Here is a 55,881-nt window from a genome sequence, read left to right on the forward strand (position 1 = left end):
CCCCCCTCCCCCCCCCCCCCCCCAACCGGCAGCCCCCCCCCCCCCCCGCTCAGCGCAAAAACCCGCCCCGCCCCAACCCCGGGCTGCTGGTGCGCGGCCGGCCCCCGCGCCCCCCACGAGCCGATCGTCATCGGCGCCGACACCAACGTGCAGGAGCATACCATCATGCACACCGACGCCGGCTTTCCGCTAACCGTCGGCCAAGGCTGCACGATCGGCCACCGTGCCTTGCTGCATGGCTGCACGATCGGCGACAACAGCCTGATCGGCATGGGCGCCATCGTGCTGAACGGCGCGAAGATCGGTAACAACTCGCTGGTCGGGGCTGGTGCACTGGTCACCGAAGGCAAGCAATTCCCCGACAATTCGCTGATCGTCGGCTCGCCCGCGCGCGTCGTCAGGACGCTCGACGAGACAGCAATCGCGAGGCTACCCGCCTCGGCCGCGCATTATGTCGCCAATGGGAGGCGGTTCAGGGCGGGGCTGAAGAAGGTCTAGCGCCAGGCAGTGAAGGCCGCCTATCGCAAGCCCAGAAATGGTGGAGCCGGCCCGGGGACGGGGCCGGCTCCTAAACCCGGTCGTTGGGGACGGGGAGGGTGGGGACTCGACCGGGTTTTCCGTCGCGTCCTCAGCGGACGCTGGCGACCGCGTCGGAGCGGCCGTCGTTGATCGTTACCCAGGCGCCGGAATTGCGGTCGGACTGGCGCTTCAGGTAGGTGTAACTGGTCTTGGTCCAGGACAGCACCTTGGGCTGGAGATTGTCGAGGATGAACTCTCCAAGGCTGGTGCGCACGGTCAGCACCGCATGGCCGTCGCCGTTGCGCTGGCGCACCACCGTCATCAGCAGATCGCCGGCCGGCACGCCCATGCTCATCAGTTCGCGGCGCTTTTCCAGCGCATAGTCCTCGCAGTCGCCGAAGCCTTTGGGAAACGACCAGACTTCTTCCTTGCCCCACATTTCCATGTCGGTGCGCGGCGCCACTTTGCTGTTGACCGAATTGTTGATCTTGACGATCGTTGCCCACAGCTTGCGGGTGAGCTCGACCGGTGCCCGGTTCGGCGTCCTCTGATTGCATTCCTGCGGAAGCTGCTGGCACAATTCGTAGTGACCGACCGGCTGCGTGGTGCGACCGCCGGTGTGCATGAAGGCCGGCTCCGCCGCGTTTGCAGTCCCCCAGCCGAAAAGCTGCATCGCTATTGCCGCCAGCAACAGCTTGCCCCTCGTCTTTTTCATTATTCAGTCTCCCCGTTTGAGGAGACAATGACACGGCTGGATTTATTTGACGCAAAAGCGCGAAGTAGACATTAAGTAAAACGCCAGTAGAATAAACATAAAATTGGATGCAATTTAGTATAGAATTATTTAAGGATTCTAGCCGGGTGCATTCCCATGCTTCGTCGCACCGTTCGAACAGCTAGGATGGCGATCCTTCGCGATGGTGCTAAAACTTTCGCGTCAGCCGCGCGGCGAGCTGAATTCGGTGTCGAGCGTTTCCGGCCGCTGGATGACGGCGAACTCGATGGCGACGCCATCTTCGAAATGGCGCACCACCTGGCCGCGCATGGTGCCCAGCGTTACCTGGACGCCGATGGCCGGCTTGACGTCGATCTCGATCGCGGCGCCCGACAGCGACAGATCGATGATGCGGCACTGGTACTGCCGTCCGTCAGCAAGTTGCAGCACGCTCGTCGGGTTGCGCGGTGCCACGCGTTCATGGCGGCGGTCTTCCGGCAGGTCGAGCTCGTGCTTGTTGGCAAGCCAGGTCAGTTGCGCGGCGAGCTTGTCCCTCTTGCGGTCCGACGCGATGACGGTCATCGCAAAGCCATCCTGCAAAGTGCGGGTGATGACGCCCTCGATTCGGCCGATGTGATCGATATAGGCAATGACCTTTTCACCCGGCAGGCCGGCACGCTCGGTGCGCAGTGAAACGTTGCCGGGCGACATGTCGACCACCTGGCAGGGATGTTCGGTGCGGTCTTCCAGCATGAAGCGTCCGTAAATCTTCACGCGGACGCGCTGAAAGTTACGCCTTTCAGCTTGGGACGGCGCATGGTCGACCGCCGCTGACCTCATGACTGCCATACCCCTTCGGCATTCCGCGCATGGATGCGGGGAATTTCAGCGGAAAACTACAACAAAGCAGGTTAACAAAGGGGAAAGCCCGGCGCTGTTGCTTTAAGCTTTGGGCATCATTCCTCGCGTCCGCCGTCGAAGACGACCAGGTGACGGATGCGGCGGGCCTGGCCGAGCGCCGAAATCGTCTCGGGCGGGTCGAATTCCGATGGGGCGAGCGAGGGGACCTCTATCGCCGGCCGGTTCTTCAGGAACATCGGCTCCTTGTCGGGATCGACGACACGGATCGAATCGATCAACGCGTCGAGAACCGGGTCGGCACCCAGCCAGAAGGGCTTTTCAACGGCGCTTATCACACCGAGGCAACGCGGACTCTCGACACCGCCGTCGAGCGGCAGTGCGAGCAGCTCGAACCTGTTGGAACGGCCGTTGCGGCTGAAACCCTCATAGGTGATGAGCACCACCGATTTCAGGTCGAAGACGCCATCGGTCAGCTTCGAGATCAGCCGCTGGTCCTTCTCGCGCCACAGCGAAGGGAATGAAAACCCCTTGAGTTCACGGCCATAGACTGCGCAAAGCCTGGTGCCGGCCAGCCGGAACACCGCTTCGCCGCGCGTGTCCTTTTCCAGGATGAACGTGTCGGCCAGCAGCGACTTGATGTCGGCCGGTTCGACTTCCGAGCGCTTCGGGGCAGGGCGTCCGTCACGCAATCGGTTCCAATAATGGAACAGCGTGATCGATCCGGTCTGGTTCATGCTAATGCTGCTCCGCGCATTCTGTCTTCTGATGTCCCATCGGTGAACAGAAGGGCGCCCTCCGAAGACCTACATGCGTTGCGGAGCAGGATGCGTGCCAGCATCGTTAATACTTGTTCACGGGTCGGGGCGGTTAAGGTTAACAACTGGTTTACGTTGCGCGCCGGCCAGGCCTGTGGCACACCAAAACCACTCCAGAAGCGGTCGTTTTGCGACGATCGGCAGCACTTCAGTCAAGAGTTCAGGGGGAGCAAGGGGGCTCGACCAGCCGTTCAAGGGAAACCTTGGACGGCTTCTTTTTTGATTCGGAGCTGCTGATTCGCCGTTTGTGATTCGGTTGGCCGTGATCTACATGCTCGCGAAGTCCAATCCAGCGACTGAGTGCAAGCCATATGAGCGACCCAGAAAGCCCACCGGAGATCGAGCAGGGCGAGAGTGGGCCTGCCGCCCGCGAACCGGAGCAACGCCGTGAACCGGTGTTCAACCTGCCGCCCGTGGTGCTGGCGGTGATCGGCATCTGCGTCGCCGTCCATCTGATCCGGGTCTATTGGCTGACCGACGACCAGGACTTCGAACTGCTTGTCCGGGCAGCCTTTGTGCCGATCCGCTATTCCGGCCGCTTCGACCTGGATTTCTTCGCGTTTTCAAGCCCTTTTACCTATGCCTTTCTGCATGGCGGTTTTGCCCATCTTGCCATCAACATGGTGTGGCTCGCGGCCTTCGGCTCACCGCTGGCCAACCGCTTCGGCGCGTTGCGCTTCAGCCTGTTCTTCGCCGCGACCGGACTGGCGGCGGTGGCGCTGTTCTGGGCCATGCATCCGCTTGGCGAAGCGCCGCTGGTCGGCGCCTCCGGCGCGATTTCCGGCATGATGGGTGCGGCGGCGCGCTATGGCTTCCGCATCGACCGCTCGTCGGGCAAGGCCGCCTTCGCCGGCCAGCCTTTGCCGATGGCGGCGGTGCTGCGCTCGCGCGGCGTCGTCACCTTTCTCGCCATGTGGATGGTGATCAACCTGGCGACCGGCCTCTTCGGCCTGGCGCCCGGCATTGACGGCCAGATCGCCTGGGAAGCCCATATTGGCGGCTTTCTTGCCGGCTTCTTCGGCCTGCGGTTCTTCGATCGGCGAGAGCAGGCGCTCCAACAGGCGGACGAGCCGGACACCTGAGACCTCCGCACTTGAAATGAAACCGATCGCGGCGCACCATGTTCATACTAGGGAAAGCCGGCCAAGGCAGGAGCCGGCAGGAAATGCAGAGGAGGACGTCATGACTGTTAAGGCAATTCTCGAGGCAAAAGGCCACGACGTGGTGACGCTCGGGCCGAACGAAAAGCTCAGCGAAGCCATCCGCATGCTTTCCGAACACAGGATCGGCGCGCTGGTCATCACCAACGGCGATCACAAGATCGTCGGCATTCTTTCCGAGCGCGATGTGGTGCGGGTTCTCGCCAAGGAGGGGGCGGCGGCGCTCGACCTTGCCATCCGCTCGGCGATGACGCCCAAGGTGAAGATCTGCAATGAGAACCACACCGTCAACGAGGTCATGGAGATCATGACCAAGGGCCGCTTCCGCCATCTGCCGGTGGAAAAGAACGGGCTGCTCGACGGCATCGTGTCGATCGGCGACGTGGTCAAGCGGCGCATCGAGGACGTCGAGCGCGAGGCCGAGGAAATCAGGGCCTATATCGCCACGGCATAGGTGAGGGCGGCCGGGTTGCCGGCCATTGAATTTTTTCAAGCTGCTATAGCAGTCCATCGCGGCAGGTGCGGGCCTGTGCCGCGTCGGCGCCCGCGGCTTTGCGCTTGTCTCTCTTGGCGGTTTGCACTAGCGAAGTTGCACATCAAAATATGCGTTCTCGCATATCCGCAATTCCACTATGCAGGCCACTATGACCCTCATCGATACCCGCACGCCCGACGCCAAGCGCCTGGTTCCCGGCGCCACCGGCGACTGGGAGATCATCATCGGCCTCGAGGTCCATGCGCAGGTGACCTCGCAGGCAAAGCTGTTTTCCGGCGCCTCGACCATTTTCGGCGCCGCGCCCAATGCCAATGTCAGCCTGGTCGACGCGGCGATGCCCGGCATGCTGCCGGTCATCAACGAGGAATGCGTCAAGCAGGCGATCCGTACCGGGTTGGGCCTGAAGGCTGAGATCAACCACAAATCGGTCTTCGACAGGAAAAACTATTTCTATCCCGATCTGCCGCAGGGCTACCAGATCTCGCAGTTCAAGCAGCCGATCGTCGGCGAGGGCAAGGTGATCGTCTCGGTCGGCCCGGACCGGCAGGGCGAATTCGAGGACATCGAGGTCGGCATCGAGCGCCTGCACCTGGAGCAGGATGCCGGCAAGTCGATGCACGACCAGCATGCGACGATGTCCTATGTCGATCTCAATCGCTCCGGCGTGGCGCTGATGGAGATCGTCTCGAAGCCCGATATGCGCTCCGCCGATGAAGCCAAGGCCTATGTCACCAAGCTGCGCACCATCGTGCGCTATCTCGGCACGTGCGACGGCAATATGGACGAAGGCTCGTTGCGGGCCGACGTCAACGTCTCGGTGCGCCGGCCCGGCGGCGAATTCGGCACGCGCTGCGAGATCAAGAACGTCAACTCGATCCGTTTCATCGGCCAGGCCATCGACTATGAAGCGCGCCGCCAGATCGCCATCCTCGAGGACGGTGGCAGGATCGAGCAGGAAACACGGCTGTTCGACCCCAACAAGGGTGAGACGCGCTCGATGCGCTCCAAGGAAGAAGCGCATGACTACCGCTATTTCCCCGATCCCGATCTTCTGCCGCTGGAATTCGACCAGGCCTATGTCGATGAGTTGGCAAAGGACCTGCCGGAACTTCCCGACGCCAAGAAGGCGCGGCTGATCTCGTCGCTTGGCCTGTCGACCTACGATGCCTCGATCCTGGTATCGGAAAAGGCGGTCGCCGATTATTTCGAGAAGGTGGCGGCTGGGCGCGACGGCAAGCTCGCCGCCAACTGGGTCATCAACGACCTCCTGGGGGCCTTGAACAAGGCCGGCAAGGATATTGAAAACGCTCCTGTTTCGCCCGACCAGCTTGGTGCCGTCATCGACCTGATCAAGGAAGGCACCATCTCCGGCAAGATCGCCAAGGATCTGTTCGAGATCGTGTGGAACGAGGGCGGCGATCCGCGTCAGCTGGTCGAAAGCCGTGGCATGAAGCAGGTCACCGATACCGGCGCCATCGAAAAGGCGGTCGACGAGGTGATTGCGGCCAACCCGGACAAGGTCGAGCAGGCGCGTGCCAAGCCGACCATGGCCGGCTGGTTCGTCGGCCAGGTGATGAAGGCAACCGGCGGCAAGGCCAATCCGCAGGCGGTCAACGAGCTGGTCAAGGCCAAGCTCGGGATCGAGTAGGATGTTCGTCCGCACCGCCGGCGAGCGCGATCTGGCGGCGGTGCGCGCATTGCTGATCGAGACATGGCATGCCACCTATGACGCCATCCACGGCGCGGCGCGGGTTACCGAAATCACCGATGAATGGCATTCGATCGCCGCGCTCAAAGCACGGCTGACGCGGCCGAACTCGGAGTTCCTGGTCGCCGACGACGGCAAAAGCATCGGCGGCATGGCTTTCGCCGCCGCCACCACGGATGCCAGGATCGTCATGCTGAACCAGCTTTACGTGCATCCGGCCTGGCACAGGCAAGGCATCGGCCAGGCGCTGCTGGACGAGATCGAGGCCAGCTTTCCGGAGGCCCGAACGCTACGCGTCGAGGTCGAGGAAGCAAATGCCCCGGCCATCGCCTTCTACCGCTCGAGAGGGTTCTTGCCCGCCGGCAACACGGCCGATTGCGGCGGCGCCACAGGGTTGCCGGCGCTGGTTTTGGAGAAGGCGATCGGCTAGCTCGTTCGCCTGACGCTCAGTTGCGTTTCACAGGCAGGTTGGAGCAGCCGGCAGCGAGAAACTCGCACGGTAGGCTGCCGCCGCCGCCCGACGTGTGCGGGGGCGTAGCGGCTTCGATTTTTTCGACATCGTAATATTTCGAGGTGACACCCCATTTTTTGACGCCCTGGCACGTCGAGCGCACGCCAACCTCCGTCGCCTTCGCCGCCGTCTTGTAATAGGTGGTGATCCGGCAGGATTGGCTGACCGGCAGCGCGTTCGCCGGGCTCGTGACCGGCGGCACGAAGTTCGGGAAAGCAAGCAGTGAGATTGCCGCAATGATCCGGGCGGCAGGCATGGTGTGGGGAAGGTGCAGCATCGTTTGTCTCCATCGATGGCGCCGCTCGCTCGTGGCGAAGCGGCGCGTTTGTTCCCGCAGGATCAGGCCATGAAGCAGGCGCTGCCGCATCTGCCGCGCGGGGGATGGCGGCGGCGGTCCGAACCGCCGCCGTCATCCGCGAGTGGCCGCGTCAGGGCGTTTTCGGCTTGATGAGCTTCTTTATCGGAACAGCGACTTTTGGTGGCCGGACCGTACTGGCTCCACCGCCGACGGCCAGCCCGCCGCTGTTGAGATAGCGCACCGTATAGCGCAGCTCGTAGCCCGGAACTCTGATCCATGTAGGCTTGTGATTGAACTGGTCCGGAGGCCTCGAATACCACTTCGGGATCTGCATGATCTTGGAACCGGCACCGAATCCCGCAGTCTTGGCCGCTACCGCGAAGGCGCTGTCTCTGGGATCGTTCGGCGGCTGGTCGACATTGCCGATGACGACCAGCGAGTCGTATTTTCGCGCGTCGAGCCTGAGTGCGGGAAGGTTCAGCGCAGCCACGTCGCCTTCGCGCATCGTCAGCGCCTTCTGAAGGCCGTCCTCATTGGCGTAGACGTTGAGGTTAATGGCCTCGGATTCCGCATAGACCACATTGTTGTGGAAGTCGCGGGCTGCCAGGCGTGTGAGGCTGTCGAAGGTCACTTCAACCGTCGGCTTGGCTATGGCGTCCGTCACAATCAGGTTGCGTCGCGGCACCGTCCAGAAGATGAGATCGTCGCCGGTCGCTTGCGTGCCGGCATCGGATCCGTCGATTGCCGAGCATTTCGAATTCGGAACCGGCGTCGTCACCGGCAGGGGTGCCGAAAACGAGCTGCGTACCTGGGCATCGATGTAGCTGCCGATGTTGAAAACATCTTCGAGGATGTTGCCGCCTTCGAAACTCGCCGGGCCGGGTTGCGAGCGGATGATGACCTGGCTGGAATCTGTCTGCCAGCGGCTGCAGAAGACGTTGACGTCTATGGGAATGCCGATGTGACGGTCGGACGTCACCGGGATCGAGACCTTGATGGTGAGGATATAGGGAACTTTGACAAACCAGCTGTTCGGCTGGTTCAGCATCTGCGTCGCAAAGCGCGACGGCCGCCATTGCTTCAGCGATTCGATCGATGCGCGCGATGATCGTCCCTGGGCGGCTAGCTGTGCGTTGGTGGCGTCGACCTTGGCTTGCGCCAGGTTGCGGACGGTGTTGGTGATCAGGAACACGCCGAGTTCGGCTTTGCAGGGCCTGTTCGATTGTGTGGGGTTGCATGGGGCAAGTGCCGCACTGGGAACCGGCGGCCCCGAAGGCGGCGGCTGGGCGGCCGCGGTGGCCGCCATCAGACCGAAGAACAGCATCGTGCAGGTTTTCAACATGGTATCCTCGCTCTGTCGTTGGAAACCACCCTCCGGCTAGACAGCAGCATTTGTCCGATGGCGGTTCATCGCCCGCACGGGGGATGAACCGCGAAAACATCGGGCGGGCCTAGCGACGTCGAGCCGCCGTCCTTTCGGATTGGATGGCTACTGCTTCACGACGCCTTTGGTCGTCGCCTTCGGCGCGACGACCTTGGGCTTGGGGGTTTTCGGACCTGGGTCGACTACCAATGCGGCCGTGCAGGAGCATTTGCCCGAACCGCAGTTCAGGTCGCCCTTGCACATTTTGGAATGCCGCATGTCGGTGCAGTCGGCGGTCCCGGAGCAGGAGCAACTGCCTTGCCCGATCGTACCCGACTGACATTTGAAGCTCCATGCCGGATCGGCAGCAAGGCCGGCCACAGCGAGCGATAAGACAAAAAGCGTTGTCGAGATGAGCTTGCGCATGAATACCTCCCGGTTCTATCGAGCGATGGAACCACGGAGCAGCAACGCCTTCATCTCCCGCGCGGGAGATGAATTCGCGTACCGGTGACGACCGTCAATGCTGTCCCTTCAGCACGACGAGATAACCGCGTTCGACGCGAAGCCGGAACGCGATTTGCCCTGCGGTGCCGGGATCCTTGGAAACCTTGTCGATGACATAGCCGCTGGGATGCGAGCCAAGCCATTCTTCCGGTTTGTCGGTGGTTTCGAATGGCTTTTGCAACCGGGCCAGGAAGCCGACTTCGCCTTGATAGTCGAAAGCCACGGCCCAGTCCGCATCCTTTCGCTCGTCGACGAAGTTGGCGAGCGGCGTCAGGTCATAGCGTTTGAACGCGGTTGCCGATGCCACCGCATGGCCGATGCCGAAAATGACAAGCATGACGACGGCCGAGCTTTTCAGCCTGGCGAGCGGGATCTCCGCCATGAAATACCCGAACAGGATGGTCACGAACGGCAACATCGGCACGACATAGTGGGGCTGCTTGCCGGATATCGCGCTGAACGCCAGCAACACGGCAACGAACGAGAACGACAGTAAGCGCAAGGCGCGCAGATCGGGCGACTTCGTCTCGATCAGGCTGCGTATCCGCGTGCGCAGCTTCAATCGCCATACCTCGGGTATAAAAATCCACGGCATGAACATGACCGGCAGCAGCAGCAGATAGAAGTAGAACGGCCGGCCGTGCGAATTGCGCAAATTGCCGGTGACGCGCCCCGCCGATTGGTTCCAGACCAGATCATAGACGAAACTGCCCTTTGTCAGAATGGTCGCCGGCACCAGCCAGATCGCCACCGGAATTAGCGCGGCGAGCACTGCCAGGCCCACTCCAGCGAGGAAGTTCGGTGTCGCCAGTCCCGCCCGCCGGTCGCGCCAGAACGGGTAGAACAGGATGGGCGCGCCGATATGGATGAGCACCACCGGGCCTTTCGTCAGCACGCCCATGCCGATGAACAGCCCGGCCAGAACGGCGTGCCAGCGGTCGCCGCTCCGGGCAAAGGCAATCAACGACAACAGCGCGGCGAGCACAAAGACCGTCAGCAACAGGTCGAACAGGATCAGCGTCGAATAGATGACGAACACGCTGCTTCCGGCGACCAGCCAGGGGACGCGCCGTGCGATGTCGTCGCGGCCGGGAAACAGGGTCCTTGCCAAAGCCGTCGTCAGCCAGATGACGAGTGAGGAGGCGGCGAAGATGACCAGCATCGCCGCCGGCCGGCTGGCGCCGAAAACGGTCCAGACAAGGTCGATAAGCCAAAACAGCAGCGGCGGCTTCTGCAGATAGGGCGCGAAATTCATCGTCGGGACGAAGATCTGTCCGCTCAGATACATTTCCCAGGTGACGCTGAGATATCGCGTTTCGTCGACGGGCAGCAGTGGCCGGAAAGCGACCGCGATGACGATCAGCCCAAGCAGGAAAAGGTAGGGGAGCAGCCGCTCGGTAGATGTCGGTATCAAAGATCGAGATCCGCGCCAGAAACCATTTTCTTTCCAGCCGAGCATAGTGCCGCGTTTCTGGACCGCGAACGACCGCACCATGATTTTGGCCGAATTGCAACGATGCCGGTTTCGTTTTGCAGATTTTGCGGATGATGTTCTTAAAGGCTTGGAAAACTTACCGGCCGAGCCTTTTGGACCACGGCCGGTCCGGGGGATCTGCGCAAATCAACTGGAGCGCAACGGCGGCGACAATTCGCGCATCAAGAGTTCGAGCTCGCGCTGATCGCCGGTACCGGTCTTGTCGAAGATCGTCGCCAGCTGCGACTTGACGGTGCCGTCCGAGACGCCGCCGGCCGCGGCGATTTCCTTTCGCGTCAGGCCGGCGGCAACATGACCGGCGACGCGCCTTTCTGCCGCGGTCAGTCCGAACAGCGCCGCAATGGCGTCCAGCGCCGGGATTGGTGCCGAACCGGCCGCGGCGATGAAGATAGCCGCGGCGGCGCGCTGCGAGATACGCGCCGAGATTTCACGCCGCGCCAGCGGCATCACATGGGCCACCGCCGGAACGGCCGTCTTGGCCAGCGGAATGTTGATGCCGCAAGGTCCGAGCGCGAATTCGTCGCGCGTGCCGAGCTGGACGGCACGGCCGATCGCGGCATTGGCGTTGGAATAGGTGAAGGAAAGCTGTCCGCGCACGCAAGCGACCGAGATGTTTTCGGCGAGCAGCGCTTCGGCTGTCGGGTTGGCGAAGATGATGGTCATGTCTTCGGCGACGATCAGCACGGGATGGTCAAGGCTTTCGATGATGGAACGGAAGATTTCGGCCTTGCGCCGCTCCGCCTCGAACAGGTCGCCGATGGTCACCGCGCGCCGCACATGCGGCGCCAGCAGGCAGACAAGCTCGAGGTCCTCGCTGGAAATCTGGCGCCTGTCCTTGTCGGTAACCACCATCAGCGTGCCGATCCGGGTCGGCCGCTTCATCAACGCCACCCAGAAGAAATCGTCCAGCCGGTTGGGTTGCACCCATTCGCGCACGATGCGGCTTTCGAGCCATCTCTGTCGCGTATCTGGACCTTGCAGGGCGTAGATCGAATCGACAGTGAACGGCACGTCGATCTCCATCTTGGGAACCGCCGCATAGAACGGCACTTGCGAGCCGTAGTCATGCTTCAACGGCTCAAGAACTGCGGGATCGCCGCAAGACACCGAAAACCGCGCGGAACTGCTGATCGTGTCGATGACGGCGAGCATGGCAAGCTGGCCTTCCGCCAGGCTGCAGATGGCCTCGAGTGTCGCTTGCCAGCGGCCGACGTCGGCAATCGAATCGTAGATCGCCTCAACGACCTGCGGCAATGCGCGACCGGCCGTGCCCGCCAGCGATGACATGAGCCCCTCTCATTTGCCGCCCTTGAGGCGACGAAGCATCAATTCCTAGAATAACGCTGCGTAAGGTTGCCAACAACCCATTTCATCTGCTTCGCGCGGACGCGAGGATCGCATGAACGTATAGTTTGCCCGCCAGCCATTTGCTCGTCGGTTGCGGCAAGACCCTTGCCTTCGCAATGCCGTGACGCCATAAGCAGGAACAGGCGCCGCGAGGACTTGCTACAAGGACTTGCCACGAGGATTTGGATGAAAACTTTCCTTCTGCAGTTTTTCACCTGGTGGAACAGCCAGACGCTGGGAACGCGCTTCCACACCTGGCGGCACGGCAAGATGGTCGGGCAGGACGAGGTCGGCAACGTCTACTACGAGGGCGGCGTCGATTCGGAAGGCCGCACCCGCCGCTGGGTCATCTACCGCGACTATTCGGAAGCCTCGGCGATTCCGCCCGGCTGGCATGGCTGGATCCATCACCGTGTCGACGTTGCGCCGCCAACGGAAGACTACAAGCCCCGCGACTGGCAAAAGCCGCATGTGCCGAACCTCACCGGCAGCCCCGCAGCCTATCGCCCGAAGGGCTCGGTGCTGACCAACCAGCATCGTCCGCAGGTGACGGGCGACTACGACGCCTGGACGCCCGGTTCGTGATCGATCGCCGCGACACGCGCGCGGTTCCCACAGGCACCGTCCCCACGGGCGCGGTCCTTTGTCGCCACAATTGCTGTTTAGCTGTTTGCTGATCCGACAGCAGCAACTAGCCTTGGCGTTAAGAGAATCACCCGGGCGCAAACCACCGGACCTTGCATGAGCATGTTCAGCCGAATTTTGACGGGCGGATCAACCGCGGTCGTTCTCGCTTCTATGGTGGCGCTTGCTGCTGCGCAGGAGTTGGCGCCGCCTGCGCCGGACGCGTCGGTGGCACCCGCAGCACCCGCAGCACCCGCAGTATCCGAGCGCATCACCAATCCCGTCGCTGAATTCGCCGGCATCGACAAGATCACCGGCCGGATCATCACCTTCGACGTCTATATCGACGAGACGGTGCAATTCGGCGCTTTGCAGGTGACGCCGCGCATCTGCTATTCGCGGCCGGAAAACGAAGAGCCGAAGACGGATTCGTTCGTCGAGGTCGACGAGATCACGCTCGACCGGAAAATCCGCCGTATCTTCACCGGCTGGATGTTTGCCGAAAGCCCCGGGATCAACGCCGTCGAGCACGCCGTCTATGATATCTGGCTGAAGGGCTGCAAGCAGAAGTCCGACGTGCCGGCACCCGCTGCCCCCAAAACCAACTAGAACCTGTCAGCGCGGCGGATACGGCGTCTTGCGGAACCGCCTTGTTGTCCGAGCGTTGGGGCTTCTCTAGGGAGGAGGTTGCCATGATGATGGCCAACAAAAGCGAGCTTCTCGACATCGAAAAGGGATTCTGGACCGGCGACGCCGACTATTTCAAGGCCAACGCCGACACCGAATGCCTGGTGGCTTTCCCGCAGATGGCGCGGGTGATGAGCAACGCCGATCTGGCCAAAACCGCGACGGAGCCGAAGCGCTGGCGCGAGCTCGACATCGACCTCAAGGGCATCATCGAGCCCGGCAGCGACATCGTCATGCTGACCTACGAGGCGCGTGCGACCCGGCAAAATGGCGAAGCCTATGCAGCACTGGTCAGTACCGGCTATGTCCACCGCGTCAATGGCTGGAAGATGATGTTCCATGCACAGACACCGCTGGTGACGGCGACCAAGGGCTGACCGGCCGGTAGAGCAATTCCAGGAAAAGTGTGAACGGTTTTCCGTGCGGAATTGCGTCAAAACACAAAATGGACCGGTTCGGCGTTTCCGTGAAACGATGAACCGTTCTAGATCACGGAAAAAACACAGCCTCGCCCTTTAGCGCCTCGGCCAGCATCTTCTCGTACTTGCCACGTGGCACGTCGATTGCGCCGAAACGTTTGAGATGCTCGGTCGTGAACTGCGTATCGAGCAGCGCAAAGCCGCGCGCCTTCAGGCGCTCGACCAGATGAACCAGACAGGCCTTCGAGGCGTCGGTCTCCCTGGCAAACATGCTCTCGCCGAAGAACACCCGGCCGAGCGACACCCCGTAGAGCCCGCCGACCAGCCGGTCGTCGTGCCAGGCCTCGACCGAATGGCAATGGCCCATCCGATGCAGCTCGACATAGGCTTCGCGGATTGGTGCGTTGATCCAGGTCGACCGCCGTTCCTCGCGTCTTTCGGCGCAGGCGTCGATCGTCGCCTCGAAATCGAAATCGATGCGGAATTCGAACAGATCCTTGCGGATCGTCTTCCTCAGGCTCTTCGGGATGTGGAAACCGTCGAGCGGAATGATGCCGCGCGTCTCCGGCCGCACCCAGAACACCTCGGGGTCATTGGCATTTTCGGCCATCGGGAAGACGCCGGAGGCATAGGCTTTGAGCAACAGGTCGGTCGGGATGCGATAGCCGGGTGCGTAGGGGCGGGTCATCGCGTCGCCCCTGTGTCACTCGCCTTTGGCCAGATATTTTTCCAGCCAGTGGATGTCGTAGTCGCCATTGGCGATGTCGGCGTTGCCGACGAGGTCGCGAAACAGCGGCAGCGTGGTCTTGATGCCGTCGACCACGAATTCATCGAGCGCGCGTCGCAGCCGCATCATGCACTCGACGCGGTTGCGGCCGTGCACGATCAGCTTGCCGATCAGGCTGTCGTAGTAGGGCGGGATCTTGTAGCCGGAATAGACGCCGGAATCGACGCGGATGCCGAGGCCGCCTGGCGTGTGGAAGTGGGTGATGGTGCCCGGCGAGGGGGTGAAGGTGCGCGGATCCTCGGCATTGATGCGGCATTCGATAGCATGGCCGTGGAAGCGGATATCTTCCTGGCGCACCGAAAGCCCGCCGCCCGAGGCGACGCGGATCTGCTCGTGCACAAGGTCGATGCCGGTAATCGCCTCGGTCACCGGATGTTCGACCTGCAGGCGCGTGTTCATCTCGATGAAATAGAACTCGCCGTTCTCATAAAGGAATTCGATGGTGCCGGCGCCGGAATAGCCGAGATCGGCGATCGCCTTGGCGCAGACGCCGCCAATATGTGCGCGCTCCTCGGCATTGAGCGCCGGCGAGGGCGCTTCTTCCCAGACCTTCTGGTGGCGGCGCTGCAGCGAGCAGTCGCGCTCGCCGAAATGCACGCCGCGCCCGGCGCCGTCGCCGAACACCTGCACTTCGATATGGCGCGGCTTCTGCAGATACTTCTCGATATAGACGGCGTCGTCGCCGAAGGCGGCGCCCGCCTCCGAGCGTGCCGTCTGCAGCGCCACCTCGAGGTCGGCCTCGCTATGCGCCACTTTCATGCCGCGCCCGCCGCCGCCGGCCGACGCCTTGATGATCACGGGGTAGCCGATCCCGGCGGCAATGCGCTTGGCCTCCTTTTCCTCGGTGACCGCGCCGTCGGAGCCGGGTACCACGGGAATGCCGAGGCGCTTTGCGGTGCGCTTGGCCTCGATCTTGTCGCCCATGATGCGGATATGGTCGCCGGTCGGACCGATGAAGGTGATGTTGTGCGCGGCGAGGATGTCGGCGAACTTGGCGTTCTCCGACAAAAAACCGTAGCCGGGATGCACCGCGTCGGCGCCGGTGATCTCGCAGGCGGCGACGATCTGGTGGATGTTGAGATAGCTGTCGCGCGACGGCGGCGGGCCGATGCAGACGCTCTCGTCGGCGAGACGCACATGCATGGCGTCGGCGTCGGCGGTCGAATGCACCACCACCGTCTGGATGCCAAGCTCCTTGCAGGCGCGCAGCACCCTGAGGGCAATTTCGCCGCGATTGGCGATGAGGATTTTCTGGAACATCTTTCGCCTGTTCCCGGCTCTACTCGATCACGACGAGCGGCATGCCGTATTCGACCGGCTGCGCATCTTCGAACAGGATCGCCGTCACCATGCCGGCGCGCGGCGAGGGGATCTGGTTCATCGTCTTCATCGCCTCGATGATCAGCAGCGTCTGGCCTTCCTTGACCTTCTGGCCGATTTCGATGAACGGCTTGGCGTCGGGCGACGGTGCCAGATAGGCGGTGCCGACCATTGGCGAGGCGACGGCGTTCTTCGACACGTCGGGCGTCGCCGGCGCGGCCGCTGCCGCAGGCTGCGTTGCTGCCGGGGCATAGGCCGGCGGCGCTGCGGCGATCGCATGGACGGCCGGCGCCTGCCGTGAGACGCGCACCTTCAGATCGCCCAGCTCGACCTCGATCTCGGTCAGGTTGGTGTCGTTCAGTATGCCCGCCAGATCGCGGATCAGCTGCTGGTCAACACCGTTCTTCTTTATCGACATTTTCGAGCCTTCTGTTTGTTGGCCGGTCATAGGCGTGCAGCCAGCGCCTGCAGCGCCAGCGTGTAGCCGAGCGGCCCGAACCCGCAGATCATGCCGACAGCGACCGGCGCGACCATGGAGACGTGGCGGAATGGTTCCCGCGCGTGGATGTTGGAGAGATGCACCTCAGCGACCGGCAGCGGCGCGACGGCGCGGATGGCATCGTGAATGGCGACCGAGGTGTGGCCGTAGGCGCCTGGATTGATGACGATTGCGGCGGCCTTCTCGGCGGCCTCGTGGATCCAGTCGACGAGGTCGCCCTCATGGTTCGACTGGCGGAAATCGATCTCCAGCCCAAGTGCGGCACCCGCCTGCTTGCAGTCGTCGGCGATCGCCGCAAGCGTCTTGCCGCCATAGATGCCCGGCTCGCGCTTGCCGAGCGCGTTGAGATTGGGGCCGTTCAGGACGAAAACCGTTTTCAAAAAATGCCGACCTTTCCCGGCGCGGCTAAGCCGGCGCGCCGGACCCTCTATAATGGGCATAGACGCTGGCGAAAAGAGCGCAAGTGCGTTCTTTCGCCGTCCACAACAGCCGGAAAACGGCCCGCGCCGGAAACCCGCAGCCTGATCGAAACCCGAACGCTAATCAGAGTGCGGCCTTCGCCGCCTCGATCTTTTCGGCCAGCACTTCCTGGCCGAGCGCGCCGAACACAACCTCGTTGCCGACGACATAGGACGGCGTTCCGGTGATGGCGAGCTTGGTGGCAAGATCATAGGTCTTGGAGAAGGCCTCAGTGATGCTCGGGTCCTTCATCTTTTCGCGCAGCGCAGCCTCGTCGGCGCCGAGCGACAGCGCCACCTTGATTGCCGCCGCCTCGGTGGCGCGCCCCTGGCCGCCGAGCAGCGCGTTGTGGAATTCGCCGTATTTCTCCGGCTTCATCAAGTGGAAGGCCATCGAGACGACGCTCGCCTTCTGCGAATCAGGGCCGAGGATCGGGAATTCCTTGAGCACGAAACGCAGGTCCGGATCGGCCTTGGTCAGCGCGCGCATGTCATCGATGGCGCGTTTGCAGTAACCGCAATTGTAATCGTAGAACTCGACGATGGTGACCTTGCCGTTCGGATTGCCGACAACGCCGTCGAAGGCGGAGTTGAAAATCTGGTCCTTAGCGTCTTTGATGACGCCGAGACTGGCGACGCGCTGTTCTTCCTTCTGCTTGGCCTCGAGCGCCTGCTGGGCTTCCAGAAGCACTTCCGGGTTCTTCAGCAGATAGTCGCGGACGATGCCTTCGACTTCGGTGCGGTCGAGCTTGGTTTCCGAGGACGCCGTCTGGACAAGCTGCGCCGTGCCGGCCTTCGCCGTCTGCGGACTTCCGGCGACGAAGCCGAACGCCAGCATGGCGAGGGCGGCTGCCACTCCGGTAGTGCCCAGCAGAATTGCCTTGGTCATGATCCTCGATCCTCTAGCCTGTGTTCGGGTCCGCTCGGTTCGGCTGTGTCGCAGCGTGCGTCCGAAAGGTTCACTTCTTCTTACCTGATGGTGCGTAGTTTATAATGTCCTGCGCGCGAAGCCAGCCCGGCTCGCCCCGCTTCATGCTCTGCTGCGCCCGCATGGCGAAGATCTTCGCATTCTTGTAGTCGCCGGAATAGAAATGCCCTTCGGCGGTCGCAAGCTCGGCCGCCGGGATGTTGCCGAGTTCGCCATAGGCCTGTGCCAGATAGCGGTATCCGGCGGCGTTTTCGCGATCCCGCCCGAGGCCCGTGTTGATCTGCGCCACCGCCTTCTTCAGCGAATCCGGCGTGCCGATAGCCATCAGCGCCTGGCCGTACGAGACCGGCAGCAGCCCGGATCGCGCCGGATCGAGGCTGACCGACCTGGCATAGGCGTCCGCCGCATCCTTCGGCCTGTTCGCCTTCATCAGGATGTCGCCGCGCAATTCCTGGAAATAGGGATTTTTCGGCTGTTCCTTGATCAGTGCGTTGGTCTTGGTGAGCGCCGAGGCCAGATTGCCGAAGAGATAGGTCATCTGCGCGTCGCCATAGCGCGAGGCGAGACTGCCGGGGTTCTTGCGTATCAATCGCGACGCCGCGGCCTGTCCTTGCATATAGGCGGCGATCTTGATGCGCATCATGTCGTGGCGCTGCTGCAGTGTCGGTGGGTCGACCTTGTCGAGGTAAGGGCTCTGCTTCACCAGCACTTCGAGATTGGCGATACGCTCCTGCGGCATCGGATGGCTGATCTTGTAGGGATCGACTTGGGCGCCCGAGAGCGACAATGCATTCTGGAAACGGCTGAACGTCTTCAGCATGCCCATGCCGGACTGGCCGGTAGCATTGAGATAAGCGATTGCCGAGCGGTCGGCGGTCATCTCTTCGGTGCGCTGATAGGCGAGGATACTGCGTTGCGCCATCTCGCCGCCGCCGGCCATCACGCCCATGCCGGCCCCAGCGAGGCCGCGGCTATTGCTGGTGGCGCCGGCCACCATGGCGCCGGCGCCAAGCAGCGTCGCCAGGATTGCCATCGTCTTGGCGCGCTCGAGCTGTTCGCGCAACTTTTGCTGGTGTCCGCCGGCGATATGGCCGGCCTCGTGGGCGATGACCCCGATGATCTCGTTGGGCGTTTCGGCTGTCATCAGCGCGCCGGTGTTGATGAACATGCGGCGGCCAGCAACAAAGGCGTTGAAGCTCTGGTCGTTGACCAGCACGATGTTGATGGCGTCGCCCGATAAGCCGGCCGCTTTGAAGATCGGCCGTGCGTAATCCCGCACCAGCGCCTCGATCTCGGCATCGCGCACCACCGGCACATTCTGCGCAAACGCGTTGACCGAGCCAGCCACGGCTAGCACCGCGGCAAGCGAAAGCGTCGCGAAGGCGCGCGCTGTCCTGGCGATCGTCGATCTGGGTCGGCTTAACATGGCAGGTCCACTGGTAGACGAGCGGGCGAAGGATGAAAAGTCGGCACCTTAAAACTTACCGAACTTGTGATCCCCACATCAATCGGGCATTTGTGCGGCGCGGCCTGCATGGCCGGCACGTGCGGACAAGTGTGGTGGATTGAAAAATGGTTGTTTCGCTTTCGCGCCGCGGCGCCGTCGAGCCGTTCCACGCCATGGACATCCTGGCCGAGGCGAATCGGCTGAAGGCCAAGGGCGTGCCGGTCGTTTCCATGGCAGTCGGCCAGCCGTCCGACCCGGCACCGGCCGGGGTTCGCGAAGCGGCGGCGAGCGCCTTGAAAGCAGGCCGCATCGGCTATACCGACGCGCTGGGCCTCGCCGGCCTGCGCAAGGCAATCGCGGCCCATTATGGCGAGCATTACGGGCTTGACGTGCCGCCCGAGCGGGTAGCCGTTACCACCGGATCGTCGGCTGCCTTCAACCTTGCCTTCCTGGCGATGTTCGATCCGGGCGACCGCGTCGCCATCGCCGCGCCGGGCTATCCGGCCTATCGCAACATCATGGCTGCGCTCGGCATCGACATCGCCGAGATCGAGCTCGGCGGCGCCGCCTATCTTCATGCCGAGCACCTGAAAGCCGCGCACCGCGAAAAACCGCTGAAAGGCGTGCTGTTCGCCAGCCCGGCCAATCCGACCGGCGCGGTCATTCCCGCCGGCGATCTCGAGGCGCTGGTCGAGACGGCGCGCGAGCTTGGCATCGCCGTGATCTCAGACGAGATCTACCACCGGCTGGCCTATGCGGCGCCCGACACGACTGCGCTGTCTTTCGGCGCGGACGTGACGGTGATCAATTCCTTCTCGAAATATTATTGCATGACCGGCTGGCGCATCGGCTGGATGGTGCTGCCGCAGGATTTGGTGCGGCCGATCGAGCGCATCGCCCAGAGCCTCTACATCTCGCCGCCCGAACTGTCCCAGATTGCCGCGATCGAAGCGTTCAAGGCGACAGAAGAGCTGGAGGCGGTGAAGGCGTGTTACGCCTGGAACCGCGAGCTCTTGATGCAACGCCTGCCGGACCTCGGCTTTGCGCTTGCTGCGCCCATGGACGGCGCCTTCTACGCCTTCTGCGACGTCACCCGGCACACCAACGACAGCATGGCGTTTGCGCGCAGGATGCTTGCCGAGGCGCATGTGGCGGCGACGCCCGGCCGCGATTTCGATCCGCTGCAGGGCCATCGCACGATGCGCTTTTCCTACGCCGGCAGCCACGACGACATGGTCGAGGCGATGGCGCGTATCGAACGCTGGCTGAAGTAGCGGGGACGACGATGCCGGAGCTTGAACAGGCGCCGCAACGCGGACAGGCGCCCCAACTTGGACAGGCGCCCCAGCTTGAACAGGCACTGCGCGAGGTTGCCGCCGAAATGGCGGAGCGTGCCGATCGCGGCGACGTTGCCAGCTATATTCCGCAGCTGAGCAAGATCGACCCGAAAAAATTCGGCATTGCCGCGGTGACCAATGACGGCCGCGTGCTGACCGCGGGCGACGCCGACGAGGCATTTTCGATCCAGAGCATCTCAAAGGTATTCACGCTGACGCTGGCGCTCGGCAATGTCGGCGACGCGCTATGGCAACGGGTCGGACGCGAACCGTCGGGCAATCCGTTCAACTCGATCGTCCAGCTCGAGCACGAGAACGGCATTCCGCGCAATCCGTTCATCAATGCCGGCGCCATCGTCGTTTCAGACATCCTGCTTGCCGGCCATCAGCCGCGCGAGGCGATCGGCGAGATCCTGCGCTTCATCCAGTTCCTGGCCGATGACGACACGATCATCATCGATCGCGAGGTCGCGGCGTCCGAACGTGCCACCGGCTTTCGCAATTTTGCGCTTGCCAATTACATGAAATCGTTCGGTAATCTCAATCACGCGCCGGAACTGGCGCTGGGCGTTTATTTCCACCATTGCGCGATCGCCATGAGCTGCCGGCAACTCGCCCTGGCCGGGCGCTTTCTCGCCAATGGCGGCAACAATCCGGCGACCGGGCATTCCGTCGTCTCGGCCGAGCGCGCCCGCCGCATCGGCGCGATGATGCTGACCTGCGGCCATTATGACGGCTCCGGCGACTTCGCTTTCCGTGTCGGCATTCCCGGCAAGAGCGGCGTTGGCGGCGGCATATTGGGGATCGTGCCGGGCGTCGCCTCGCTTGCGGTGTGGTCGCCTGGCCTCAATGCCAATGGCAATTCCAGGCTGGGCTCGATCGCGCTGGAGAAACTGGCGAAGATGATGAACTGGTCGATCTTCGCGCCATAGTGCCTGTCGCCTGGAATTGGCACGAAGAAATCCCGCGCAGCCAGTCGGCAGCGCGGGATTCTTTTAATCAGAAAGTCTGGCTAATACACGGAAAAGCTTAGAAAAAGCCCTTCCGCTGCCACCAGCCGGCACGCTTCGGCTTGTCCTCGGCCTTTGCTTCCTCGGTCTTTGCCTCGTCGGGGACGATCGAGGAGACGACCGGCACGACCGGAGCATCCACCGGTGCGGGTTTGCGCCGCGACGGCCGGGCTTTCGGCGTTTCCTTGCCAGCCGCCACTTCGGTCTCCTGCCGAACCGGCGCAGCGGTCTCGCCGGAAGCCACCGCCGCGGCTTCGGCGGCCGATGTCTCGGCGCCCGCAACCTCGGCAACTGCTTCCGCCGCGGCCTTCTTCGGCTTGGCGGCGCGGCGCGGCTTCTTCGGCTTTTCGGCGCTCGGCGTGTCGTCGTTCGCCGGAGCACGCACCGCAAGCTCTTCGGCCGGCGGCGCGCCTTCCGGCTCGGCGGTCACGGGCTCTGCTTCCGATACGGCACCTTCTGTCATGCCGGCCGGCTCGCCGGCGCTGGCTTCGACGCCGTCCTCACCGTCTTCACGGCGATTGCGCTTGCCGCCGCGCTTGCCGCGCCGGCGCTTCTTGCCGTGACCGTCGTCCGCCGCTTCCGCAGTTTCGGCAACACCGGCCGGCGCTTCACGTTCCGCTTCCGCGCCTTGCTCGGCGGCGGCTACGAGGGCATCGTCGGTCGGCGCCGAAACGGAAGCACCTTCCCCGGTAGCGGCCTGTTCACGATCCCCGTGTTCACGATCCCCGTGTTCGCGATCCCCGTGTTCGCGATCCTTGCCGCCGCGCCGTCTGCGGCGCTTGCGGCGCTTGCGATCGCGGCCTTCGCCGTCCTCGCCGGACCTTGGCTGCTGCGGCTGCTGGGCAGGGCGTGGCTGCTCAGCCTGCACCGGTGCCTCCTCTTCCTCCTCGATGACGATCTCGTCCTCGGGTTCTTCCGGCTCGACATAGGCCGGGAACGTGCGGGCCTCGACAAAGCCTTCCGGCTTTTCGGCCAGCGCGCCGCGGAAGATGGCATAGTGTTGTGCACCGACCGTGTCATCGGCTTCGATGGTGATGGTCACGCCGAAGCGGTGCTCGAATTCCACCAGCGTGCCACGCTTGTGATTGAGCACATAGAGCGCGGTCGCTGCCGGCGTCCGCACCGTGATGTGGCTGCGCGAATCCTTGAGCAGGAATTCCTCGATCGCACGCACCACCATCAGCGCAACCGACGAATCGGAGCGCACATGGCCGGTGCCGCCGCAATGCGGGCAAGGCTTCATCGTCGATTCCAGAACGCTGGCACGGATGCGCTGGCGCGACATCTCCATCAGGCCGAAATGCGAGATGCGGCCGACCTGGATGCGGGCGCGGTCGTTCTTGAGGTGATCCTTCAGCCGCTTCTCGACGGAGCGGTTGTTGCGGTTCTCCTCCATGTCGATGAAGTCGATGACGATCAGGCCGGCGAGATCGCGTAGCCTCAATTGCCGGGCGACTTCCTCGGCGGCTTCCAGATTGGTGTGAAGCGCGGTGTCCTCGATCGAGTGCTCCTTGGTGGAACGGCCCGAATTGACGTCGATGGCGACCAGCGCTTCCGTCTGGTTGATGATGATGTAGCCGCCGCTCTTCAGCGTCACCTGCGGCTGCAGCATGCGGTCGAGCTGTGCTTCGATGCCGTTGCGCACAAAGATCGGCGTCGTGTCGCGGAACGGCTGTACCACCTTGGCGTGGCTCGGCATCAGCATGCGCATGAAATCCTTGGCCTCGCGGTAGCCTTCTTCGCCGGAAACCAGGATCTCGTCGATATCCTTGTTGTAGAGGTCGCGCACCGACCGCTTGATCAGGCTGCCTTCCTCATAAACCAGGGCAGGGGCCGTGGATTGAAGCGTCAGATTGCGGACATTTTCCCAAAGCCGCATCAAATATTCGTAGTCGCGCTTGATCTCTGCCTTGGTGCGGCTTTCGCCGGCCGTACGCAGGATGACGCCCATGCCTTGCGGCACTTCGAGATCGGCGACCACTTCCTTCAGCCGCTTGCGGTCCTGCGCATTGGTGATCTTGCGCGAAATGCCGCCGCCGCGCGCCGTGTTCGGCATCAGCACCGAATAGCGGCCGGCCAGCGACAGGTAGGTGGTCAGCGCTGCACCCTTGTTGCCGCGCTCTTCCTTGACGACCTGCACCAGCAGGATCTGCCGGCGCTTGATCACTTCCTGGATCTTGTACTGGCGGCGCACCGGCTTGCGGCGGTTGCGCACTTCTTCCAGCGCGTCTTCGGCGCCGACCGATTCGACCTCGTGATCGTCCGAATGCGAGGATTGCACCTCCTCCAGCATGCCGCGATCATTGTCTTCGGACGTCGCTTCGCCGCTCGTCTCGGCCCCGCCTGTCTCGACCTCCCTTGTCTCTACTTGCGGGACGGCTTCCGAGATTACGTCGGCGTCGACGCTGGCAGCGATGGAACTGGATCCGCCTTCGGACGGCTCGGTCTCGCCGCTATCGGCGACTTCATCACTCTGTCCGGCGGCATCCTCGCTCTGTCCGACAGTATCGGACATGGTGTCGCCGCCGTCGGCAGCGGCATCCAGGTTCTCTGCGACGGCATCTTCGCCGCTCTCGCCATTCTCACCGTCGGACGCGCCTGCCTCGCGCCTGTGCTCGCCGCGGTCGCGGCTCTTGCCGCCACGCCGGCGTCCGCGCTTGCCGCGGTCGCGGCTCTGGCGGTCGTCGCCCTCGGCGGCTTCCTCGTCCTCTTCGTCCTGGGCTTCCTGTGCTTCCGCACGCAGCAGCGCCTGACGGTCGGCGACCGGAATCTGGTAATAGTCGGGGTGTATTTCACTGAAGGCGAGGAAACCGTGACGGTTGCCGCCATATTCGACGAAGGCTGCCTGGAGGGAAGGTTCGACGCGCGTTACGCGGGCGAGATAGATGTTTCCTTTGAGCTGCTTCTTGTCCTGGGATTCAAAGTCGAATTCTTCAATACGGTTACCGCGAACGACGACAACGCGTGTTTCCTCCGGGTGGGAGGCGTCTATCAGCATTTTGTTGGGCATTATTTCGTTTCCCCCCGGCAGCCGTAGGCCGCAGCTTGCGGGGCAATGCCCGCTGCCGTGGACCTGGAACATGGGTGCCGGACAATTGAACGTCCGCCGGCCGCTGCCTGAGCGCCATGGCGGTGCCGCCCGCAGCCGTAGTGGCGCGGTTTGTTGCGGACCTTTCCATGATTGCGCTTGAAGCCATCGTAACCAGCAGAACCTTTTGAACCAAAGCCCGGGAAAAACCGGACCAGCTTGTTTGCTCATACAGAGCCGGCACGGGACAATCCCGGCCGTTTTGCTCACGCAGGCGATTCCCCCGCCACGGGAGCACGCCTGCGAAAATCGTCGCGATCACCGATGCCTTCTTCGCCTGAAGCGAAAGGAGCCGTCTTGCGTCTGACCTGTAGCAGGAAGCTGCGGAGGAGGACGGTTCCAGGATTGCAGTGATCCACCATCGCTTTTATGATTTGGCGGGTTGGAAGGCAACCCCGATTCCCGACGCCGGCAAAAAGCCGTTCCGCAACGGAAGCCCAGGTTCCAAGCCTTCCATGAAAAGGCTTGGTTAACCTTCTCTGGATACCAATCGTTAATCGAGTTCGCGGCCTGCCGGCACTTTGACAAGCAATAGGGCGCTTTGACGAACGATCGGGCATGACGCCAAACAGGAGCGACTGGTAGAAAGATGGGACTGGCAGGCTTCGCAGACAAGGGCCATCATCATGGAGGCTGGTTGTTCCGCACCGCCTGCCTGCTGCCGCTGATCCTGGCTTGCCTGGTCTTTTCGCCACTTTCGCGTGCTGCCGACGTACCGCTCGGCGCCACAAGCTACAAGATGGCCGGCGATGCCACCAAGATGCGCATCGTCATCAATTTCGACCGCGATCCCGACATCAAATGGTTCCTGCTGCGCGGCCCCAATCGTCTGGTCATCGATATGCCGGCCACGAGATTCGCCCTCAATGCCAAGGATGTGAAGCCGCGCGGCCTTGTCCGCGCCGTGCGTTACGGCGGACTCGGCGAGGGGAAATCGCGGCTGATTCTCACCGGCAAGGGACCGTTCGCCGTCGACAATCTCGACGTGCTCAAGAACGATGACGGCAACGGCTACCGCATCGCCATCGACATGTCGGCGGCGTCGCAGCGGGAATTCGATGCAGCGCTCGCCAATCAGGCGCTGACCACCGGTTCGACGGTCTCCGCCGACAAGGCCGGCAGGGTCGGTACCGGGCCGGTCTCCAATCCGGGCCATCGTTTCACCGTCGTCATCGATCCCGGCCATGGCGGCATCGACGGCGGCGCCGAGGGCCTGAACGGTACTGTCGAGAAGAACGTGACGCTCGCCTTTGCCGTGGAACTGCGCGACAAGCTCGCCGCGAGCGGCAAATATGACGTGTTCCTGACGCGCAAAACGGACGAGTTCCTGCGGCTCGACGATCGCGTGCGCATTGCTCGCCAGCATGAGGCCGACCTGCTCATCTCGATCCATGCCGACACGATCAGCCTCAAGGGCATTCGCGGCGCAACCGTCTACACCGTGTCCGACAAGGCTTCCGATCCCGAGGCACAGGCGCTTGCCGACCGTGAAAATCTTTCCGACCAGTTCGCCGGCATGGAGATCAAGGACGACAGCAAGGAAGTGACCGATATCCTGATCGACCTGATCCGCCGCGAGACGCATAATTTTTCGATGAGCTTCGCGCACACTCTTGTCGGCCAGCTTTCCACCAGCGTCGGTCTGATCAACAACCCGCAGCGTTCTGCCGGCTTCAAGGTGCTGAAGGCGCCGGACGTTCCGTCCGTGCTGGTCGAACTCGGCTATCTGTCGAACGCCAAGGACGAAGCGCAGTTGCTCAGCGCCGATTGGCGCAACAAGGCGACCCAAAGCATAACCAACGCCGTTGCACTGTTTGCTTCGGCCAAGAGCGGAACGGGGGCCGGAGGCTGAAATGCCCGCCGGCGCCCACAACCTGAGGCAGCGTTGCACGGCGACAACACCCTGTGCTTTTATTTCCGGCATTCGAAACCGAAATTCCACGCTGCCGTATTTTGCCCACATGGTCGCGACATGGCTTTTGCGATTACGGGTTGGGATCGTCCCGAAAGCTTGCGCGAAGGGCGGCTTCGTTTAGGAAATTCCCGAACCAAGGACTGGAGCGGGTATGATTCGTCTCATTGGCTATTTCTTCGGCATCGGCACGACGCTGGCCCTTTTGGTCGCGGCGGGCGTGGCGATCTATATCGGCCATCTGTCGAAGGACCTGCCCGACTACGAGGTGCTGGCCAAATACGAGCCGCCGGTAACGACCCGCATCCACGCGTCGGATGGCGCGCTGATGGCCGAATATGCGCGCGAGCGGCGGCTTTATCTGCCGATTCAGGCGATCCCGGATCGAGTCAAGGCGGCCTTCCTGTCGGCCGAGGACAAGAACTTTTACAATCATCCCGGCATCGACGTGACCGGCCTTGGCCGCGCCATTGTCGTCAACCTGCAGAATCTTGGCTCGGGAAAGCGCCAGGTCGGCGCCTCGACCATTACCCAGCAGGTGGCGAAGAACTTCCTGTTGTCTTCAGACCAGACCTACGAGCGCAAGATCAAGGAGATGATCCTCGCCTTCCGCATCGAGCAGGCCTATTCGAAGGATCGCATTCTCGAGCTCTATCTCAACGAGATTTTCTTCGGTTTCGGTGCCTATGGCGTCGCCGGTGCTGCGCTCACCTATTTCGACAAATCGGTGAACGAGCTCACCGTGGCCGAGGCTGCCTATCTTGCCTCTCTGCCGAAGGGGCCGAACAACTATCATCCCTTCAAGCATGCCGATCGCGCCTTGGAGCGCCGCAACTGGGTCATCGACCAGATGGTCGAGAACGGTTACGTCACCCATGAAGAAGGCGAGAAGGCCAAGGCCGAGCCGCTCGGCGTCACGCCGCGCCGCACCGGCAACTATCTCTTCGCCGGGGAATATTTCACCGAGGAAGTGCGTCGCCAGATCATCGCGCGCTACGGCGAGAATGCGCTCTACGAGGGCGGCCTTTCCGTCCGTACCACGCTCGATCCGAAGATGCAGTTGATTGCCCGCAAGGCCATGCAGAACGGTCTCATGAAGTTCGATACGCTGCGCGGCTACCGCGGGCCGGTCACGAGCATCGATGTTTCCGGCGACTGGGGCGTGCCGCTGGGCAACGTCAAGCGACTGGAGGACGTGCCGGAATGGTCGCTTGCCGTCGTGCTCGATAGCTCGGCCACCGGCCTGTCCATCGGCCTGCAGCCGACGCGCCAGATCTCCGGCGAAATCGTCAAGGACCGCCTCGAAGGCACCGTCAGCAAGGAAGACATGAGCTTCGCCATGCGCCACGTGGTCGACGGCAAAACCGTCAAGGCGAAGTCGCCGGCCGACGTGCTGAAGCCGGGCGACGTGATTTTCGTGCAGAGGAACGACGGCTCGGACAACAGCTACAGCTTGCGCCAGGTTCCCGAAGTGGAAGGCGGCCTGATCGCCATGGATCCGCATACCGGACGCGTCCTGGCCATGGTCGGCGGTTTCTCCTATGCGCAGTCGGAGTTCAACCGGGCGACGCAGGCCATGCGCCAGCCGGGGTCGTCGTTCAAGCCGATCGTCTATTCGGCCGCCCTCGACAATGGCTATACGCCCGCCTCTGTGATCATGGACGGGCCGATCACCATCCAGAGCGGCAACACGACCTGGACGCCCAAGAATTACGACGGAACGGTGGCCGGTCCGGCGACCTTGCGCTCCGGCATCGAGAAATCGCGCAATCTGATGACGGTGCGGCTTGCCAACGACATGGGCATGAAACTGGTCGTGGAGTATGCCGAGCGTTTCGGCGTCTACGACCATCTCGCGCCGTATCTGCCGATGGCGCTGGGTTCCGGCGAGACGACGGTGATGCGCATGGTATCGGCCTATTCGATCATGGCCAATGGCGGCAAGTCGATCAAGCCGTCGCTGATCGACCGCATCCAGGACCGCTACGGCAAGACCGTCTTTAGGCAGGACGAACGCGGCTGCTCAAACTGCAACGCCGCAGAATGGCAGAACCAGCCAGAGCCGGAGTTGGTCGACAATTCCGAGCAGGTGCTCGATCCGATGACCGCCTACCAGATCACATCGATGATGGAGGGCGTCGTTCAACGCGGTACCGGCGCCACCATCAACGAACTCGGCCGTCACATCGCCGGCAAGACCGGAACGACCAATGACGAAAAGGACGCCTGGTTCATCGGCTATACGCCGAACCTCGTTGTCGGCCTTTATATGGGCTACGATCAGCCGAAAGGTCTTGGCAAGGGCGCGACCGGCGGCGGCCTTGCTGCGCCGATCTTCAAGGATTTCATGCGCGTAGCGCTGGACGGCACGCCCAATGTCGACTTCAAGGTTCCCGAAGGCATGAAGCTGATTGCGATCAATCGCAAGACCGGCATGCGGGCCAACGAGGGTGACGCCGGAACCATCATCGAAGCCTTCAAGCCGGGTACCGGTCCCGCCGACAGCTATTGGGTGATCGGCATGGGTGCGGACGGCTCCAACGCCACCGGCGGGGCGCTGTCGCCGCAGGCCAACCAGGCTATCCAGTCGGGCGGCGGCGGGCTCTACTGACAATCGTTACATCCGGTCGGGCCGGCTTGACGATCATGGTCGAGCCGGCCCATCCCGCTTTACAGGGGCCGGTGCTTTACAGGGGACATTGCCGTCCCTATGTATCGCGCCACCAAACCGCCATTCAGCAACAGGACAGAACAGCCAGCCATGCGCGCGGAAACGCAAAATATTGTCGACGAGATCAGGCAGGCGATCACCCTGCTGAGGAGGCATCTTTGACTGGGACCAGGCCATAAAGCGGCTTGAGTACCTGAATGTCCGCGCCGAGGATCCGAGCCTCTGGAACGAGCCGTTGGAAGCGCAAAAGCTGATGCGCGAGCGTCAGGGCCTCGAGGAAGGCATTGCCGCGGTCAAAGGCCTCACCCAGGCTCTGGAAGACAATATCGGCCTGATCGAGCTTGGCGAGGAAGAGGGCGACGAGGGCGTCGTCGCGGAGGCCGAGGCGGCGATCCGCTCGATGCGCGGCGAGGCCAAGGCGCGCCAGATCGAAACGCTGCTGTCGGGCGAGGCGGACGCCAACGATAGCTATCTGGAAGTCCATGCCGGCGCCGGCGGCACCGAAAGCCAGGACTGGGCCTCGATGCTTCTGCGCATGTATACGCGCTGGGCCGAGCGCCGCCGCTTCAAGGTCGAGGTGCTGGAAGTGCATGACGGCGAAGAGGCCGGCATCAAGTCAGCCACGCTGCTGATCAAGGGCCACAACGCCTATGGCTGGCTGAAGACGGAATCCGGCGTGCATCGTCTCGTGCGTATTTCGCCCTATGACAGCAATGCGCGCCGCCACACCTCCTTCGCCAGCGTCTGGGTCTATCCCGTCATCGACGATACGATCGACATCGACGTTTCCGAATCTGACGTCCGTATCGACACGTATCGTTCTTCGGGATCGGGCGGCCAGCATGTCAACACCACCGATTCGGCGGTCCGCATCACCCATCTCGCCACCGGCATCGCGGTTGCCTGCCAGGCGGAGCGCTCCCAGCACAAGAACAAGGCCAAGGCCTGGGAAATGCTGCGCTCGCGGCTTTACGAGGAAGAGCTGAAGAAACGCGAAGCGGTGGCGAACGCCACCGAAGCGTCGAAGAGCGATATTGGCTGGGGCCACCAGATACGGTCCTACGTGCTGCAGCCCTATCAGCTGGTGAAAGATCTGCGCACCGGCGTCGAGAGCACCAGCCCGTCGAGCGTGCTCGACGGCGACCTCGACGATTTCATGGAGGCCTCGCTGTCGCAGCGCATCGAGGGTGGCGCCGGAGAAACGGTGGCCGACATCGACTGAAGGCGGGCACCAACCCGGCAATTTCAGTCCATCACGCGAGAGTTACGGCCACGGCGCGAGAGTGACGAGTTCTCAGCTTGAACTTACCTGTCGTTCTACAACTTTGTTTTTCATCAGAATTTCCAAAATCGATTTCCGCTTTTGACGCGAATGCTTCGAGCCTGCCGGTGCCGAGCCCGGAACCACTGCGAGCCGAATTCCGTTATTGGCAACCCTCGCTGCCGGGGGTGATCGTACCAGTCTCGTCAACCCGGCCGGCAGGCTGGTTCCGGCCGCAGAGGTCGGCGTTCGGTTTGCGACAGCAATTCCTTGCGCCGACCAAGGAATCAGCCCAGCATCCAAGCGCTGGGGAGGAAAAAAGCATTTATGGCCGGGCGCGGCGTATCTGCGACCTGACGATCCGGCCACTGGGAAGACACGTTCCGGGAACGGGCAAGCGAGATGCTTGACAACCGTTGATAGGAACTGCGCCCATGCCTGCTCTTACAACCAGACCGGCCCATGCCGTTCACACGGCGCGCCGATTTCTGAATTCCCTTGTCGCGGCAGTGGTTTTGATAGCTGCCGCGATGCCATTCGCGGCGCCTGCTCTGGCGCATGATGCCAAGCCGACCGCGGCGATGCCGCAAGGCTGGAGCTATCCGTTCTCCTGCTGCTCGGGCTATGACTGCCGCGAGGTTGCGCCGATATCTATCGGCGAGCGCCCCGAAGGCTATGTCATCAAGGGGACAGGCGAAGTCGTGGCCTATAGCGACAAGCGCATCAAGAATTCGCCCGACGGCGCATATCACTGGTGCTCGGTCGCCGGCGCCAATGACGGAAAGACCATCTGTCTGTTCGTGCCGCCATCGTCCTATTGATGCATGTCGCCCCCAAAAGCTTGCCCTTGGGCTTGACCCGAGGGTGTGCAGGGTTTTTGGGATCGACACGCCCTCGATTGGGTTACAACACTTTTGAAACTGCGCATTGCAGACGACAGATCTGCTGACGGAGAGTTGTCAGGAGCGTTTCTTTATGGTGCCTTGCCGTAGGGGCGGCAGGCATTGTGAGGGACTAATCCATGACCATCAAGGCAAGCTGCCACTGCAAGGCGACGACGTTCGAGGTTTCGCAAGCGCCGCAGACGGTGACGCGATGCACCTGTTCCTTCTGTTCGAAACGCGGGTCGTTGTGGGCCTATTACACGCCATCGCAATTCAGACTTACCAGCCCGCCGGAGAATGTTTCGTTCTACCGATGGGGATCGAAAACCATAAAACACGGTTTTTGCGCCACCTGCGGCTGCGGCACCTTCACCGAAACGCCGGACTGGTCGACGGGCGAGCCGAATTTCGACAATCCGAAGATCAGCGTGAATTCGCGGCTGTTCGACCATTTCGATCTCGACAAGGTCGAAGTGGTGGTCATCGACGGCAAGAACCTCTGGTAGACGGTCGAATTGCGGTGGTCGCGCGAGCCGCTGGCAGCCGGGTGGAATGAGCCGGGGAAAGCCGCCGCAGCGGCTTTTGCTGGTCCGCTTTTCGCCGCATTTCATGTTACAAGTCGCTGGAAGGGCTGATGCGGTGCGCCATTGCGCGGCCGTGGTATGGAGAGGGACCACCATATGAAAAAGATTGTGCTCGCCGTCGTGGCGACGGCTGTGCTCGTGAGCGCATGCACCACCGATCCCTACACCGGGGAGCAGAAGGTTTCCAACACCGCTGCCGGCGCCGGTCTGGGAGCGTTGGCTGGTGCCGGGCTCGGCATGCTTGCCGGCGGCAACGACCGCCGCAACGCGCTGATCGGCGCCGGCATCGGTGCGCTTGCCGGCGGCGCCATCGGCGCCACCATGGACCAGAACGAGGCCGAACTGCGCCGGCAGCTTGAGGGCACCGGCGTCAGCGTCACCCGCACCGGCGACCAGATCATCCTCAACATGCCGTCCGACATCACTTTCAACGTCGACCAGGATGCGGTGAAGGCTGGGTTCTATCCGGTGCTGAATTCGGTTGCCCTTGTGCTGAAAAAGTTCCGGCAGACCACCGTCGACGTGTTCGGCCACACCGACTCGACCGGCGGCGACGAGCACAATTTCGACCTGTCGCAGCGCCGCGCCCTGGCGGTCGCCAACTATCTGTCCGGGCAGGGCGTCGATTCCCGCCGCTTCGCCGTCACCGGCTTCGGCAAGACGCGTCCGATCGCCTCCAACGCGACCGCTGCCGGCCGGGCTCAGAACCGCCGCGTCGAGATCCAGCTGTCGCCGCTCACCTGAGGCAAGCGCATGAACCGAGAGCGGCTCCGTACGGGGCCGCTCTAATGGTTATGCCGGACCGCCGGCCGCCGGCGCGCTGCGTTTGTGATATCAGGACCGGGCCGGCTGATCGACAATCGCGGCAACGATCCGGCGCACGATCGGAAGCACAATCAGCAGGCTGGGAAACGCAACAAGCCATGAAGCGCCCCATGCATAGCTCCAGGCCGCAATAAACCCGTCCGTCCAGCCTGCGCCGATTGCCGTCGAAACCGCCGAGACAATCGAGGACATCAGAATCGAAAGAACCAACGGCATCACCACCGCGCCGTAGGAGGGCGGCAGCTTTCTCAATTTGAAGGCTCGGTCCGGTGATGCTTGCATCGAAATCTCCTAATCAGAAAGTGTGCGTAAGCGTTATTGTGAGGACGATCAGGCGGCATGTGCCACCGGCAGCGCCAATTCCCGAATGAAGCTTCGCAGCGAACGCGGCTCGCGGCCAAGCGCGGCGCGCAACGCCAGGCTGTTCCCGCCGAGGCCGTATTTGGCGTAGTGGCTGTGTACTTTGGCCAGCATCTGCAACTGCCGGTCGGTATAGGGAAGGCGGGCTTTCGCCGCCCAGTCCTGAAATGTCGGCTCGCCTGCTGAAACCGGCCGGCCAAGCGCCTCGCTCATCATGGCAACGACCTCTTCGCGGCTGTGCATACCGTCGGCGCACAGCTCGAGGGTCGCATAGGACAAACGCGTTTCGGTCAGTGCGATCGCTGCCACTTCAGCCACGTCGCGATAGTCGACGCGGGCCAGCTTCGCCGTCTTTGGAAACGGCTCGGCGAAAACGCCATGCTCGACGATGGACGGCCAGGCCGCCGCGATATTTTGCATGAAATTGGCCGGGTGCAGAATGGTGTATTCCATGTTCGTCGAATAGAGGGCGGCTTCGACCGGTACCTTGCTTGCGTGGTTCTCCAGCCTCGTGTTGGTGGGCTGGATCACCGATGAGAAGACGAATTTCCGAACGCCTGCACGCGCCGCTGCCTCAACCATGGCAACCCCCATGGCGGCTTCGTCGGGAGCAAAGGCCGGTCCGATGTGGAAGACACCGTCGACACCTTCGACGGCCTGTTCAACGCTTTGATGGTTGCGCAGATCCCCGATCGCGATCTCGGTTGCGCCGGCTTTCCGGGCTTTTTCGGCAGCCGCGGCGTCACGAACAAGCGCTCTAACCCTGGCATTGCGGCGGGCGAGTTCAGGCACCACCAAACCGGCAACGCGGCCTGCGGCGCCTACGACCAGGACGGTTGGACTGGGTGTTCGCATGACGATCTCCTTCCCTCGAGTCTGCCTTTCGGCCTGTGCAGGGAAGATAAAATCTAGCGAACTGCGTTACAATTGATCGATGTGGCGATAGTTTATCCCGATTTTCGGGAGAAATACGCGATGAGCCGGATAGATGATTTCGAAGCCTTCATTGCCATTGTCGAGCATGGCAGCCTGACGGCTGCCGCACGCCGGCTGAACCGCTCACTGCAGTCGGTCAGTCGGTCTTTGGCGACATTGGAGGAATCCATCGGGGTCGAGCTTCTGCACAGGACGACGCGCCGCTCGACGCCGAGCGAAGCCGGTGCGGCCTTTTTCCAACGCATCAAGCCCGCCATCGGGGAAATAAACGAAGCCAGGCTTCAGGCGGCCAACCGACGATCCGAGCCGTCCGGCATCCTGCGTGTGAGTGCCCCGGTTCTGTTCGGCCCGGATTTCCTGATGCCGGTCATCGCCGACTATATGCGGACATATCCCCAGGTTGAGGTTGACCTCCAGCTTTCCGATGAATTTGTCGATCTGGATGCCGTGGGTCTCGATCTGGCGGTCCGGATCGGCGATTTGCCGGATTCCAGTCTACGGGCGAAGCGGCTGGGGGCGCTGCGCGCGTCGTGTTCGGCGCACCTGCCTACTTTCGACAACACGGCCGACCGGCCCATCCGCTTGAATTGCGTGAGCATGAATGCATCGTACGAACCGTTGACGGCCGCCCGGGCGAATGGATGTTTCAGATTGAAGGCAAGCCCCGGCCGGTGAAGGTCGCGGGTACCTTCCGGTCGAATTTGATGATATCGATCTATGCAGCCGCGGTTCACGGCTTGGGTTTGGGCTACTCCCCGCTTTGGCAGGTAAAACACCTGGTGGACGATGGCCGCCTGGAGCTGGTTCTGACCGAATTCGAGCCGGTGCCGGTGCCGATACATGCCGTGTGGCCGGAAGGCAGGTCGTCCTCGGCCAAAGTACGCGCTTTTCTGGACCTGTTGGCATCTCGCCTGGAACTCAGGAACCTTTAGGGCCCAAACCAAACTGAGCGCCGATCTTACCTCATCGATATCAAGTTCGTGATCAGAACTGCCTTGACGGCGTCGGGTGCTGGTTGATGGACCTCCAAATGTCCGATGTCGTTCAGCTGATCGATCGTCAAATCTGCCAGTGCCCTGCGTCTTACGGCGGTCCGCCGCCATCTCGTGAAGACAGCGATCATCATTGCTGCGCTTTTCAAGCCAGACCCAAGCAAGCGTTTGGACATGCCGCGGGCGGCGCGAGTTTCCGTGTGAGCCATTGTTTTGGTCTCCCATTTCGAGTTTGCGGATGGGAGCGTGCCACGCAGGCGTTTTCGGGCTGTTCGGCTGTGTGTGAACAATTGGGAGGAGTCCGACGATCCGCCGTTAAATCGGTGTTAAATCGATCCACCGAGATGCTATTCTGTCGCCGCGGTCAAAGTCTGGAGACGATTTGTGCGCATCCGGTTGCTTGGTGGCCTGGAGGTTACTTCCCCGGAGCGCCGGCCCGTCCGGTTCGCCACACGCAAGACTTCGCTTCTTTTTGCTGCTCTGGTTCTCGCAGGCCGCCGCGGCCATCGTCGCGAGCAGCTTTCCGAAGCCTTTTGGCCGGGGCGAAGCAATGGGCAGGCCCGCAATAGTTTGCGTCAGGCGCTGGTCGACATCAGGCGCACGTTCCCCGCCAGCTCGGATGCCACCGTCTACATCGATGGGGATCAGGAAACCATCGCGCTTATTGCCGGTCCGGATGAGGCGGACATCTCGATCTTCGACCGGAAGCTGGAGGAGGGCCGGACCACTGATCTCGCCTTCGCCGCCGATCTGTACCGCGGTGAGCTGCTTGCCGGGCAAGCCATTCCTGACGAACTGGACGAGTGGTTTAGACCTTATCTGAGCAAGTATCAGCGCAAAGCGCTGCAGTTGGTCGATCGGCTGAGCCTGGCGCTGCCCGCACCCGGCTCAGCGGAAGAGACGGCCTGCGAAGGGCTCGCGGAGAGATTGCTCGCCCCGGATCCGACGGCGGAGGCGGCCCATCGGGCGCTGATCCGCATCCACGCTCATCGAGGTCACGAAAACGCCGCCTTACGCCAGTTCGAGCTGTGTCGGGCAGCTTTGAAAAAACATCTGGATGCAGAGCCTGAGGAGCAGACAAGCTCGCTGGCGGCTTCTCTGCAGTCCCGTGAACGACCTGAACGTCCGCGGCCGGAGCCAAGCTCCGGCGTCGCATCACTGGCGCAGGTTCTGGCGGCCCCGACGAGGCGCGACGACCACCCATCGATAGCGGTGCTGCCGTTTCAGAATCTAAGCGGTGATATGGAGCAGGAATATTTTGCCGACGGTATGGTGGAAGACATTGTCACGGCCTTGGCTCACTTTCGTCACCTGTTCGTAGTCGCACGGAATTCGAGCTTCACCTACAGGGGACGGTCCGTAGACATAGAGCAGGTCGGGCGTGAGCTGGGCGTGCGCTATGTGGTCGAGGGAAGTGTTCGCCGGGCTGGCGACCGCCTGCGCATCGCCGGGCAGCTCATCGACACCTCGACAGGGGCCTATCTCTGGGCCGACCGTTTTGACGGAGCGCTCGCCGAAGTCTTCGATCTGCAGGACCAGGTCGCCTCGAGCATTGTCGGCGCAATCACACCGAAAATGGAGGAGGCTGAGATCGAGCGTGCCAAACGCAAACCGACTGAAAGCCTCGACGCCTATGACTACTATCTCCGCGGGCTGGCGGCCTTTGACCGGACGATCACTAGTAGGTCGGCCATTGACGATGCCTTGCGCCTCTTCATGAAGGCGATCGACGGTGACCCGGAGTTTGCCGCAGCCTATGCGCGGGCGGCGCGGTGCTATGCTACCCGAAAAAGCAACGGCTGGATGGTCGACCGCGCGAAAGAGAATGCCGAGGCTACTCGACTGGCCAGGAGAGCGGTCGAACTCGGAAGGGACGATGCGATTGCGCTTTCCTTCGGTGGATACGTGCTCGGCTACGTAGGTGGCGACCTTGACGACAGTGCGGCTTGCATCGATCGCGCGCTCGTTCTCAACCCGAATCTAGCGGCCGCGTGGGGCCTAAGCAGCTGGGTCAGGGCTTGCTTTGGCGAGCCAGGCAAGGCCGTCGAGCACGCCGCGCTTGCCATGCGCCTAAGCCCATTGGATCCACGCCTGTTCGCTTGGCAATTCAACACCGGGCTCGCTCATTTTTGTGCCGGCCACTACGATGACGCCGCCACTTGGGCGGGAAAGTCGCTGCGGTACCAACCGAACTACGTGAGCGCGATGCGTGTAGTGGCGGCGAGTCATGCCCTTGCGGGGCGCCTGTCGGAAGCGCAGCAGATGATGGCCCGGGTCTGCGAGCTCGATCCCTCGCTGCGGCTTTCGAATCTTGCCGAGGTGCTGCCGCCGTTTTATCGACCGGACGATCGCAGCAGGTACATCGAAGGCCTTCGCAAGGCGGGCCTGCCGGACTAACGCCATCTCAGCGTGAGGCGAGGCCGTCTTATGCCGGCTTCGTGCTTCGCGCGTCGGCGGGACGCGCGAGCGCTGTGGTATCAGACCTTGGCGACGATCCGCATGAAGGCCGGCATGTCGTCGCCGAAGCCCACGGTCGCGTCATTGTCTTCCTGGCGCTGACGGGCAGGGCGCTCGCGCTGTGGCCTGGTATCGCCGCGTTCCGGCGCGCGCCGTTCGTTGCGATCGGGCGAAGCGTTCCGTTCAGGTGAAGCTTGGCGCTCGCTGTTTTCCGAGCGGATCGCCTCTTTGCGGGTACGCCGCTCGCCGATGTCGGCGACCGCGGCTTCGGCCACGACCGGCTGTTCCTCGCCCACCGCTTCCGGCGTAGCTTCCTCGCCACGTTTGGCGTGGCGCTCGCGCGGCCTGCGCTCCTTGGTGTCGTCCTTGCGCCCGGCGCGGCGTGGCGCACCACGGCCACGGCGGGGGGCCTCATCCTCGCCGCCCTCGCTGGCGACAACCGTCGACAGGTCGCCGTCATGCCACTCGATCTTGGTGCCGATCAACCGTTCGATGGCGTCGATGTATTTGGTGTCCGACTTGGTCGCGATGGTGAAGGATTTGCCGGAGCGTCCGGCGCGGCCGGTGCGGCCGATGCGGTGGACATAATCCTCGGCGTGGATCGGCACGTCGTAGTTGAAGACATGGCTGACGTCGGGAATGTCGAGGCCGCGCGCCGCGACGTCCGAAGCAACGAGATAGCGCAGCTTGCCGTCACGGAAATTGGCCAGCATCTGCATGCGCGCGCGCTGGTCCATGTCGCCATGCAGGGCGCCGGCGTCGAAATCATATTTCAGCAGCGAGCGGAACAGCTCCGACACCTCGACCTTGCGGTTGCAGAAGATGATGGCGTTCTTCAGCTCGGCATCCTCGGCCTTCATCAGATTGCGCAGCGTCTCGCGCTTGTCCCAAGGCTTTGGCCCGGATTTCACCAGCCGCTGGATGATGTTGGTGGCGGCGGACGCAGCCTTCGACACTTCGACGCGCACCGGCGCGTGCAGGAATTTCTCGGTGAGCTTGGTGATCTCCGGCGGCATCGTCGCCGAGAAGAACAGCGTCTGCCTGGTGAACGGGATCATCTCGCAGATACGCTCGATGTCGGGGATGAAGCCCATGTCGAGCATGCGGTCGGCCTCGTCGATGACGAGGATCTCGACGCCATTGAGCAGGAGCTTGCCGCGCTCGCGATGGTCGAGCAGGCGGCCGGGGGTCGCGATCAGCACGTCGGCGCCGCGCTCGAGCTTCTTGTCCTGCTCGTCGAAGGACACGCCGCCGATCAGCAGCGCGATGTTGAGCTTGTGGTTCTTGCCGTATTTGACGAAGTTTTCCTCGACCTGCGCGGCTAGCTCGCGCGTCGGCTCGAGGATCAGCGTACGCGGCATGCGGGCGCGGGCGCGGCCCTTTTCCAGCCGGGTGAGCATCGGCAGGACGAACGACGCCGTCTTGCCGGTGCCGGTCTGGGCAATGCCCAGCACGTCCTTGCCGAGCAAGGCGTGCGGGATAGCACCAGCCTGGATCGGCGTCGGCTCGGTGTAGCCGGCATCGGTAACTGCGGAAAGGACCTTCGGCGACAGGCCGAGGTCTGCGAAGGTCAACGCTTCTTGAGCGATCTGGGTGTCTGAGGACAAGTTTGGCTGTCTTTGGCTGGTTCGGGGGCGCAACATAAGCAGTCGCGGCAAGCGCCGCGCGCCTGCAAGATTGGTATTGCAGGTAGGCGCAAGCCTACGATTTGTCAACACAAACGGGCGGCATTGGCGCGATTGTGAAGTCGTAACCTTAATCGCGATGCTTAATTTGCGCAGTGGCTGCCGCGCCGGCTCAATAGCGGAACTGTTCGGCGAGAATGCGCTCGTTCCACGAATGGTTGGGATCGAACAGCAGCGTCGCCGTTGCGGTCGGCGATTCCCTCACCGTGACCGTCGTCACCGCCTTGACCTCGGTGTGGTCGGCGGCGGCATTCACGGGCCGCTTTTCCGGCTCCAGAATGTCGAAACGCACGATCGCCTTGTTGGACAGCAGCGCGCCGCGCCAGCGGCGCGGACGAAACGGGCTGACCGGGGTCAGCGCCAGCAGCGGAGCGTCGAGCGGCAGAATCGGCCCGTGCGCCGACAGATTATACGCGGTCGAGCCGGCCGGCGTCGCAATCATAACGCCGTCGCAGTGCAATTCCTCCAGCCGCTCTTGCCCATCCACGGTGATGCGGATCTTGGCGGTCTGGTAGGACTGGCGCCAGAGCGCGACCTCGTTGATCGCCAGCGCCGAAATCGTCTCACCCTCCGCCGTTACCGCCTGCATCTCCAGCGGACGGATCGTTTCGGCGACCGCAGCTGCGATGCGCCCGGTCAAGCCGCTGGCGCGGTATTCGTTCATCAGGAAACCGATGGTGCCACGGTTCATGCCGTAGACCTTCTTTCCAGTGCTCATCGTCTCGCGCAGGGTCTGTAGCAGAAAGCCGTCGCCACCGAGCGCCACGACGATCCCGGCATCCTCGACGGATGCCTGGCCGTAGCGTGCCGAAAGGCTTTCCAGCGCTGCATTGGCGTCGGCTGTACCGGATGAAACGAAGGCGAAACGGCTGGCGGTTTTGCTCATGGCTCTCAACGACAACCGATTGGCAACGACCGATTGGTGGCGACCGGTTGCGGGGTCGCGCCAGCGCCGGGTTAGCATGGGCGGGCATTTCTGCAAAGGGAGGGAGGTGTCTTGAGATGGCGGCCAAACAGGGCGCACTCGCGCATCATGTCGGGGGACAAAATGATGTGATGGTTAAGACCTGCCTTAAACTCTCGTAAAGCCGTATCGATCATGTTAGCCGGCAGTGGATGGGCGGCGTGGGGCTAACCAGTCGAGGCCGATCTATTGCCGCTGGCACGCTTGATTATCGTCTTCCTGATGCTGGCAAGTTTTGCCCTGGCTTTCGCGGAACTGGTGCGTCAGTCGGAGGAAAAGAGTTTTAGACCCGAGCCCACGGCCTCACGCTGCGGCGACGCGGCGGGCACACCCTGCCCGCAAAGGGCGCTTTGACGCTACAACGCTAGTCCCTATCGGGCGAGCAGATGGCAGCCGGCCTGGCGCTTCTGCGCGAGATACTCGTCGACAAGCTGGCGATAGCGGATTTTGCCGAAGCTCGGGAAATGGCCGCCATGCACGACCGAGACATCGAGATCGCGCATGCGCAGCAGCGTTTCGACATAGTCGTCGATATCGGAGTGATAGACATCGTCGATCAGCGGGCCGTCATAGATGATGTCGCCGGAAAACAGGATGCCCGTCCTGTTTTCGTAGAGCGCAATGCCGCCGGGTGAATGGCCGGGCGTATGGATGACCTCGAAGGTACGGTCGCCAAGATCGACGATGTCGCCTTGTTCGAGCAACCGGCCGGCTGGTGCGGGTAGGATCCGGTAGCGATTCGTGTCCCAGCCTTGCGGCATGCCGTCGAACATCTCCTCGGTGGCATAGCGGTCGGCAACCGTCCATTCGTTGCGCGGGTCGGCGAGGATCTCGGCCTCGGCCGGGTGCACGCAGCGGTCGGGAAATTCGTGATGGCAGCCGATATGGTCGAAATGCGTGTGGCTGGCCACGCAGGTGAGCTTGCGTTCCGTGACCAGCGGTACGTGGCGGCGCAGGCTGAAATGGCCGAGGCCCGTGTCGAACAGCAGGTCGCGGTCGCGGCCCCGCACATGCCAGATGTTGCAGCGGAAGAACGGCTTGATCCACGGCTCGTGGATCAGCGTCACGCCATCGCCCATGCGGATGCTTTCGTACCAGTGGCCGGCGTCGATGATTGGAAGCGTGCTCATGTTCAGTCCGCAAGCAGGATGACGTCGCCAGCATCGCACGATACGGCGACAACGTCGCCCGGCTGGACGGCCGATGCGGAGGGGACCTTGGCGATGAAGTGCAACGCCGGGTCGGTCGTGGAGGTTCCCAGCACGCGCTTGAAGCTACCCTGGAAGACGACGTCGCTGACCTTGGCCATGCCAAGCGCTACAGGGCCGCTGGCAGCGCCGAGGACAAGATGCTCAGGCCGGACGGCCAGCGCAACCGTCGAGCCGGCCGGCAATGTGCCAGCCAGCGAGAGCGACCCAAGCTTCGTGGTGACGGTGATTTTGCCGCTCTTCGCCTCGGTCACTGTTCCGGAAATCAGCGTGCTTTCGCCCATGAAGGTCGCGGAAAAGCGCGTCGCCGGCCGTGCATAGACGCGCTCTGGTGGCCCTTCATCCTCGATGCGCCCGTCATTCATCACCACGCAATGGTCGGCCAGCGCCATCGCCTCTTCCTGGTCGTGGGTGACGTGGATGAAGGCGGTGCCGACACGCTTCTGGATCGCCTTCAACTCGTCCTGCATCTGCCGGCGCAATTTGAGGTCGAGCGCACCGAGCGGCTCGTCGAGCAGGAGCACCGCCGGCTCGACCACCAGGGCGCGCGCCAGTGCCACGCGCTGCCGCTGCCCGCCGGAAAGCTGGTGCGGCTTCTTGTCGAAGGCGGTGGCGAGGCCAACCAGCGCCAGCGCCTCGCGCGCCCTTGCTGCCCGGGTTGCGCCATTGACACCCTGCATGCGCAGGCCGAAGCCGACATTGCTGCCGACGCTCATATGTGGGAACAGCGCATAGTCCTGGAACACGGTCGTCGTCGGCCGCTTCGCCGGTGGTACTGCGGTGCAGTCCTCGCCGCGGATCAGCACCTTGCCTTCGCTCGGCATGACGAAGCCGCCGAGAATGGACAAAAGCGTCGTCTTGCCGGAGCCGGACGGCCCAAGCAGGATCGTGTAGCTGCCCGGCTCGATCGTCAGCGAGACGTTCTTCAGCACCGTGTGCTGGCCGAAGCGATGCGAGACAGAGCTTATATCGACCAGTGGCGCCGTCATGCCGGCTTCCTCCGCAACAGCATCAGTTCGAACAATACCACCAACACGATGGAGACGGCGAAGACCAGCGAGCCGACGGCGTTGGTCTTGGGATTGAGACCGGAGCGCAGCAGGTTCCAGATCTCGACAGGCAGCGTCGTGTCGAAGCGCGTCAACAGGAACGAGATGACGAATTCGTCCCAGGAGAAGGTCATCGACAGGAAGAAACCGGCGAAGATCGCCGGCGCCATCACAGGCACGGTGATCAGCAGCAGCACCTTCCATTCGGGCGCGCCGAGGTCGCGCGCGGCGCGCTCGATATTGATCTGGTGGTCGCCCATCTGACTGTAGACGATGGCAAAGCACAGCGGCAGGTTGATCACGACATGGCCGATGCCGGCGGCAAGAAGCGACTTCGGCACGCCGGCCCAGTTGAACAGCACCAGCAGCCCCATGCCGATGATGAGATAGCTGACGGTCAGTGGCAGCGTGATCAGTCCACGCATCAGGCCCGAGCCCGGCAAGGCGAAGCGTGCAAAACCCCAGGCCGAGAGAAAGCCGAGCGTGACGGCGACAGCCGAAGAGAGGACGGCAACCAGCAGCGAGTTGACCAGCGCCGAGGTGAGCCGCGTATCGGCGAGCACGGCCTCGTACCAGCGCAGCGACGGCCCGGTGAAGGGCGGGATCGGAAACGACGTCGCCTGCAGCGAAAACAGTATCAGCACAACCACCGGCAGGAAGATGAAGCCGTAGATGGCGATGGCGTAAAGGCCGGAGACGAGGCGGATGAGAGCGCGCATGGTCAAGCCCGCTCGATCTTCAGCCAGCGGGCGCAGGCGAGATAGGCGATGGTGACGACCGCCATCAGGATGATCGACAGCGCCGAGGCGAGCGGAAAGTCGCCGCGCCGGCCGATCTGCATCATGACGAGCTGCGGCATCAACAGCTCATTGTTGCCGCCGAGGATCTGCGGTGTGATGTAGTCGCCGATGCACAGCACAAAGGTGAGGAAGGCGCCGACCATGATGCCAGGCAGCGTCAGCGGCAGAACGACATGCAGGAATGTCCGGATCGGCCCGGCGCCGAGGTCGGCTGCGGCCTTGCGGTAGCTGGGGCTGAGCTGCTTCAGATTGGCGAAGATCGTCAGCGTCAACAGCATGACGAAGAAATGCACGAAGCCGGTGACGGTCGCTAGCCGCGTATTGGCAAGCTGCAGCGGTTCGCTGAACAGCCCGGAGCCGGTCAACGCGCGGTTGACGACGCCGTTCTGCGCCAGCACCAGCAGCCACGAATAGGAACGCACGACATAGGAGGTCCAGAACGGCAGCACCGCCAGCATCAGCGCCAGCCGCTGCCAGCGCTCCGGCACCTGCTCGGCCAGGATCCAGGCGAAGGGATAGGCAAGCAGCACCGAGATCACGGTGACGATGGCCGTGACCTGCAGCGAATTCACCATCGCCTGCCAGTAGGATGGATTGGCAAAAAACTGGCTGTAGTTGGATAGCGTGAAGCCGCCGCCTTCATGCGCCGTCAGGCTGGATACCGCCATGGCGACGAAGGGCAGCACGAAGAACAGCAGCGTCCAGCCGAGCGCCGGCGTGACCAGCGCCCAGGGTAGGGCACGCCCGCTGCTGGCGGAGTTCACGACCGGCAGCCGGTCATTGCGCCTGCAGCATTTCGGTCCAGACGTCCTGCATCTTCTTGTCGAGATCGGCATTCGGCGCCGGATAGGATTGCGCGCGGGCGAGGAATTCCTCCTGCTCGTCGAAGCGCAGGATCTTCTTCTGCTCGTCGCTCAGCGCCGCCTTGGTGTTGGCCGGCATGCCCCAATAGCAGGACGAGGTGGCGAGCCGCGCCTGGCCTTCGGGGCTCATAATGTACTGGATGAATTTAAGTGCCAGGTTCTTGTTCTTGGAATCCTTGAACATTGCCAGCGACTGCGACCACAGCACGGCGCCTTCCTTCGGGATCGAGAAGTCGAGCGCCGGGTTTTCCTTGGCCAGCCCCGCCGTCACCCATTCGCCACCTCCGACCAGTATGTCGACCTCGCCGGTCGCCAGCGCTGTCTGGCTGGCGGTCACTTCGCCGACCAGCTTGGCATTGGCCTTCATTTTGAGCAGCTGTTCCTTGATGGCGGGAAGGTCGGCTTCGGTCAGTTCCGCCGTCTTCTTGCCGATCGCCAGGGCGGCCATGCCGATGACCGGCAGGTAATAGTCGTAGATGGCGATCTTGCCTTTGTATTTATCGCCGGTCAGCGCCGCCATCGACTGCATGTCGGCCGGGTCGACTTTGGTCTTGTTGTAGCCGATCGTGTTGTACCCGAACTTTTCGGTGATGCCGTAGCGCTTGCCGTCGACCACGGTGGAGCTATCCATCTTCACCTGCGGAAACAGGTCGGCCAGCGGCAGCTTGTCTTCCGGCAGTGGCTCGAACAGGCCTTTTTCGACGCCGCGCGGTATGTCGATGCTGTCGATCACCATCACGTCCCAATCGCCGGGCTGCGATTGTTCGACGATCGCCAGGCCAGCGCCGGTGCCTTCGAACTCCTTGACATTGACCCTGACGCCGTTGGCCTCCTCGAAAGGCTGCAACAGCGCCGGATCGGCGTGATCGCACCAGATCAGCGCGTTGAGGTCCTGCGCCTGAGCGAGGCTGCCCGTCGCCAGCAGCAGTGCCGCCGCGGCACATGCGCTGTGGAGATGGCTCTTCAGAACCGAAATCGTATTCCTGGTAGTTGGATTGGGGGTCTTTGGATTGATGGACATCGAGTGTTCTCCCTTGCCTTTTTTGGCTTGTGGCAAAAAATTGAACCAATTCTAAAATTGAGTCAATTCTGTTTTTGTGGCAAACAGCCGCTATGAGCGGATTGCGGGCAAGGCAGAAGGCGGATCGGCACCGCCGCATCATCGAGGCGGCGGCGGCGCTTTTCCGCGATGCCGGTTATGAAGGCGCCAAGATCGAGACGATTGCCGCGCAGGCTGAAGTCTCGGTCGGCACGATCTACAATTATTACCAGAACAAGGGCGACATCCTCGGCGCCATCGTTTCGATGGAGGTCAACGAAGTGCTCAATGCCGGGCGCGGCGTGGTGGCCAACCCGCCGGCCAATGTCGGCGACGCGCTGGACACACTGCTCGGCATCTATATCGAGCATTCGCTGCATTATCTCAGCAAGGAGATGTGGCGACAGGCGATGGCGATCTCGACGCAACTGCCGGACAGCCCGTTCGGCCAGGCCTATACCGCGCTCGACCGGGCACTGACCGAGCAGATCCGTGCGCTGATCGCCCGCCTGCAGGCGCTCGGCCTGGTGCGCCGCGACATCGATGGACACGCCTTGGGCGAACTGGTGTTCAACAACATGAACATGATGTTCATCGAGTTCGTGAAGCGCGACGGGGCGAGGATGGCCGAACTGCGCACTGCGATACGGCGGCAGAATAGGATATTGGTGGCGGCGATTGGGGTTTGACTGCAGTCACCCAGCCGAAAGACCTGCCCGAGCGAGGGCTTCGGGCGCCGGCGTGACGTGCCCGTGCGGCTTGCAATAGCCGGGGTCGATCGCGCGATAGCCGAGCAGATGGCCGAGTGGCGCCAGGATCCCCAGCGCCACTCGCTGAATCGCAGGTGGCGGGTGCGTGAAGACGATAACGTCGGCAAATTCCCTGGCGATGACCGCCGCCTGAAGCGGCGAAGGCCTGCCTTTTTTGTCCACCTTGCCGGCATTGGCCAGGCCGAAGAGCATGCCAATCAGCAGCTCGAAACGGTTCGGGTCGATATCGTCCGCACCCGGCGCCCGGTCGACTTCGACCAGGACATGCGCTTCTTCGGTTTTGCTGCTGTTCCACCAATCATGTGCGACGCCTGCTTCGATCGCGGCGGATTGGCCAGGCCCCAGAGACAAAGTCTTCCCGGCGATGCAAGCATCGAGCCGGCCGCCGAGGACGGTAAACCGTTCCGTCAGGTTCGGGTGGAAGTGCTCGCCCACCACTGCGGCTCCCGGCCGAGCGGTCAGATGGGCGATGCCTGGCCCATCTCCGCGGTCTTCCGTGCCACGCAGGATGACAGCATATTCGCCGGTCACCTTGTTCTCGTAGACATCTCCACAGCGTGACATGGATCAGCTCGTGGGTTCATAGCATCAGCGCCGCCAACTATACGGTTGAAGGCATGGTGCTTCAACGCCTACAGGCGCCGACGTTCTGTTAACACAGGCGCGACGCCCTACCGAACATGCTTTGGAGGCCGCGCTCGCGGAAACGGCACGACCGTCAACGGCGCCTTGCGGAATTCTGCGATGGCTATTTCTTCAATCAGCGCGTCGAGGGCCTCGTTGACGCGCCGGCTCGTTTCATCCGCGCCGCAGAGGCGGTTTTGTGCGCACTCCAAAAGCTCGCGCGCCGCGGCGAAATCGCTTCGCATGACAACACCCTTTGGTTTTTGGCCCGCCGCACCGACATTGTCGGCGCGCTTAATTGAGCGAGTGCTAATATACACAGGAGCAATTTAATCGAATGGTACGAGATGGCCGAGGCCGGGAGAGCGGGCCGAAATGACGGCTCTGCAACGGCGAAGACACGCCCGGGCTCAGCGTTTCCAGATATGAGATGCTAGCTCGTTGTCTGGCGACAGATTTTGCCAGCAATTTCACGGAAGTTTCTGGTGACCCGACGAGGACGGTCCCGACACGTACGCCCCTAGTACGATCTTGGGCGGCTTAGATATTCTCTGGCGGCGGCAATCTGGCGTCGATGCTCGCGGAGGAAAGCCGCGCCGAAACAAATCGCAAAGGCCAGTACGGAAAGGCTTGTCGTTGCTCTTGATGCTGGATCGGGATCGGGACTTATTAGGAAACGGAAACCAAGCGCGAAGGCGAAGACGATAAGGCCGCCAAACATACCGTTGATGAAGGGGGCGGTCGTGCGTTTCTGCTCCAACGAAGACTCCTAGGTTTTCCGCTAGGGAACTATGGTTTCCGCTAGGGAATATATGCGTTGAAGCTGATGTGCTACCGATCTGACGGCCCCGGCCTGTGGATATCGGGGACGAGCAGATATCAAGCGCCCCCGAGGTCTCAAGAAGCCCGCACTGGTGCCCCCGGACGGAATCGAACCGCCGACCTTCGGTTTACAAAACCGCTGCTCTACCAGCTGAGCTACAAGGGCACGGCGCTCGGGTTAGCATATTTGCTGCGCCAGTAAAGACAAAACTCCGTTTTCGGCTGCCGCGACCGCGCCGGTTCTGCCGCCAGGGCGTCCTGAAAACGGCCAATTCGCTTCCTATATTGACCGAAGGTGCAATCGCATCAGCGAGGCTGTCGCATGATCAGGTTTGTCATCATTCTCCCGCTCGTCGTCGTGGCCTGGGTTCTCCTGGTGAAGCTCGTCAGGGATCTGAAGCGCGCCAATATCGACTGGACCGGCGTCACCACCATCATCGGCTTCATCGCGCTCGCCTTCTGGCTTCGCCATATCACCGGCATGGGCTGAGGTCTGCCGATTGTTCCGGTGAACTGTCGACCGGCGACTGTTCGTGGTCGCGGCCGACGCATCAGGCCGGGCGATTTCTCCCTTCGAGAAAAAATCCAAAAAGATCTTCGAACCTTTTTCCTTGTTGCGACGACTGACGGTCAAGAGGCGGTGGGTCGCCTCTCACAACAAGGAGATCGTCATGTTCAAACGCACCATCGTTTCCGGCCTCGTCGCCACCACCGTCGCCGCCGCCATGCTGGTTGGTACGGTTCAGCCTTCGGCCGCCCATCACAAGCACTACAACAAGCACCTCGGCATCGGCATTGCTGCAGGTGTCGGCGGCTTCCTGCTCGGCAGCGCGCTCGCCCAGCCGCGCACCGTCTATATCGAGGAAGACGGCGGCTCCTGGCATGTCCGGCGCTGCCTCAATCGCTACCAGAGCTACGACCCGTACTCGGACACCTATGTCGGGTACGACGGTTATCGCCATCGCTGCCACCTTTGAGAGCCACTACCGCCCGTTTTGAGAGGAGGTGACCGTTCAGGCAACCGGAAGAAGGGGCATCCCACCGCCCCTTTTTCTGTATGTCTGAGTTCCTATTCGAATGGTCGACTGCCAATGTCGGCATAGCTCATCATTTTTGAATTGGGCGCCGTCGACGAAACTGCCAATCTCCCCCCTTGCGGGGGAGATGCCCGGCAGGGCAGAGGGGGGTGCTGCCCCGCACTACTTGTCAATAGATGACAGTCAAGCCTACGCCAATTCCCAGTTGGAGTGGCTGAACATCGACGTCGGCGATCCTTCGCACCCCCGTCTGTCCTGCCGGACATCTCCCCCGCAAGGGGGGAGATTGGATTGCCGCACGGCTTTCGCCAATCGCCAACACTGAAAACTGCCTTATCCCGCCGTTCGGCTCTTGCCGATGTACAGGGGTTTCCCAGCAGCCTAATCTACAAGCCGAACAGCAATCTACTGCCGAGCCGAAACAGGGAGAGGGCGCTTGGGCGAGCACGATCCGAACGAAGAGCCGATCGAGACGATTTTCCGCAACGGCACAATCACCACCGTCGGCATCCTGCTGGCGTTCTCGCTGGGCTTCATCACGCATTGGGCCGCCAACCCGATACCATGGGAAATCTATCACCTGGCCGCCGTCGTGCCGATTTTGATCGGCATTGCCCTGCAGATACGAGCGCTGCGGTTGCTGCTCGACATAACGTGTCTACAACGGCGCGTTTATGAACGCGCCAATCGCATCTTCATTGCCGGCCTCATCTTCACCGCCTGCGGAGTTGGGCTGGCGATGCTGCTTGATTTCTACGACCTATCGACCAAGAGCGCGGTGCCCGGGGCCTAGCTCTGGCCATCCTGGCAGATGTCGCACCATTCGGCGCTGGTCAGCGCTGCCATGCGCTCGGTTCGCTGCCAAGGCCGGGAGGGGTCGGCAGGCCGCCGATCATCCTCGTCACCTCCGCAGCTGCATCGCGCACCAACGGGCCGATCTCGGCCAGCCGTTCCGGCGTGACCCGCACCGTCGGCCCGGAGACTGAAACGCCGCCAATCGGCTCGCCGAACTCGTTGAAGATGGCGGCGGCAACGCAGCGCATGCCCGGATGCCGCTCCTCGTCGTCTACTGACCAGCCGCGCAGCTTGATCGTCACCAGGTCGCGGGCGAGAGCCGAGATGTCGGACAGCGTGTTTTCAGTGAAGCGCTCCAGCCCGGCCCGGCGCAGGATAGTGGCGACGCGCTCCGGCTCGAGATGCGCCAGCACCGCCTTGCCGATGCCCGAGGCGTGGAAAGAACTGCGCGTGCCCGGCCGGAAGAAGGCGCGGATCGCCTGGTGCGTCTCGACCTGGCTGACGAAGACGACGCAATCGTCCTCGGCGACACCGAGATTGGCGGTCTCGCCGGTCTTCTCCATCAATTCCTGCATGACGATGCGGGCGCGATCGACCAGCTTGCGGCGGCGCAGGAACGCCGCGCCCATGCGATAGGTCTCGACGCCGATCGACCACAGCTGGTCGGTGCCGTCGAACTCGACCATGCCATGGTTCTCCAGCGTCGTCAGCATGCGGTAGGCGGTGGATGCCGGCAGACTGGAGCTGGCGGCGATCTCGCTCAGCGACAGGCCACTGCCGTCGGCCACGATTGCCAGGATGCGAAGCGCCCGGTCCAGCGACTGCACCGAAGCGGCCTCGGACGGTCCGTTGAAGGCGCGCGGCCGGCCGCGCTGGCGTTTTTCGGTGGTTTCCATGGATCCATTCTTCCCCTGTTCGCCCAAGCAAGCAATGAAAAAGTTTTTCATCGATTTGCGAAGCGAATTCATGGAAAACAGAAAGGCCAATCAATTCAATTCACAAGAGCCGCTCTCTAGAAATGAAAAAATATTCTGAAAAAATTGAAAAGTAGTCGGCGCACTGGCATCATCGGCCATCAACAATTCCGTGGAGGCTGACATGGCCAAGATGCGCGCAGTCGACGCAGCGGTTCTCGTCCTCGAAAAGGAAGGCATTTCCTGTGCCTTCGGCGTGCCGGGTGCTGCGATCAACCCGCTTTATTCGGCGCTGAAGGCGAGGGGCAGTATCCGCCACATCCTTGCGCGGCACGTCGAGGCGGCTTCGCATATGGCCGAAGGATTTACCCGCGCCAGATCGGGCAATATCGGTCTGTGCATCGGCACTTCGGGTCCCGCCGGCACCGACATGATCACCGGCCTCTATTCGGCCGCTGCCGATTCCATCCCGATCCTCTGCATCACCGGGCAGGCGCCGCGGGCTCGCCTCAACAAAGAGGATTTCCAGGCTGTCGACATCGCCGCCATCGCCGCGCCCGTCGCCAAATGGGCTGTTACCGTCATGGAACCCTATCTGGTGCCGATGGCGTTGCAGAAGGCGTTCCATCTGATGCGCTCGTCGCGGCCGGGGCCGGTTCTCGTTGATCTGCCGGTCGATGTGCAACTGGCTGAGATCGAGTTCGACATCGATGCTTATGAGCCGCTGGTGCCGTTCAAGCCGGCAATGTCGCGCGCTCAGGCGGAGAAGGCCCTGAAAATGCTCAATGCGGCCGACAAGCCGCTGATCGTCGCCGGTGGCGGCATCATCAACGCCGATGCGTCGGACCTGTTGATCGAATTCGCCGAAGTCACCGGCGTGCCTGTCATTCCGACGCTGATGGGCTGGGGCGCGATCCCCGACGACCACCGCCTGATGGCTGGCATGTGCGGGCTGCAGACCTCGCACCGCTACGGCAATGCGACGATGCTCGAAGCCGATTTCGTATTAGGCATCGGCAACCGCTGGGCCAACCGCCACACCGGTTCGGTCGACGTCTACACCAAGGGCAAGAAATTCATCCACGTCGATATCGAACCGACGCAGATCGGCCGCGTCTTCGCGCCGGACCTTGGCGTCGTCTCGGACGCCGGTGCGGCGCTTAAAATGCTGCTCGACGTCGCCACCGAATGGAGGACGGCCGGGAAATTGCGCGACTGGTCGGGCTGGGCCGGCGAATGCCGGCAGCGCAAGAAGACGATGAAGCGCAAGACGCATTTCGACCAGGTGCCGCTGAAGCCGCAGCGCATCTACGAGGAGATGAACAAGGCGTTCGGCCGCGACACCACCTACGTCACCACGATCGGCCTGTCGCAGATCGCCGGGGCGCAGTTCCTGCATGTCTACAAGCCGCGCAACTGGATCAATTGCGGCCAGGCCGGGCCGCTCGGCTGGACATTGCCGGCGGCGCTCGGCGTTCGCGCCGCCGATCCGGACCGTACCATTGTCGCACTTTCCGGCGATTATGATTTCCAGTTCATGATCGAGGAACTGGCAGCCGGCGCGCAGCACAGACTGCCCTACATCCATGTCGTCGTGAACAATGCCTATCTCGGCCTGATCCGCCAGGCGCAGCGCGGGTTTTCGATGGATTTCGAAGTCAGCCTGGCCTTCGAGAACGTCAATCGACAGGGCGATGCCGAAGCTGGCTACGGCGTCGACCATGTCGCTGTCGCCGAGGCGATGGGCTGCAAGGCCGTCAGGGTGCGCAAGCCGGAGGAATTCGCCGGTGCCTTCGAGGAGGCGCAGCGCCTGATGAACGAGCACCAGGTTCCGGTTGTGCTCGAATTCATCCTCGAGCGCGTCACCAACGTTTCGATGGGCACCGAAATCGACAAGATCACCGAGTTCGAGGAGCTTGCCGAGCATCACGAAGACGCGCCGACGGCGATCGTCATGCTCGACTAGCTGTCTTATGAGGAATTACTGCCATGCCACGGTTTTCAGCCAATCTTTCGATGCTCTTTGGCGAGCACGACTTCCTCGACCGCTTCGATGCCGCCGCCCGAGCGGGCTTTAGGGGTGTCGAGTATATCGGTCCCTATGACCATGCGCCGGATGTCGTTGCGGCAAGGTTGAAGCAGAACGGGTTGACGCAGGTCCTGTTCAACCTGCCTGCCGGTGACTGGGCCAAGGGCGAGCGCGGCATCGCGATCCTGCCGGACCGCATCCCGGAGTTCCGGCAAGGCATTGCCAAGGTCGTCACCTACGCGCACGCGCTGGGTTGCGAGCAGGTCAATTGCCTCGCCGGCATCGCGCCGCAGGGCGTCGATCGCTCCGTGCTGGAAGACGTCTTCGCCGAAAATCTGGCTTTCGCGGCGGAAAAGCTGGAGCAGGCCGGCATCCGGCTGCTGATCGAGCCGATCAACACCCGCGATATCCCGGGCTTCTTCCTGAATTACTCGGACCAGGCGCTGGCGCTGATCGACCGCGTCGGCTCGAAGAACCTGTTCCTGCAATACGACATCTATCACATGCAGATCATGGAGGGGGATCTCGCCCGTACCATCGAGGCAAACCTCAACCGCATCGCGCATATCCAGCTTGCGGACAATCCTGGCCGTCATGAGCCGGGGACGGGCGAGATCAATTTTCCTTTTTTATACAAGCACATCGACAGGATCGGGTACCCCGGCTGGGTCGGGGCGGAGTACAAGCCGAAGGGCGGAACGGAAGCCGGGCTCGGGTGGTTTCGGGACGGGGCCGGGCAGGGGAGTGCGGCGGCATAGACGCTACGTATCGCACGTCGCGTTCCTGCGCGCCCCCCTCTGGCCTGCCGGCCATCTCCCCCACAAGGAGGGAGATTGGATGTCACCGCCGCTTTCGCCAATTTTCGAGGTCGGGAAAGTTTAAGGGCCGGAGCGCGAACTGCCGATCTCCCCGCTCGTGGGGGAGATGGCCAGCAGGCCAGAGGGGGCGCGCAGGAACGCCGCCTTAACAAGAAACGGAGAAAGACATGGAAACCATCGGCTTCATCGGACTCGGCATTATGGGCGCGCCGATGGCGGGGCATCTGCTCGGTGCCGGCTATCAAGTCTTCGCCAGCGACCACCGCTCGAAACCGCCGGCCGATCTCGTCGCCAAGGGTCTGAAGCCCGTCTCCGGCCACAACGCCGTTGCGAAAACGGCCGACATCGTCATCACCATGGTTCCGGATACGCCGCAGGTGGCCGATGTTCTGTTCGGCGACAATGGCGTCGCGTCCGGCTTGACCAAAGGCAAGCTGGTCATCGACATGAGCTCGATCTCGCCGATCGAGACCAAGGCATTTGCAAAAAAGATCAATGATCTCGGCTGCGACTATCTCGATGCGCCGGTGTCGGGCGGCGAGGTCGGCGCCAAGGCGGCTTCGCTGACGATCATGGTTGGCGGTGAGGAAAAAGCCTTCGAACGCGCCAGGCCCATCTTCGAGAAGCTTGGCAAGAACATCACTCTGGTCGGACCCAACGGCGTCGGCCAGACCACCAAGGTCGCCAACCAGATCGTCGTTGCGCTGACCATCGAGGCCGTCGCCGAAGCGCTTGTTTTTGCATCGAAAGCCGGCGCCGACCCGGCCAAGGTCAGGCAGGCGCTGATGGGCGGGCTCGCAAACTCGCGCATCCTGGAAGTGCATGGCGAGCGCATGATCAAGCGCACTTTCGCGCCCGGCTTCCGCATCGAACTCCACCAGAAGGACCTGAATCTCGCCCTTGAAGGCGCGAAAGCGCTCGGCGTCGCCCTGCCCAACACTTCAACGACGCAGCAATTGTTCAACTCGTGCGCGGCGAATGGCGGGTCAAAGGAGGATCATTCGGCGCTGGTCAGGGCTTTGGAAAGAATGGCGAACTTCCAGATTGGCTAGAGAGTTTGCTGGCTGCTGCCAGTCAATTTGAACTTACCGACATTGGCAGCTATCCGCTCAAGGGCTGGGACAAGCGTGCCGTTCTCGAACGCTTCGCTAAGAGCTCCGTCAACCCACCTTTCATCGGCCAAGTTGCTGGCGACCCGATAATGGATCTCTGTGACGTCCATGGAGGCCAGGGCTTCGGCGTTCTCCGGCAACCAACTCTCCCGGCCGGCGTTGACGTCGAGAAATTTTCCAAAATCGGCTGGATTCTCAAGGCCGTGGACAAGCTGGAATATGTCATCCATCACGGCGTGGTAGCGGTCGTTCGCCTCGTCATAAAACTCCGGCGGAGTGAGTGTTCTTAATGTGCCGATCGTACTCGCGAGAAGCGCGAGCCATTCTCCCTGGTTTGAAAACGCCTTTAACATACCAATCGCTCGATCAATCCGCCGAAAGAAACTTCCTCGCCGCATAAAGCGCCACCGCCGCCGCATTCGACACGTTGAGCGAGCGGATGGCGCCGGGCATGTCGAGCCGGGCCAGCGTCGTCACCGTCTCGCGCGTCTTCTGGCGCAGGCCCTTGCCTTCGGCGCCGAGCACCAGCGCTATTCTGTCGCCGGAAAAACTCTTTTCAAGCTCCGCCGGTCCATCCGAATCGAGACCGATGGTCTGGAATCCGGCATCGTGCAGCTGGCCGAGCGCATCGGCGAGGTTCTTTACCTCGATTTGGTCGATATGCTCGAGCGCGCCGGAGGCCGACTTCGCCAGCACGCCGGATTCCTGCGGGCTGTGGCGCGCCGTGGTGATCAGTGCGCCGGCACCGAAGGCCACCGCCGAGCGCAGGATCGCGCCGACATTGTGCGGATCGGTGATCTGGTCGAGCACCAGCACCAACCTGGTGTCGCCGAGCGCATCGAGGCGTTTCGGTTTCAGCGGCTCGGCCTCGATCAGCACGCCCTGGTGCACGGCATCCGAGCCGGTGACCTTGTCGATGTCCCTGGGTTCGACCAACTCCGCCTTGAAGGGCAAAGCGCCGAGATCGGCGATTGCCAGCCGCTCGGCAGCGTTGCGCGTCACCAGCATTTTCTTGATCTTGCGGCGCGGATTGTCGAGTGCGGCCCGCACCGTGTGCAGCCCGTAAAGCCGCACCAGCCCGTCCGCCGCGTTCTCCCCGGGCGGCACCGGCTGGCGTGGCCTGAACGCCGGCGCGCCGCCGCTCTTCTCGTCGCGATGCGCGCGGCGCAGCTTGGCGTAGTGGGTATCTTTCGGGGTCTTCGATTTGTTATCGTTGCTCATGGCGGCCTCTATAGCCGTGTCGTCCGGCGATGGATACAGCTGCACAAGGTGCTTGTCAGGCGAGGTGCGAAATTCAGCGCTTTTTGCCGGGCTGTTGTGGTTGACAGTTTTGGGCGCTGCCGCCATAAGGCGCTTCGCGGAAGGGCTGCTTTGGCGGCCGCGACGCGTCGATGCCTCGTTGCATGGCTCCGGCGGCAGACTGGAGAGGTGCCCGAGTGGTTAAAGGGGACGGACTGTAAATCCGTTGGCTATGCCTACGTTGGTTCAAATCCAACCCTCTCCACCACTGCCGGCCCGGAAGCCCTGAAACGCAGAGCGAGCGTCGGAGCGTATCCGATGCTTGACTGAAAGGCGCGGGTATAGCTCAGTGGTAGAGCAGCAGCCTTCCAAGCTGAATATGCGGGTTCGATTCCCGCTACCCGCTCCAGATTTCCCGCAGCCGCGGCGTCCCTCGCGCACGATCCCGAAGCAGGCACTGCCAAGTGAAGCGCTTTGCCGATAATTCAAAGTGTTGGTTGCGCGTCCAGACGGACGCGCAACGACCTTAATCCGTTGTTTTATGCATGTCGTTGTACCAAACCGCAGGCGGTGTTGGGCGACATGCCTTAACTCGCGAATTTGCTGAATATGGACGCGAGCTGGTTCTGCTGCGGCACTTGCCCGTTCGGCGTCAGCTGGTCGACAAGCCCTGGCAAGGCTGCGGACAGTTGCTTGAGCAGGTCCTGCTGGTTCAGCCCCGTCCTTTGCGCGATCTCCTGAATGATTTGTGGCCCGAGAGCGCTGCCCAGATCGCTGGGGTTGATCGGCTGGTTCTGACCGGTACCGACCCACGAATTGGCGACGTTGCCGT

55 protein-coding genes, 3 tRNA genes and 1 pseudogene (1 of these 59 only partly in view) are annotated in these 55,881 nt (G+C 62.4%); 27 read left to right on the top strand and 32 right to left on the bottom strand.

What is annotated here, in order from left to right; all coding sequences use genetic code 11:
- Nucleotides 1-498 (top strand): gamma carbonic anhydrase family protein (locus NKH29_RS28925; RefSeq protein WP_502911312.1); only part of this gene is annotated, 498 nt, incomplete at its 5' end.
- A 130-nt stretch (nt 499-628) separates the two neighbouring features.
- Here the strand turns inward: NKH29_RS28925 and NKH29_RS28930 are convergent.
- The 3 genes from NKH29_RS28930 to NKH29_RS28940 all read right to left on the bottom strand — a co-directional run bounded on the left by NKH29_RS28930 (nt 629) and on the right by NKH29_RS28940 (nt 2,829).
- Complete coding sequence (locus tag NKH29_RS28930; RefSeq protein ID WP_352484541.1) at nt 629-1,234, bottom strand: transglutaminase-like cysteine peptidase; 606 nt, start codon at nt 1,232-1,234, stop codon at nt 629-631.
- 222 nt (nt 1,235-1,456) lie between these two features.
- Nucleotides 1,457-2,074: a PilZ domain-containing protein gene (locus tag NKH29_RS28935; RefSeq protein ID WP_352484542.1), complete on the bottom strand. Its 618-nt coding sequence runs from the start codon at nt 2,072-2,074 to the stop codon at nt 1,457-1,459.
- Nucleotides 2,075-2,190: 116 nt separating this feature from the next.
- Nucleotides 2,191-2,829, bottom strand: a complete 639-nt coding sequence (locus NKH29_RS28940) for a PAS domain-containing protein (protein ID WP_023717462.1) — start codon at nt 2,827-2,829, stop codon at nt 2,191-2,193.
- A 392-nt stretch (nt 2,830-3,221) separates the two neighbouring features.
- On the opposite strand from NKH29_RS28940, the gene NKH29_RS28945 reads away from it, so the two are divergent.
- The 4 genes from NKH29_RS28945 (at nt 3,222) to NKH29_RS28960 (ending at nt 6,704) form a co-directional block, all read left to right on the top strand.
- Nucleotides 3,222-3,992, top strand: a complete 771-nt coding sequence (locus tag NKH29_RS28945; RefSeq protein ID WP_023717463.1) for a rhomboid family intramembrane serine protease — start codon at nt 3,222-3,224, stop codon at nt 3,990-3,992.
- 100 nt (nt 3,993-4,092) lie between these two features.
- On the top strand, nt 4,093-4,524 hold the full coding sequence (locus NKH29_RS28950) for a CBS domain-containing protein (RefSeq protein WP_023717464.1): 432 nt from the start codon (nt 4,093-4,095) through the stop codon (nt 4,522-4,524).
- Nucleotides 4,525-4,714: 190 nt separating this feature from the next.
- On the top strand, nt 4,715-6,214 hold the full coding sequence (gatB, locus tag NKH29_RS28955; protein ID WP_352484544.1) for an Asp-tRNA(Asn)/Glu-tRNA(Gln) amidotransferase subunit GatB: 1,500 nt from the start codon (nt 4,715-4,717) through the stop codon (nt 6,212-6,214).
- Nucleotide 6,215: 1 nt separating this feature from the next.
- Nucleotides 6,216-6,704, top strand: a complete 489-nt coding sequence (locus tag NKH29_RS28960) for a GNAT family N-acetyltransferase (RefSeq protein ID WP_352484545.1) — start codon at nt 6,216-6,218, stop codon at nt 6,702-6,704.
- A gap of 16 nt (nt 6,705-6,720) precedes the next feature.
- On the opposite strand, the gene NKH29_RS28965 is transcribed toward NKH29_RS28960, so the two are convergent.
- From NKH29_RS28965 to NKH29_RS28985, 5 genes are all read right to left on the bottom strand, one after another.
- Entirely contained in the window at nt 6,721-7,062 is a 342-nt protein-coding gene (locus NKH29_RS28965; protein ID WP_352484546.1) for a hypothetical protein, read from the bottom strand.
- 151 nt (nt 7,063-7,213) lie between these two features.
- On the bottom strand, nt 7,214-8,425 hold the full coding sequence (locus NKH29_RS28970) for a hypothetical protein (protein ID WP_352484547.1): 1,212 nt from the start codon (nt 8,423-8,425) through the stop codon (nt 7,214-7,216).
- Between the two features lie 147 nt (nt 8,426-8,572).
- The gene (locus NKH29_RS28975) at nt 8,573-8,872 is read right to left on the bottom strand and encodes a hypothetical protein (protein WP_352484548.1); all 300 of its coding nucleotides are present in this window, start codon (nt 8,870-8,872) and stop codon (nt 8,573-8,575) included.
- A gap of 94 nt (nt 8,873-8,966) precedes the next feature.
- Entirely contained in the window at nt 8,967-10,367 is a 1,401-nt protein-coding gene (locus NKH29_RS28980; protein WP_352484549.1) for an ArnT family glycosyltransferase, read from the bottom strand.
- 207 nt (nt 10,368-10,574) lie between these two features.
- Nucleotides 10,575-11,735 carry a helix-turn-helix transcriptional regulator gene (locus NKH29_RS28985; protein ID WP_352818020.1) on the bottom strand — a complete coding sequence of 387 codons (1,161 nt, stop codon included), beginning with the start codon at nt 11,733-11,735 and terminating at the stop codon, nt 10,575-10,577.
- Nucleotides 11,736-11,981: 246 nt separating this feature from the next.
- On the opposite strand from NKH29_RS28985, the gene NKH29_RS28990 reads away from it, so the two are divergent.
- From NKH29_RS28990 to NKH29_RS29000, 3 genes are all read left to right on the top strand, one after another.
- Complete coding sequence (locus NKH29_RS28990; RefSeq protein ID WP_352484551.1) at nt 11,982-12,380, top strand: NADH:ubiquinone oxidoreductase subunit NDUFA12; 399 nt, start codon at nt 11,982-11,984, stop codon at nt 12,378-12,380.
- Between the two features lie 156 nt (nt 12,381-12,536).
- Complete coding sequence (locus tag NKH29_RS28995) at nt 12,537-13,028, top strand: DUF2155 domain-containing protein (RefSeq protein WP_352484552.1); 492 nt, start codon at nt 12,537-12,539, stop codon at nt 13,026-13,028.
- An 86-nt stretch (nt 13,029-13,114) separates the two neighbouring features.
- Nucleotides 13,115-13,483 carry a hypothetical protein gene (locus NKH29_RS29000; protein ID WP_023717474.1) on the top strand — a complete coding sequence of 123 codons (369 nt, stop codon included), beginning with the start codon at nt 13,115-13,117 and terminating at the stop codon, nt 13,481-13,483.
- A 112-nt stretch (nt 13,484-13,595) separates the two neighbouring features.
- Here the strand turns inward: NKH29_RS29000 and aat are convergent, their stop codons facing one another.
- From aat to NKH29_RS29030, 6 genes are all read right to left on the bottom strand, one after another.
- Entirely contained in the window at nt 13,596-14,213 is a 618-nt protein-coding gene (gene aat / locus NKH29_RS29005; RefSeq protein WP_023717475.1) for a leucyl/phenylalanyl-tRNA--protein transferase, read from the bottom strand.
- 15 nt (nt 14,214-14,228) lie between these two features.
- Entirely contained in the window at nt 14,229-15,572 is a 1,344-nt protein-coding gene (gene accC / locus NKH29_RS29010) for an acetyl-CoA carboxylase biotin carboxylase subunit (RefSeq protein WP_352859693.1), read from the bottom strand.
- A gap of 19 nt (nt 15,573-15,591) precedes the next feature.
- Nucleotides 15,592-16,050 carry an acetyl-CoA carboxylase biotin carboxyl carrier protein gene (gene accB, locus NKH29_RS29015; RefSeq protein ID WP_352894820.1) on the bottom strand — a complete coding sequence of 153 codons (459 nt, stop codon included), beginning with the start codon at nt 16,048-16,050 and terminating at the stop codon, nt 15,592-15,594.
- Between the two features lie 26 nt (nt 16,051-16,076).
- On the bottom strand, nt 16,077-16,511 hold the full coding sequence (gene aroQ / locus NKH29_RS29020; RefSeq protein WP_352894822.1) for a type II 3-dehydroquinate dehydratase: 435 nt from the start codon (nt 16,509-16,511) through the stop codon (nt 16,077-16,079).
- A gap of 163 nt (nt 16,512-16,674) precedes the next feature.
- Nucleotides 16,675-17,478: a DsbA family protein gene (locus NKH29_RS29025; protein WP_023717479.1), complete on the bottom strand. Its 804-nt coding sequence runs from the start codon at nt 17,476-17,478 to the stop codon at nt 16,675-16,677.
- A 70-nt stretch (nt 17,479-17,548) separates the two neighbouring features.
- On the bottom strand, nt 17,549-18,943 hold the full coding sequence (locus tag NKH29_RS29030; RefSeq protein WP_353001171.1) for a M48 family metalloprotease: 1,395 nt from the start codon (nt 18,941-18,943) through the stop codon (nt 17,549-17,551).
- 146 nt (nt 18,944-19,089) lie between these two features.
- Here NKH29_RS29030 and NKH29_RS29035 point away from each other — a divergent pair, with 146 nt between their 5' ends.
- Together NKH29_RS29035 and NKH29_RS29040 are read left to right on the top strand one after the other, a co-directional pair.
- Entirely contained in the window at nt 19,090-20,238 is a 1,149-nt protein-coding gene (locus NKH29_RS29035; RefSeq protein WP_353001172.1) for a pyridoxal phosphate-dependent aminotransferase, read from the top strand.
- 11 nt (nt 20,239-20,249) lie between these two features.
- Complete coding sequence (locus NKH29_RS29040; RefSeq protein ID WP_352484558.1) at nt 20,250-21,233, top strand: glutaminase; 984 nt, start codon at nt 20,250-20,252, stop codon at nt 21,231-21,233.
- Nucleotides 21,234-21,330: 97 nt separating this feature from the next.
- On the opposite strand, the gene NKH29_RS29045 is transcribed toward NKH29_RS29040, so the two are convergent.
- Entirely contained in the window at nt 21,331-24,321 is a 2,991-nt protein-coding gene (locus tag NKH29_RS29045) for an Rne/Rng family ribonuclease (protein ID WP_353001173.1), read from the bottom strand.
- 667 nt (nt 24,322-24,988) lie between these two features.
- On the opposite strand from NKH29_RS29045, the gene NKH29_RS29050 reads away from it, so the two are divergent.
- From NKH29_RS29050 to NKH29_RS29075, 6 genes are all read left to right on the top strand, one after another.
- A complete protein-coding gene (locus tag NKH29_RS29050; protein WP_353001174.1) occupies nt 24,989-26,251 on the top strand; it encodes an N-acetylmuramoyl-L-alanine amidase in 1,263 nt (420 codons plus the stop codon).
- Between the two features lie 214 nt (nt 26,252-26,465).
- Complete coding sequence (locus tag NKH29_RS29055) at nt 26,466-28,922, top strand: penicillin-binding protein 1A (protein WP_023717485.1); 2,457 nt, start codon at nt 26,466-26,468, stop codon at nt 28,920-28,922.
- 150 nt (nt 28,923-29,072) lie between these two features.
- A protein-coding gene (prfB, locus tag NKH29_RS29060; RefSeq protein WP_352496193.1) for a peptide chain release factor 2 occupies nt 29,073-30,204 on the top strand; the annotation gives its coding sequence in 2 pieces (ribosomal slippage) (nt 29,073-29,138 and nt 29,140-30,204; 1,131 coding nt in all).
- Between the two features lie 473 nt (nt 30,205-30,677).
- Complete coding sequence (locus NKH29_RS29065) at nt 30,678-31,064, top strand: hypothetical protein (RefSeq protein ID WP_023717488.1); 387 nt, start codon at nt 30,678-30,680, stop codon at nt 31,062-31,064.
- 200 nt (nt 31,065-31,264) lie between these two features.
- Nucleotides 31,265-31,633 carry a GFA family protein gene (locus tag NKH29_RS29070; protein ID WP_352496192.1) on the top strand — a complete coding sequence of 123 codons (369 nt, stop codon included), beginning with the start codon at nt 31,265-31,267 and terminating at the stop codon, nt 31,631-31,633.
- A 174-nt stretch (nt 31,634-31,807) separates the two neighbouring features.
- Nucleotides 31,808-32,455: a YiaD family glycine zipper/OmpA-like lipoprotein gene (locus NKH29_RS29075; RefSeq protein ID WP_023717490.1), complete on the top strand. Its 648-nt coding sequence runs from the start codon at nt 31,808-31,810 to the stop codon at nt 32,453-32,455.
- Between the two features lie 90 nt (nt 32,456-32,545).
- On the opposite strand, the gene NKH29_RS29080 is transcribed toward NKH29_RS29075, so the two are convergent.
- On the bottom strand, nt 32,546-32,818 hold the full coding sequence (locus tag NKH29_RS29080; protein WP_023717491.1) for a DUF2798 domain-containing protein: 273 nt from the start codon (nt 32,816-32,818) through the stop codon (nt 32,546-32,548).
- Between the two features lie 48 nt (nt 32,819-32,866).
- Entirely contained in the window at nt 32,867-33,751 is an 885-nt protein-coding gene (locus tag NKH29_RS29085) for an NmrA family NAD(P)-binding protein (RefSeq protein WP_023717492.1), read from the bottom strand.
- A 120-nt stretch (nt 33,752-33,871) separates the two neighbouring features.
- Between NKH29_RS29085 and NKH29_RS29090 the strand changes: the two are divergent.
- A pseudogene (locus tag NKH29_RS29090) lies at nt 33,872-34,764 on the top strand (LysR family transcriptional regulator).
- Between the two features lie 444 nt (nt 34,765-35,208).
- Nucleotides 35,209-37,221, top strand: coding sequence for a BTAD domain-containing putative transcriptional regulator (locus tag NKH29_RS29095; RefSeq protein ID WP_353001175.1), 2,013 nt, complete (start codon nt 35,209-35,211; stop codon nt 37,219-37,221).
- Between the two features lie 80 nt (nt 37,222-37,301).
- Here the strand turns inward: NKH29_RS29095 and NKH29_RS29100 are convergent, their stop codons facing one another.
- The 7 genes from NKH29_RS29100 to NKH29_RS29130 all read right to left on the bottom strand — a co-directional run bounded on the left by NKH29_RS29100 (nt 37,302) and on the right by NKH29_RS29130 (nt 44,871).
- A complete protein-coding gene (locus NKH29_RS29100) occupies nt 37,302-38,888 on the bottom strand; it encodes a DEAD/DEAH box helicase (protein ID WP_353001176.1) in 1,587 nt (528 codons plus the stop codon).
- A 190-nt stretch (nt 38,889-39,078) separates the two neighbouring features.
- Nucleotides 39,079-39,852 (bottom strand): NAD kinase, encoded by a 774-nt coding sequence (locus NKH29_RS29105; RefSeq protein WP_352492517.1) that lies wholly within the window; start codon nt 39,850-39,852, stop codon nt 39,079-39,081.
- A 449-nt stretch (nt 39,853-40,301) separates the two neighbouring features.
- Nucleotides 40,302-41,060 (bottom strand): MBL fold metallo-hydrolase, encoded by a 759-nt coding sequence (locus NKH29_RS29110; protein WP_023717497.1) that lies wholly within the window; start codon nt 41,058-41,060, stop codon nt 40,302-40,304.
- A gap of 2 nt (nt 41,061-41,062) precedes the next feature.
- Nucleotides 41,063-42,127, bottom strand: a complete 1,065-nt coding sequence (locus tag NKH29_RS29115) for an ABC transporter ATP-binding protein (protein ID WP_023717498.1) — start codon at nt 42,125-42,127, stop codon at nt 41,063-41,065.
- Nucleotides 42,124-42,906, bottom strand: a complete 783-nt coding sequence (locus NKH29_RS29120; protein WP_023717499.1) for an ABC transporter permease — start codon at nt 42,904-42,906, stop codon at nt 42,124-42,126. The genes NKH29_RS29115 and NKH29_RS29120 overlap by 4 nt, the downstream gene beginning before the upstream one ends.
- 2 nt (nt 42,907-42,908) lie before the next feature.
- Nucleotides 42,909-43,751 carry an ABC transporter permease gene (locus tag NKH29_RS29125; RefSeq protein WP_023717500.1) on the bottom strand — a complete coding sequence of 281 codons (843 nt, stop codon included), beginning with the start codon at nt 43,749-43,751 and terminating at the stop codon, nt 42,909-42,911.
- 13 nt (nt 43,752-43,764) lie between these two features.
- A complete protein-coding gene (locus tag NKH29_RS29130; RefSeq protein ID WP_031193537.1) occupies nt 43,765-44,871 on the bottom strand; it encodes a polyamine ABC transporter substrate-binding protein in 1,107 nt (368 codons plus the stop codon).
- A gap of 92 nt (nt 44,872-44,963) precedes the next feature.
- Between NKH29_RS29130 and NKH29_RS29135 the strand changes: the two genes are divergently transcribed.
- Entirely contained in the window at nt 44,964-45,578 is a 615-nt protein-coding gene (locus NKH29_RS29135; RefSeq protein WP_023717502.1) for a TetR/AcrR family transcriptional regulator, read from the top strand.
- A 6-nt stretch (nt 45,579-45,584) separates the two neighbouring features.
- Here NKH29_RS29135 and NKH29_RS29140 read toward each other — a convergent pair whose 3' ends face one another.
- The 4 genes from NKH29_RS29140 to NKH29_RS29155 all read right to left on the bottom strand — a co-directional run bounded on the left by NKH29_RS29140 (nt 45,585) and on the right by NKH29_RS29155 (nt 47,271).
- A complete protein-coding gene (locus NKH29_RS29140) occupies nt 45,585-46,223 on the bottom strand; it encodes a cupin domain-containing protein (RefSeq protein WP_023717503.1) in 639 nt (212 codons plus the stop codon).
- A gap of 107 nt (nt 46,224-46,330) precedes the next feature.
- On the bottom strand, nt 46,331-46,528 hold the full coding sequence (locus tag NKH29_RS29145; protein WP_084641813.1) for a hypothetical protein: 198 nt from the start codon (nt 46,526-46,528) through the stop codon (nt 46,331-46,333).
- A 275-nt stretch (nt 46,529-46,803) separates the two neighbouring features.
- The gene (locus NKH29_RS29150) at nt 46,804-47,043 is read right to left on the bottom strand and encodes a hypothetical protein (RefSeq protein ID WP_031193539.1); all 240 of its coding nucleotides are present in this window, start codon (nt 47,041-47,043) and stop codon (nt 46,804-46,806) included.
- A 152-nt stretch (nt 47,044-47,195) separates the two neighbouring features.
- A tRNA-Thr gene (locus tag NKH29_RS29155) sits at nt 47,196-47,271 on the bottom strand.
- Between the two features lie 156 nt (nt 47,272-47,427).
- On the opposite strand from NKH29_RS29155, the gene NKH29_RS29160 reads away from it, so the two are divergent.
- From NKH29_RS29160 to NKH29_RS29170, 3 genes are all read left to right on the top strand, one after another.
- Nucleotides 47,428-47,595: a hypothetical protein gene (locus tag NKH29_RS29160; RefSeq protein ID WP_023717505.1), complete on the top strand. Its 168-nt coding sequence runs from the start codon at nt 47,428-47,430 to the stop codon at nt 47,593-47,595.
- A gap of 43 nt (nt 47,596-47,638) precedes the next feature.
- Entirely contained in the window at nt 47,639-48,082 is a 444-nt protein-coding gene (locus NKH29_RS29165) for a BA14K family protein (RefSeq protein WP_245278519.1), read from the top strand.
- A 496-nt stretch (nt 48,083-48,578) separates the two neighbouring features.
- Nucleotides 48,579-48,935 carry a hypothetical protein gene (locus NKH29_RS29170; protein WP_023717507.1) on the top strand — a complete coding sequence of 119 codons (357 nt, stop codon included), beginning with the start codon at nt 48,579-48,581 and terminating at the stop codon, nt 48,933-48,935.
- A 40-nt stretch (nt 48,936-48,975) separates the two neighbouring features.
- Here the strand turns inward: NKH29_RS29170 and bhcR are convergent, their stop codons facing one another.
- Complete coding sequence (gene bhcR, locus NKH29_RS29175; RefSeq protein WP_352484570.1) at nt 48,976-49,833, bottom strand: HTH-type transcriptional regulator BhcR; 858 nt, start codon at nt 49,831-49,833, stop codon at nt 48,976-48,978.
- A 202-nt stretch (nt 49,834-50,035) separates the two neighbouring features.
- Here bhcR and gcl point away from each other — a divergent pair, with 202 nt between their 5' ends.
- The 3 genes from gcl to NKH29_RS29190 all read left to right on the top strand — a co-directional run bounded on the left by gcl (nt 50,036) and on the right by NKH29_RS29190 (nt 53,750).
- Nucleotides 50,036-51,817 (top strand): glyoxylate carboligase, encoded by a 1,782-nt coding sequence (gcl, locus tag NKH29_RS29180; protein ID WP_352496178.1) that lies wholly within the window; start codon nt 50,036-50,038, stop codon nt 51,815-51,817.
- Nucleotides 51,818-51,840: 23 nt separating this feature from the next.
- The gene (gene hyi / locus NKH29_RS29185) at nt 51,841-52,638 is read left to right on the top strand and encodes a hydroxypyruvate isomerase (protein ID WP_352484572.1); all 798 of its coding nucleotides are present in this window, start codon (nt 51,841-51,843) and stop codon (nt 52,636-52,638) included.
- Between the two features lie 227 nt (nt 52,639-52,865).
- Entirely contained in the window at nt 52,866-53,750 is an 885-nt protein-coding gene (locus NKH29_RS29190) for a 2-hydroxy-3-oxopropionate reductase (RefSeq protein WP_352587603.1), read from the top strand.
- On the opposite strand, the gene NKH29_RS29195 is transcribed toward NKH29_RS29190, so the two are convergent.
- On the bottom strand, nt 53,747-54,163 hold the full coding sequence (locus NKH29_RS29195) for a DUF6508 domain-containing protein (RefSeq protein WP_352587600.1): 417 nt from the start codon (nt 54,161-54,163) through the stop codon (nt 53,747-53,749). The genes NKH29_RS29190 and NKH29_RS29195 overlap by 4 nt on opposite strands.
- Nucleotides 54,164-54,176: 13 nt before the next feature.
- On the bottom strand, nt 54,177-55,031 hold the full coding sequence (locus NKH29_RS29200; protein ID WP_352587597.1) for a TrmH family RNA methyltransferase: 855 nt from the start codon (nt 55,029-55,031) through the stop codon (nt 54,177-54,179).
- Nucleotides 55,032-55,232: 201 nt separating this feature from the next.
- Between NKH29_RS29200 and NKH29_RS29205 the strand changes: the two genes are divergently transcribed.
- Nucleotides 55,233-55,317, top strand: a tRNA-Tyr gene (locus NKH29_RS29205).
- A 67-nt stretch (nt 55,318-55,384) separates the two neighbouring features.
- A tRNA-Gly gene (locus tag NKH29_RS29210) sits at nt 55,385-55,458 on the top strand.
- Nucleotides 55,459-55,636: 178 nt separating this feature from the next.
- On the opposite strand, the gene NKH29_RS29215 is transcribed toward NKH29_RS29210, so the two are convergent.
- A protein-coding gene (locus NKH29_RS29215) for a YidB family protein (protein WP_023717512.1) crosses the window boundary here: on the bottom strand, nt 55,637-55,881 show its 3' portion. 223 nt of this gene lie beyond the right edge of the window; the window shows 245 of its 468 coding nt (coding positions 224-468); its start codon lies beyond the right edge, outside the window; its stop codon occupies nt 55,637-55,639.

The sequence above is a fragment of the Mesorhizobium sp. M1295 genome, from assembly GCF_040318135.1.
In the GTDB taxonomy this organism is placed as follows: Bacteria; Pseudomonadota; Alphaproteobacteria; order Rhizobiales; family Rhizobiaceae; genus Mesorhizobium.

Coding starts and splice junctions, on each gene's coding strand:
- NKH29_RS28930 (WP_352484541.1), bottom strand. CDS start 1,234: ATGAAAAAGACGAGGGGCAAGCTGTTGCTGGCGGCAATAGCGATGCAG.
- NKH29_RS28935 (WP_352484542.1), bottom strand. CDS start 2,074: ATGAGGTCAGCGGCGGTCGACCATGCGCCGTCCCAAGCTGAAAGGCGT.
- NKH29_RS28940 (WP_023717462.1), bottom strand. CDS start 2,829: ATGAACCAGACCGGATCGATCACGCTGTTCCATTATTGGAACCGATTG.
- NKH29_RS28945 (WP_023717463.1), top strand. CDS start 3,222: ATGAGCGACCCAGAAAGCCCACCGGAGATCGAGCAGGGCGAGAGTGGG.
- NKH29_RS28950 (WP_023717464.1), top strand. CDS start 4,093: ATGACTGTTAAGGCAATTCTCGAGGCAAAAGGCCACGACGTGGTGACG.
- gatB (WP_352484544.1), top strand. CDS start 4,715: ATGACCCTCATCGATACCCGCACGCCCGACGCCAAGCGCCTGGTTCCC.
- NKH29_RS28960 (WP_352484545.1), top strand. CDS start 6,216: ATGTTCGTCCGCACCGCCGGCGAGCGCGATCTGGCGGCGGTGCGCGCA.
- NKH29_RS28965 (WP_352484546.1), bottom strand. CDS start 7,062: ATGCTGCACCTTCCCCACACCATGCCTGCCGCCCGGATCATTGCGGCA.
- NKH29_RS28970 (WP_352484547.1), bottom strand. CDS start 8,425: ATGTTGAAAACCTGCACGATGCTGTTCTTCGGTCTGATGGCGGCCACC.
- NKH29_RS28975 (WP_352484548.1), bottom strand. CDS start 8,872: ATGCGCAAGCTCATCTCGACAACGCTTTTTGTCTTATCGCTCGCTGTG.
- NKH29_RS28985 (WP_352818020.1), bottom strand. CDS start 11,735: ATGTCATCGCTGGCGGGCACGGCCGGTCGCGCATTGCCGCAGGTCGTT.
- NKH29_RS28990 (WP_352484551.1), top strand. CDS start 11,982: ATGAAAACTTTCCTTCTGCAGTTTTTCACCTGGTGGAACAGCCAGACG.
- NKH29_RS28995 (WP_352484552.1), top strand. CDS start 12,537: ATGAGCATGTTCAGCCGAATTTTGACGGGCGGATCAACCGCGGTCGTT.
- NKH29_RS29000 (WP_023717474.1), top strand. CDS start 13,115: ATGATGGCCAACAAAAGCGAGCTTCTCGACATCGAAAAGGGATTCTGG.
- aat (WP_023717475.1), bottom strand. CDS start 14,213: ATGACCCGCCCCTACGCACCCGGCTATCGCATCCCGACCGACCTGTTG.
- accC (WP_352859693.1), bottom strand. CDS start 15,572: ATGTTCCAGAAAATCCTCATCGCCAATCGCGGCGAAATTGCCCTCAGG.
- accB (WP_352894820.1), bottom strand. CDS start 16,050: ATGTCGATAAAGAAGAACGGTGTTGACCAGCAGCTGATCCGCGATCTG.
- NKH29_RS29025 (WP_023717479.1), bottom strand. CDS start 17,478: ATGACCAAGGCAATTCTGCTGGGCACTACCGGAGTGGCAGCCGCCCTC.
- NKH29_RS29030 (WP_353001171.1), bottom strand. CDS start 18,943: ATGTTAAGCCGACCCAGATCGACGATCGCCAGGACAGCGCGCGCCTTC.
- NKH29_RS29035 (WP_353001172.1), top strand. CDS start 19,090: ATGGTTGTTTCGCTTTCGCGCCGCGGCGCCGTCGAGCCGTTCCACGCC.
- NKH29_RS29040 (WP_352484558.1), top strand. CDS start 20,250: ATGCCGGAGCTTGAACAGGCGCCGCAACGCGGACAGGCGCCCCAACTT.
- NKH29_RS29045 (WP_353001173.1), bottom strand. CDS start 24,321: ATGCCCAACAAAATGCTGATAGACGCCTCCCACCCGGAGGAAACACGC.
- NKH29_RS29050 (WP_353001174.1), top strand. CDS start 24,989: ATGGGACTGGCAGGCTTCGCAGACAAGGGCCATCATCATGGAGGCTGG.
- NKH29_RS29055 (WP_023717485.1), top strand. CDS start 26,466: ATGATTCGTCTCATTGGCTATTTCTTCGGCATCGGCACGACGCTGGCC.
- NKH29_RS29065 (WP_023717488.1), top strand. CDS start 30,678: ATGCCTGCTCTTACAACCAGACCGGCCCATGCCGTTCACACGGCGCGC.
- NKH29_RS29070 (WP_352496192.1), top strand. CDS start 31,265: ATGACCATCAAGGCAAGCTGCCACTGCAAGGCGACGACGTTCGAGGTT.
- NKH29_RS29075 (WP_023717490.1), top strand. CDS start 31,808: ATGAAAAAGATTGTGCTCGCCGTCGTGGCGACGGCTGTGCTCGTGAGC.
- NKH29_RS29080 (WP_023717491.1), bottom strand. CDS start 32,818: ATGCAAGCATCACCGGACCGAGCCTTCAAATTGAGAAAGCTGCCGCCC.
- NKH29_RS29085 (WP_023717492.1), bottom strand. CDS start 33,751: ATGCGAACACCCAGTCCAACCGTCCTGGTCGTAGGCGCCGCAGGCCGC.
- NKH29_RS29105 (WP_352492517.1), bottom strand. CDS start 39,852: ATGAGCAAAACCGCCAGCCGTTTCGCCTTCGTTTCATCCGGTACAGCC.
- NKH29_RS29110 (WP_023717497.1), bottom strand. CDS start 41,060: ATGAGCACGCTTCCAATCATCGACGCCGGCCACTGGTACGAAAGCATC.
- NKH29_RS29115 (WP_023717498.1), bottom strand. CDS start 42,127: ATGACGGCGCCACTGGTCGATATAAGCTCTGTCTCGCATCGCTTCGGC.
- NKH29_RS29120 (WP_023717499.1), bottom strand. CDS start 42,906: ATGCGCGCTCTCATCCGCCTCGTCTCCGGCCTTTACGCCATCGCCATC.
- NKH29_RS29130 (WP_031193537.1), bottom strand. CDS start 44,871: ATGTCCATCAATCCAAAGACCCCCAATCCAACTACCAGGAATACGATT.
- NKH29_RS29135 (WP_023717502.1), top strand. CDS start 44,964: ATGAGCGGATTGCGGGCAAGGCAGAAGGCGGATCGGCACCGCCGCATC.
- NKH29_RS29140 (WP_023717503.1), bottom strand. CDS start 46,223: ATGTCACGCTGTGGAGATGTCTACGAGAACAAGGTGACCGGCGAATAT.
- NKH29_RS29145 (WP_084641813.1), bottom strand. CDS start 46,528: ATGCGAAGCGATTTCGCCGCGGCGCGCGAGCTTTTGGAGTGCGCACAA.
- NKH29_RS29160 (WP_023717505.1), top strand. CDS start 47,428: ATGATCAGGTTTGTCATCATTCTCCCGCTCGTCGTCGTGGCCTGGGTT.
- bhcR (WP_352484570.1), bottom strand. CDS start 49,833: ATGGAAACCACCGAAAAACGCCAGCGCGGCCGGCCGCGCGCCTTCAAC.
- gcl (WP_352496178.1), top strand. CDS start 50,036: ATGGCCAAGATGCGCGCAGTCGACGCAGCGGTTCTCGTCCTCGAAAAG.
- hyi (WP_352484572.1), top strand. CDS start 51,841: ATGCCACGGTTTTCAGCCAATCTTTCGATGCTCTTTGGCGAGCACGAC.
- NKH29_RS29190 (WP_352587603.1), top strand. CDS start 52,866: ATGGAAACCATCGGCTTCATCGGACTCGGCATTATGGGCGCGCCGATG.
- NKH29_RS29195 (WP_352587600.1), bottom strand. CDS start 54,163: ATGTTAAAGGCGTTTTCAAACCAGGGAGAATGGCTCGCGCTTCTCGCG.
- NKH29_RS29200 (WP_352587597.1), bottom strand. CDS start 55,031: ATGAGCAACGATAACAAATCGAAGACCCCGAAAGATACCCACTACGCC.